This is a genomic window from Sinorhizobium meliloti, assembly GCF_017876815.1.
In the GTDB taxonomy this organism is placed as follows: domain Bacteria; phylum Pseudomonadota; class Alphaproteobacteria; order Rhizobiales; family Rhizobiaceae; genus Sinorhizobium; species Sinorhizobium meliloti.
In genome coordinates, this window is record NZ_JAGIOS010000001.1 from 1,885,070 (window position 1) to 1,941,234 (window position 56,165).

The window sequence follows — 56,165 nt, forward strand, 5'->3', positions numbered from 1 at the left end:
CCGTCCGAGAACTTCGCGTCGCGGATCTTGAACGTGTAGGTCAGGCCGTCATCGGAAAGGGTCCAGCTTTCGGCGAGCCCAGGCTCCAGCTTGGTGCCGGTCTTGTCCACGCGGACAAGCACGTCGAAGACGTTGGAGAACACCCAGTTGTCGACGTTCTGGGCCGACTTGATCGGATCGAAAGTCGTTGAATCTTCGCGGCGGCCGATGGAGAGGATACCGGCGGCCTCGGCGTAACCGGCACTGAGCATCAGGGCGGCTGCGAAAGCGGCCCGGCCGATTTTGTTCCACCTTTTGGTCATTGTTCGTTCCCTTCGTTATTATGGCAGGCGTTTGACGGACTGGATCGGTTCCACCGGCGGCGCATCGGTATGGCCGAGTAATGACCTGTCGGGATCGATGTCGGGGATCGCGGCGATCAATGCGGCGGTGTAGGGATGTTTCGGCCGGGAGAAGACGTCCTCGGAGCGGCCCTCCTCGATGATCTCTCCGCGATGCATCACCACGGTGCGTTCGCACAGGTTGCGCACGATCGCGAGGTCATGGGCGATGAAGATCAGCGTGAGGTTAAGGTCGCGGGCGAGCTTGCGGAAGAGGTCGACGATCTGCGCCTGGATCGTGACATCGAGTGCTGCGACGCATTCGTCGGCGATAATCAGTCTCGGGTCGACGGCAAGGGCACGGGCGATGCCCGCCCTCTGGCACTGGCCGCCGCTCATGCTGCGCGGTTTGCGATGGGCGAATTCGCGCTCGAGGCCGACAAGGTCCAGCAGCTCGCCGATGCGTGCCGGAATGTCGGCTCCGCCGATCTTTTTCTGCACTTTCAGAACTTCAGCAAGAGTCTGGCCGATGGTCAGGCGCGGGTTCAATGCATTGAACGGATCCTGAAAGACCATGGCGGACTCGTGTCGCAGCCTGGTGAGACCCGCACCCCTCTGCTGAGAAAGATCGATACCGTCGAAGCTGACGTGACCGGCGGAAATCGGCGTCAGGCCCAGCATGGCGCGGGCAAGCGTACTTTTGCCGCTGCCGGATTCGCCGACGATACCGACCGTTTCGCCGGGCATGATCCGCAGGCTGATCCCCGAAACGGCGCTGACGGCCCTGGCGTTCTTTCCCCTGAAAAGGCTGCCGCCCGACGGGAAGCGCACATGCAAGTCATCGATCTCCAGAAGCGACCTTGTCGCTCCATGTGAGGGCGCTGGGAGACTGGTGGCGGGGAGCACCGCCTCGGGCATGGATGGATGGCTGTGGATGAGCCGAACTGTATACGGGTCCTGCGGTGCGGACAGGATCGTCCGTTTAGGACCCTGTTCCAGCAGCTTTCCGCCGCGCATCACGGCAATGCGGTCGCAGGTCTGCGCCACGATGCCGAGATCATGGGTAATGAGGATGATCGACAGGCCGCGCCTGTCGCGGATGTCCATCAGGAGTTTCAGGATCTGCGCCTGGATCGTCACGTCGAGGGCGGTCGTCGGTTCGTCGGCTATGAGGATTTGCGGATTGCAGGACAGTGCCACGCCGATCATGGCCCGCTGACGCATGCCGCCGGAAAGCTCGTGCGGGTAGCTGTCGTACTGGCGGACAGGTTCAGGGAACCCGATCTGCCCCAGTATCTCGACCGCTGCCGCCCGCGCATCGCGGCCGCCGAGGCCCTGATGGTAGCGGATGCCCTCGGCGATCTGGTCGCCGATGCGCATGACCGGGTCGAGGTGGCTGGTCGGGTTCTGGAAGATCATGCCGATCTCGGCGCCGCGCACCTCCAGCATCTCGGCGTCGGTGACGGCCGTGAGGTCGCGCCCTCCGAGGAGAACCGCACCGCCTTCGATCTTCAGCAGGGATGATGGCAGGAGGCGAACCAGCGCGCGGCAGAACAGGCTCTTGCCCGATCCGCTTTCGCCGACGAGGCCGAGGATCTCGCCCTTGGCGAGGTCGAGCGAGATGCCATCCAGCAGCGTGCGCGTCTCTCCCTGGAGATGCGCCTTCACGGTCAGGTCGCGGACAGACAGGACGGAGGCGCTCATTCGTGCACTCCGAGCAATTCGCCGAGCGCATCGCCCAGCATGCTGAAGCCGAAGGCAAGGCTGACGATGGACAGGCCGGGAAACAGCGTGATCCACCAGGCGGTGGTGATGAAGCTCTGGCCCTCCGCGACCATGACGCCCCATTCGGCGACCGGCGGCTGGACGCCGAGACCGAGATAGCTGACGGCGGCCCCGCTCAGCAGCACCAGGACGGCATCCGACATGGCAAAGACGATCGAGCCGGCAATGGCATTGGGTAGCAAGTGCCGGAACATGATGCGGAAGCGGCCGAAACCGAGGCTGACGGCGGCGACGGCATAGTCGCTGTTCTTCAGAACGAGAATCTGTGCCCGGATCAACCGGGCATATGAAACCCATCCGACCAGCGCCATGGCGATATAGAAGCTGCCGAGGCCCGGACCGAGAATGGCGATGATCGACAGCATCAATACGAGGAATGGAAAGGCGAGGATGATGTCGACGAGGCGCATGAACAGCGCGTCTACAATGCCGCCGAAGAAGCCGGCGATGGTGCCGACGATCGTTCCTATGACGAAGGGGAAGGCGACCCCGATCAAGGCGATCTGCAGGTCGATGCGTGTGCCCCAGATGACCCGTGAAAGGAGGTCGCGGCCGAAGTTGTCGGTGCCGAACGGATGCAGAAGCGACGGCGGCTGCAAGCGGGCTGCGCCGTTCTGCAGGATCGGGTCATAGGGGGCGACGACGGGTGCGCCGATCGCCAGCAGCAGGAAAAACAGCAGGATGCCCGCGCCAATGACGAGGGCCAGCCGCCGGCCGAAGAGCAACCGCCAGCCGGCCGGCGACGAGGACACCGTACCGGCGCTCATAGTTTCACCCTCGGATCGACGGCGACGGTGACGATGTCGGCGATGAAGTTGACGAGCACAGTGGCGCAGGCAAACACCATGGCGACACCCTGCACGACCATGTAGTCGCGCGAGAAGATGGCGCGTACCAGCAACTGTCCCATGCCCGGCAGGGCAAAGACGCTTTCGACCACGACCGTGCCGCCGATCAGCCAACCGATGTTGACCGCCAGAAGGTTGATGGTCGGCACCAGCGAATTCGGAACGACATGCCGCCAGAAGACGATGCGCTCAGGCATGCCGCGCGCGCGGGCGGCCGTCGCCACGTCTGATTTCAGGGACTCGATCATTGCCGCGCGCAGGCTGCGAACCAGCACCGTCGACAGGGAAAGAGCGACCGTCAGGCTCGGCAGGATCAGATGGGCGAGCTTGTCGCCGAAGGTCGCCCCGTAGCCGGACACCGGCAGCACGTCCAGTTTGACGCTGAAAAGGATCATCAGCATCAGGCCGAGCCAGAACGGCGGAAACCCGATGCCGAATGTGGAAACAACCCGGACGATATGGTCCGGCGCCTTGCCGGAATTACGCGCTGCAAGCGCCGCCATGGGCACGGCGATGAGAACCGCCAGAACGACGCTCGACAGCACGAGCGCGATGGTCGGCTCGACACGTGTGGCGATAAGCTTCAGGACATCGATCTTGTAGAGGATCGACTTGCCCATCTCGCCATCGGCAAGATTCTTCAGAAAGTAGAAATATTGCTGCCACATCGGCTCGTCGAGGCCGTACTGGGCGCGGATCTTGGCGATGGCCGACGGGGTGGCGCGGGCTCCGAGCAGGTTGCGCGCCGGATCGCCGGGGATGAGCCGCACCAGAATGAAGGTTATGATGCTGATCCCGAAGATGACCGGCAGGAACTGCAAAGGTCGAGTGAGAACGAACCTATAGCGATGCATGGCGATGCCCGCGCCTCCGTCTTGTTCGGATGTCTCTCGCCATGTTTTGCATCAGTTCGGCCTGTGCCGCGACAGGAAATCGATCAGCGCAGGATAATAGTCCGCGGGGTTCTCGTAGAACGGCATGTGGCTTGCATTGGCAAAAACCCTGAGCTCGGCATCCGGGATGGCGAGCTTCATCTTCAGCGCGCAGGCCGGCGTGAGCTCGTCGTGTTCTCCCGTGGTGATCAGCGTCGGCACCTTAATGCCGGGGAGGTCGGGAATGCGGTTCCAGTCCTTGAGATTGCCGATATAGAGAAACTCGTTCGGGCCTTGCATCGTGCCGTAGGGACCCATATTCCAGTCGTCCAGGGACCGGCGTACCGGTGCGGGCCATTCCGGCAGGCGGCAGACATGGCGATAGTTCAGGATGGTAATGGCAGCCATATATTCGGGATGATCGTATGTGCCCTGCGCCTCGTGCTTCTGCATCATGGCGACGGTCTCCGGGCCGAGCGCGGCGCGCAGCCGCTCAAGCTCGGTGACGAGGTGCGGCATGTCGGCGACCGTATCCTCCAGGATCAGCGTCTGCAGGTTTTCCGGGTATGTCAGCGCGTAATCGATCGCCAGCCAGCCACCCCAGGAATGGCCGAGCATGTGCACCTTGCCGAGTCCCAGCGCCTTGCGAACCGTTTCGGTTTCCTCGACATACCGGCCGATCGTCCAGAGCGAAGGATCGGTCGGGCGGTCGGAGGCGCCGGTGCCGAGCTGATCGAAGGCGACGACGCGATAGCCCTTGTCGATGAGGCACGAATGGGCTTCGCGCAGATAGTCACAGGGTAGTCCCGGCCCGCCATTCAGGCAGAACAAGGTCTCCGGACCCGAACCGAAGCTGTAGGCCACCACCTTGTAGCCATCGACTTCGATTTCGTGTCGCGCCTCCGGCTCGATATCACGCCACATTGACCGCCCCGGCAAAGAAACTGCTTGCTCAATAATTGAGCACGGCTAAATTTTATCCGAAACGCCAGTCGGCGCCCAGCTATAAGAAGTGATAGGTTGGCCTGTGACCGGACCGGAGACAAGGATGTTTGACGAACTCGGGACGATCAGGAACCAGTTCACCGCGCACGACACGCTGGATGGCCGTATCGATCAGGTGTTCGAGGCGATGAAGTCGATCGGCTTCGAGGCTCTGATCTACGACTATACGCCGGTGCCCCGCGATCTCGACGGCACGATCATGGTCCCGTCGCTGCTGAAACTTCGCAACATCTCGGAAGACATGCACGACTACTGGTTCGATCGCGGCTATTTCCGCATCGATCCCGTGCAGCAGGTGGCGCTGCGCACGTCGACGCCGTTCTTTTGGAACTATGATCCCGATGCGGACACGCTGATCAGGCGCTTCATGAGCGATGATACGGCGCCTGTCGCCCGCTACCTGAGCGAACGCGACATGTCGACCGGCGTCACCGTTCCGGTCCACATGCCGCGCGGCGACTATGCGACCGTCACGGGCGTGCGTTTCGGCGGCAATCGCGCATTCGAGGGGCATGCGCTGCGGTACATCGCCGATTTCAACCTGCTCGCCCATGTGTTTCACGAGGCGGCCTATTCGCTGTTCGACGCGCAGGCCTTCAACGCCGGCACCGCGAGGCTGACGGAGCGGGAGCGCGAATGCCTTCGCTATTCCGCCGAGGGCCACTCGGCCAAGGAAATTTCCCGTATCATCCACCGCTCTGTGCCGACTGTCGTCATGCACCTCAACGCCGCGGCCAAGAAACTCGGTGCGAAGAACCGAACCCAGGCGGTTGTGCGCGCCACGCACTACCGCCTGCTCGAAGAGCGCCCATCCTATAACTTGTGATAGCTGCCACGGCTCGAAACCCCGCGTTATGTTGCCTCCGTTGTCCGTCAGACATGGAGATGCACGTGGCCGCCGTCGCGTCGAAGGAAGCCTTCCTGCCCTTTCGCGAATACCAGACCTGGTATCGCATCACCGGTTCGCTCGGCAGCGGCAAGCTGCCGCTCGTCGTTGCCCATGGCGGACCGGGCTGCACCCATGACTACGTGGATTCCTTCAAGGGGATCAGCGAGATCGACGGACGCGCCGTCATTCACTACGACCAGCTCGGCAACGGCAACTCCACGCGCCTTCCGGACAAGGGCCCGGATTTCTGGACGCCCGCCCTGTTCCTCGGGGAACTCGACGCGCTGCTGAAGCATCTGGGCATCCAGGATCGCTATGCCTTTCTCGGACAGTCCTGGGGCGGCATGCTGGGTGCGGAACATGCGGTTCTAAAGCCTGCGGGGCTGAAGGCGCTGGTCATCGCCAATTCGCCGGCCAACATGCATACCTGGGTGGCGGAAGCCAATCGCCTGCGCGAGGAACTGCCGCAGGCGGTTCAGGATACGCTGCTCAGGCATGAGCAGGCCGGCACGATTACCGATCCGGAATACATCGCCGCCTCTCGCGTCTTCTACGACCGCCATGTCTGCCGCGTCACGCCGTGGCCGGCGGAAGTCGCGCGCACCTTTGCGATCATGGACGAAGATAATACGGTCTATCGCAACATGAACGGCCCGACCGAGTTCCACGTAATAGGTACGATGAAGGACTGGACGATCGAGGACCGGCTGATGCGGATCGAAGCGCCGACCCTCTTGATTTCCGGAAAATACGACGAAGCCACGCCGCTCGTCGTCAAGCCGTATGTGGATCGCGTGAAGGGCTGCGAATGGGTGCTGTTCGAGCATTCCAGCCACATGCCGCATGTGGAGGAGAAGGCCTTGTGCCTGGAAACGGTCTCTCGATTCCTGTCATCCCACGATACCGAGGCTTGATAAGGAGACGCGCCGTTTCGTTTGTGCTCTTCAGGTGAGGGTAGCCGGGATAGCGGTTCCTTCGAGCTCTGCCGCCTTGGCGGCATAACGCTGGGCAATGACCGCACAGGCCATCAACTGAATCTGATGGAACAGCATGACCGGCAGAACGATCATGCCGATGTTCTGCCCGGCGAAGATCGCGCTTGCCATCGGAATGCCGCTCGCCAGGCTCTTCTTCGATCCGCAGAAGGTGATGGCGATTTCGTCCGCGCGGTCGAACCCGAGCAGCCGGCTACCGAATGTGGTGGCCGTCAGAATAAGCGCGAGGAGGACGATCTCGATAGCGATGAGGATCGTAAGGTCGCTCAGCGTGAAGGCGTGCCAGAGGCCGGCCGTGACGGCCTGGCTGAAAGCCAGGTAGACGACCATCAGGATCGAACCGCGGTCGACCGGCGCGAGCAGTTTCTTGCGGGCGCGAATCCAGTCGCCGATCCAGGGCTGCAGGATCTGGCCTGCGACGAAGGGGGCAAGCAGCTGCAGGAGGATCTGTTCGATCGCGTCGAGCGATACGCCGCCATGTCCGCCGGCCGAGAAGATGACGCCGACGAGAAGCGGCGTCAGGAACACGCCCAAGATGTTGGAGGCCGATGCGGCGCAGACGGCTGCCGGAACATTGCCGCCGGCCATCGACGTGAATGCGATCGACGACTGTACCGTCGAGGGCAGAACGCAGAGGAAAAGGATGCCGGTATAGAGCGACGGCGGCAGGATCCATGGCGGGACGAAACCGATGAGGAGTCCGATGAGCGGGAAAAGGGCGAAAGTCGAAAAGAGAATCGCAATGTGCAGCCGCCAATGCAGGAAGCCGGCAATGACGACCTCGCGCGAAAGCCGTGCGCCATGAAGAAAGAAGATCAGGCCGACACCCAGCTTTGTCGCGATTGCGAACCAGGCCGCGGCGGTACCGTCGATGGGCAAAACCGCTGCGAGAGCGACTGTCAGCATCAGGAGGATGGTAAAGGTGTCGGGGAGATAACGGCGCATGGTGCTTGCCGTGTAAGCCCATCCGGAAGCCGGATGCAAGCCCTAGATCATGTTCATGTTTTTAGGCCGGGTCGGCCTAAAAACATGAACATGATCTATTCCAGGAAGTTGAGACGCCGGATGCGGGCGGAAAACTGCACAGATTTTTCCTCATCCCGCTCTATCGGCCGCGATGCGCGGCGCATTCGAACGATTTCATGCGGCGCGCTTCGATATCTGCCGTGCGGCCCGCATCAGCAGGCGGCGACGAAACGGTCGACGTCCTCGGCGCGGGTGGCGAAGCTGGTAACCAGGCGATAGAGCCCTTCGTCTTCCGCGAGGCTGCCTTCGAGATCGTGCGGCACTTCCCAATCGTAGAAAAGCGCGCCCTGCCGCTGCAGCCGACCCGCGGCCTCCCGTTTCAGCACGACGAAGACCTCGTTGGCATCGGGCGCCCAGGCAAGCCGGCTCCCGGCCGAAGCGGTGATGCCGTCGGCGAGGCGCTGTGCCATCGCGTTGGCGTGGCGCGCAAGATCGAGCCAGAGATCGCCGGCAAGATAGGCGTCGAACTGGGCGGCGACGAAGCGCGACTTGGAGAAGAGTTGAGCCGAGCGCTTGCGCAGGAAGTGCATCTCCTGCGCCTTCGAAAGGTCGAAGAGCACCAGCGCCTCGGCGCACCAGCAGCCGTTCTTGGTTCCGCCGAACGAAAGCAGATCGACGCCACGCTTCCAGGTCATCTCGGCCGGTGTCGTACCAAGGCTGACCAGGGCATTGGCGAAACGGGCGCCATCCATGTGCAGCGGCAGTTTATGGGAGCGGGCGATCGAACCGATCGTTTCGATCTGGTCGAGCGAATAGACGGTGCCGCTCTCGGTCGCCTGCGTCAGCGTCACCGCCATCGGCTGACCGCCATGGACGTTCTCCCTCGGGAGCCGCCGAATTTCGGCCTCGAGCTTCGCCGGCTCCATCCTGCCGCGGGCGCCCTCGACCGGGCACAGCCTCGCGCCGTGCGAGAAGAACTCCGGCGCGCCGCACTCGTCGACGTTCACATGCGCTTCGCGATGGCAGAAAGCGATTCCGCCCGCCCGATTGGCGCTCGAAAGCGCAAGGGAATTTGCGGCGGTTCCGGTGCCCACGAAGAATACCGCGACGTCCCTCTCGAAAATCTCCGAAAATCTCTGTTCCACCCTCCGGTCGAGTTCGCTCGTGCCGTAGGCGGAAGCATAGCCCTGCGCATTCGCGACCAGACTTTCGGCAATCGCCGGATGGGCGCCGGCCCAGTTGTCGGAGGAGAAGATCATCTGAAGCTTACCCTGTTTACATCGAGCCACGCGGCGCGCAGAGGCGCGCCGGCGCGACCATAGCCGAGTCCCGTCGGCAAGCAAGCGGCTGCGCTTAACTGTGCCTACCTTGAGTGCCAACCGGAGACCAGTTTGAAACCAAAGTAAAGAAAGTGCCCGGTGCCGGTAATTAAATTTCAAAACCGCGCAATTTCCGGCAATGTTCGGCAAAATCTCTCGCATTATTTGCGGCCGAGGCCCTTGCGAAGGGGGGCGGTTTCTGGCATAGAGCGCATGAAATAGGACAGGTTTGCTGTCCTATTTCGGTCTAGGGGCCGGAACAATCGCCGGAAGCACCGTGAAAAGCGGCAGCCGGCGTGGAGCGCGAGGGGGTTTCGCCGGATTTCATCCGGTCGTTATTCCTTGGCGTCAGTATGGTCGCGGACATCAGTGCCTGACGCGGCCGCGCTTCATTTGCGACCTGATCAGGATCATGCGACGATAATGCCCCGGCTTGCCGCCGTGCGAAAAGCGCCATGCGGCAACTGCGTGCGGGCCGCGTTATGCCCGGAATCGCCGGGTTCAACAGGAGGGAAAAGATGACGGATCATTCGCCATCACGACAGATTGGGCTCAACCTCGCACAAGACGCTGCGACGGCTGTGAAAACGCCCGCATTCCCCTCCGGGCTGCCGCGAAAACAGGGGCTCTACGATCCACGGAACGAACATGATGCCTGCGGCGTCGGCTTCGTCGCCCATCTCAAGGGCGAGAAGTCGCATCAGATCGTGCGCGATGGCCTCTTCATGCTGGAAAACCTCACGCATCGCGGCGCGGTCGGTGCCGACCCGCTGATGGGCGACGGCGCGGGCATTCTCGTCCAGATCCCCGACCGCTTCTTCCGCGAGGAGATGGCGAAGCAGGGCGTGACCCTGCCGAAGGCGGGCGAATATGCCGTCGGCTATCTCTTCATGCCACGCGACGAGGCGCTTATCGCCCACTTCAAGGAGGTGATCAGCGAGGTCGTGGCCGAGGAGGGCCAGATCGTGCTCGGCTTCCGCGACGTGCCGGTCGACAATTCGTCTCTCTCCAAAGCGCCCGACATCGCCGCGACCGAGCCGCACCATGTCCAGGTGTTCATCGGCGCTGGCCGGGAGGCCGCGAGCAGCGACGAATTCGAACGGCGGCTGTTCACGCTTCGCAAGGTGATCTCAAACCGCATCTATGCGGAAGCCGATGGTGGCGATCTCGGCTTCTATATCGTGTCGCTGTCGACCACCACCATCGTCTACAAGGGCATGTTCCTCGCCTATCAGGTGGGTGCCTATTACAAGGACCTCGCCGACGAGCGCTTCCAGTCGGCCGTCGCACTCGTGCACCAGCGCTTCTCGACCAACACCTTCCCGTCCTGGAAGCTCGCGCATCCCTATCGCATGGTTGCGCATAACGGCGAGATCAATACGCTGCGCGGCAACGTCAACTGGATGGCCGCACGGCAGGCTTCCGTTTCCTCGCCGCTCTTCGGCGACGACATTTCCAAGCTCTGGCCGATCTCCTATGAAGGTCAGTCGGACACGGCCTGTTTCGACAATGCGCTCGAATTCCTCGTGCGCGGCGGTTATTCGCTCTCGCATGCCGTCATGATGCTGATCCCCGAGGCCTGGGCCGGCAACCAGCTCATGTCGCCGGAGCGCAAGGCCTTCTACGAATATCATGCGGCGCTGATGGAACCGTGGGACGGACCGGCGGCGGTCGCCTTCACCGATGGGCGCCAGATAGGCGCCACGCTCGACCGCAACGGTCTGCGCCCGGCGCGCTACATCGTCACCAGCGACGACCGCGTCATCATGGCGTCGGAGGCCGGCGTTCTGCCGGTCGCCGAGGACAAGATCGTCAAGAAATGGCGGCTGCAGCCCGGCAAGATGCTGCTGATCGACATGGAAGAGGGCCGCATCATCTCCGACGAGGAGGTGAAGTCGTCGCTCGCCGGCAAGCATCCCTATCGCCAATGGCTCGACAACACCCAGCTGATCCTCGAAGAGCTGAAGCCGGTCGAGCCGCGGGCGCTGCGCCGCGACGTGTCGCTGATCGACCGCCAGCAGGCCTTCGGTTATACCCATGAGGACACGAAGCTCCTGATGTCGCCGATGGCGACGACCGGTCAGGAGGCGATCGGCTCGATGGGCACCGACACGCCGATCTCGGCGATGTCCGACAAGCCGAAGCTGCTCTACACCTATTTCAAGCAGAACTTCGCGCAGGTCACCAACCCGCCGATCGATCCGATCCGCGAGGAACTGGTGATGAGCCTCGTCTCGTTCATCGGTCCCCGCCCGAACATCCTCGACCATGAGGGGATGGCGCATGCGAAGCGGCTGGAAGTCCGCCAGCCGATCCTGACCAATGGCGACCTCGAGAAGATCCGCTCGATCGGCCACACCGAGGACCGCTTCGACACGAAGACGCTCGATTTCACCTACGACATTTCCCGCGGTGCCGAAGGCATGCTGGAAATGCTCGATCGTCTTTGTGGAAGGGCGGAAGCGGCAGTCAAGGGCGGCTACAACATCATCGTGCTTTCCGACCGGCAGATCGGTCCGGATCGCGTGGCGATCCCGGCGCTGCTCGCGACCGCAGCCGTCCATCACCACCTGATCCGCAAGGGTCTGCGCACGTCGGTCGGCCTCGTCGTCGAGTCGGGCGAACCGCGCGAGATTCATCATTTCTGCCTGCTCGCCGGCTACGGCGCGGAAGCGATCAACCCCTATCTCGCCTTCGACACGCTCGTCGACATGCACAAGCGCGGCGAGTTTCCGAAGGAAGTCGACGAGAAGGAAGTCGTCTACCGCTACATCAAGGCGGTCGGCAAAGGCATCCTCAAGGTCATGTCCAAAATGGGCATTTCCACCTACCAGTCCTATTGCGGCGCGCAGATCTTCGACGCCGTCGGCCTTTCGTCCGCGCTGGTCGGCAAGTACTTCTTCGGTACTGCAACGACGATCGAAGGCATCGGCCTCGAGGAGATCGCTGCCGAAACCGTGGCGCGTCACAAGGCTGCCTTCGGAAGCGATCCGGTGCTTGCCAATACGCTCGACATCGGCGGCGAATATGCCTTCCGGATGCGCGGCGAAAGCCATGCCTGGACGCCGGACGCCATCGCGTCGCTGCAGCATGCCGTGCGCGGCAATGCCGAGGACCGCTATCGCGAATTTTCCGCGATGATGAACGAGTCTGCGAGCCGCATGAACACGATCCGCGGGCTATTCACGATCAAGGGAGCCGAGGAGGTCGGCCGCAAGCCGATCCCGATCGAAGAGGTCGAGCCGGCTGCGGAGATCGTCAAGCGCTTCTCGACCGGTGCCATGTCCTTCGGCTCGATCAGCCGCGAGGCGCATACGACGCTCGCCGTCGCGATGAACCGGATCGGCGGCAAGTCCAACACCGGCGAAGGCGGCGAGGAGAGCGATCGCTACCTGCCGCTGCCGGACGGCTCGACGAACCCCGAGCGGTCGGCGATCAAGCAGATCGCCTCCGGCCGCTTCGGCGTCACCACCGAGTACCTGGTCAATGCCGACGTTCTGCAGATCAAGGTGGCGCAGGGCGCGAAGCCCGGCGAAGGCGGCCAGCTACCGGGTCACAAGGTCGATGCGACCGTCGCCAAGACGCGGCATTCGACGCCGGGTGTCGGCCTCATCTCGCCGCCGCCGCATCATGACATCTATTCGATCGAGGATCTGGCGCAGCTGATCTACGATCTGAAGAACGTCAACCCGGAGGCCGATGTCTCGGTCAAGCTGGTATCGGAAGTGGGTGTCGGCACCGTTGCGGCCGGCGTCGCCAAGGCGCGCGCCGATCACATCACCATTGCCGGCTTCGACGGCGGCACCGGCGCTTCGCCGCTGACCTCGCTGAAGCATGCGGGTAGCCCGTGGGAGATCGGCCTTGCCGAAACGCAGCAGACGCTGGTGCTTAACGGTCTGCGCTCCCGCATCGCGCTGCAGGTCGATGGCGGCCTGAAGACCGGCCGTGACGTCGTCATCGGAGCGCTGCTCGGCGCCGACGAATTCGGCTTCGCGACCGCGCCGCTGATCGCGGCCGGTTGCATCATGATGCGCAAGTGCCATCTGAATACCTGTCCTGTCGGCGTCGCCACCCAGGATCCGGTGCTCCGGAAGCGTTTCAAGGGGACGCCGGAGCATGTCGTCAATTACTTCTTCTTCGTTGCAGAGGAAGTGCGCGAGATTCTCGCATCGCTTGGCGCCAGACGGCTCGACGACATCATCGGGTCCTCGGATCTGCTCGACCGCGACCGGATGATCGAGCACTGGAAGGCGAGGGGCCTCGACTTCTCGAGGATCTTCCACAAGGTGGAGGCTCCGAAGGAAGCGACGTATTGGACGGAGCGCCAGAACCATCCGATCGACGACATTCTCGACCGCAGGCTGATCGAGAAGGCGAAGCTCGCCCTCGAGACCAAGGTGCCGGTCGCCTTCGAGGCCGCGATCAAAAACGTCGACCGCTCGGCCGGCGCCATGCTTTCGGGCGCGCTTGCCAAGCGCTGGGGCCACAAGGGGCTGAAGGACGATACGATCCACGTGACCCTCAAGGGCACGGCGGGCCAGTCCTTCGGCGCGTTCCTCGCCCGCGGCATCACGTTCGATCTCGTCGGCGACGGAAACGACTATGTCGGCAAGGGGCTCTCGGGCGGGCGCATCATCGTCCGGCCGCCGGAGAACGCGCGGATCGTGCCGCACCAGTCGATCATCGTCGGCAATACCGTGCTTTACGGCGCGATTTCCGGAGAGTGCTACTTCAACGGCGTCGCCGGTGAACGCTTTGCCGTGCGCAACTCCGGTGCGATCGCGGTCGTGGAAGGCGTCGGCGATCACGGCTGCGAATACATGACCGGCGGTGTCGTCGTCGTTCTCGGCGGCACGGGCCGCAACTTCGCCGCCGGCATGTCGGGCGGTGTCGCTTACGTGCTCGATGAGGAGGGCGACTTCGCCCGGCGCTGCAACATGGCCATGGTCGAGCTGCAGCCGGTTCCGGAGGAGGACGACATGCTGGAGAAGCTGCATCACCACGGCGGCGACCTCATGCACAAGGGCATGGTGGACGTCTCGGGCGACATGACGCGCCACGACGAGGAACGCCTCTACCAGCTCATCTCGAACCACCTGCACTATACGGGTTCGGTCCGCGCCAAGGAGATCCTCGATCACTGGGCGGATTACCGGCCGAAGTTCCGCAAGGTGATGCCGGTAGAATACCGCCGCGCGCTCGAGGACATGGAGCGCATGAAGATGGCTGAAGCGGCCGAGTAACCGGCCCTCGTGAAAACGGCTCCCGGCCCGATCGGGTTCAGGGGGCCATCACGCGCGCTCGAGGCGCGCCTGTTGAGATTGAAGATGTCAGGATCATAAGATGGGCAAGGTTACTGGGTTTTTGGAGATCGACCGGCAGGTGGCGAAGTACCAGCCGGCATCCGACCGCATCCGCCATTTCCGCGAATTCACCATTCCGATGTCCGACCAGGAAGTGCAGAAGCAATCCGCTCGCTGCATGGACTGCGGCATCCCCTATTGCCATGGGCCGACCGGGTGCCCGGTGCACAACCAGATCCCCGACTGGAACGATCTCGTCTATAACGGCAATTGGGACGAGGCGATCCGCAACCTGCACTCCACCAACAACTTCCCGGAATTCACCGGCCGCGTCTGCCCGGCGCCCTGCGAGGAAGCCTGCACGCTGAACCTCGAAGACGTGCCGGTGGCGATCAAGACGATCGAGCAGGCGATCGCCGACAAGGCCTATGAGATGGGCTATATCGTGCCGCAGCCCGCCGTGACCAAGACCGGCAAGAAGGTCGCGGTCATCGGCTCCGGGCCGGCCGGCATGGCGGCTGCCCAGCAGCTGGCGCGCGCCGGCCACGAGGTGCATGTCTACGAACGCGAGTCCAAGCCCGGCGGGCTGCTGCGCTACGGAATCCCGGACTTCAAGATGGAGAAGAACTTCATCGACCGGCGTGTCGAGCAGATGCGGGGCGAGGGCGTGACCTTCCATTGCGGCGTCAATGTCGGTGTCGATGTCGCGGTGCAAAAGCTCGTCGATGAAAACGACGCCGTGCTCTATTGCGGCGGCTCCGAGACGCCGCGCGACGCCGACATTCCCGGCGTGGAGTTCTTCGGCGTGCACGACGCCATGCCTTATCTGGTACAGCAGAACCGTCGCGTCGGCCGCGAGAACATCGACAGCGTGGGCTGGCCGTCCGAGCCGATCCTCGCCGGCGGCAAGCACGTCGTCGTCGTCGGCGGCGGCGACACGGCATCGGACTGTGTCGGTACCGCCTTCCGCCAGGGCGCCGTCAAGGTGACCCAGCTCGACATTCGTCCGCAACCGCCCGAGAAGGAAGACAAGCTTGCGGTTTGGCCCTTCTGGGCAACGAAGATGCGCACCTCCTCCAGCCAGGCCGAGGGCGCTGTCCGCGAGTTCCAGGTCGCGACGCTCGAGTTTGTCGGCGACGAGGACGGCAATCTCACCGGCGTCAAATGCTGTCAGGTCGACGAGCGCCGCAAGCCGATCGCCGGTACCGAGTTCATCATCAAGGCCGATCTCGCCTTCATCGCGATCGGTTTCCGTGGTCCCTTCGCAGACAGCGTGCTCAAGGATCTCGGCGAGAAGCTGACGGTCAACACCGACCGCCGCGGTTCGACCAATGTCGTCGCCAACGAGCGCGACTACAGGACTTCGGTCGACAAATTGTGGGCGGCAGGCGACATTCGCCGCGGCCAGTCGCTCGTCGTATGGGCGATCCGCGAAGGCCGGCAGGCGGCACGCGCGATCGACGAGGCGCTGATGGGCTCGACGGTGCTGCCGCGGTAGGCTGCCTAGGGCACAGCCCCCGCCTCCCGCAAGCGGGAGGCAGCCTGTGGCACGGGCGCCCCTCATCCGCCTGCCGGCACCTTCTCCCCGTTTGACGGGGAGAAGGGACTCGCGGCACACTCTCAAGTCCCCCTCTCCTCTTGTGGACCGCAGCGGGTGAGAGGGAGCGAGCGTGCACCGCTTGCCCCTTCGCCCCGCCTGCGGGGAGAAGGTGCCGGCAGGCGGATGAGGGGCAGAGGCGGTGTTCCCGGCGAGCCCGATTTCCGCATTAGAGCGGGATGAGGAAAAGTGTGCGCGGTTTTCCGCCCGCATCCCGCGTCACATCGTGATCTAGCGTGTGGTGCCGGCTTGCCCCTGCTTCGTCAGCCGGAAATCGTCGATACGCCCGGGCGGCGCGACGACCACCTCGCCCTTTTCGATGAGCCGGTCGCGCGGGCTCTTGCCCGTGCTCTTGAGGGGCGTGTCGCCGCCGAGAAGGGCGGTCGCTCCGTCGAGTTCGGGATCGATGAGGCTGATCGGCTGCGTCTTGATGATATCTTTGTTGGCAAGCGGCTTGCTGACGACCAGGTCCTTCAGGCCTTCCGCACCCGGAACGTCCGTCGTCGCGGCCGCTTCGCCCAATAGCTTGCGGATATCCTTTTCGACGTAGAAGGCCAGTTTTCGCTTGCCGGCCTTCGTCAGGTTGATGCCGTCAGACCCCCTGAGGCGGACCTGCTGGCCGTTGATGTCGGAGCCGGTCAGAACGAACTTCCCCCCTTCATCGACGAAGCCGTCCCAGATGTCGATGAACTGGCCGCCGACCTTCTCCACCTCTTCGCGGTAGATGCCGTTGAACGTCACCATGTCGGCGGTCATGGACGTCGACTGGAAGGACGGCATTCCGACCCAGAGGACCGGAAGATTATCCTTGCGCGCGAACGTCGCCAGCGCGTTGACGCGCTTGCGGTATTCTTCCGTCCAGGCGTCGGTCCGGAACTTCTCCTGCACGTCGCCGATCCGCATCATCTGGCGATCATTGGCGCCGAGGCTCACGACGATGACGGCGGGCTTGAGTTCCGCGATGGCGTCCGGCAGCGCCTTGGGCCAGTCGAAATAGTCGTCGCGGACGATACCCGAGGAGCCGTTGGCGCGCGTCTCGATCACGATGCCGGGCGTCGTTTCGAACGCAACTTTCAAACCGTCACCAAGGCTGCCGGCAACGAAGTCTCCGACGACCAGGACCTTCTTGGCGTCCGGAGATTTCTCCACGACGACCGGCGCGGGCGGCGGTGCTGCGGCTGGCCGCGGCTTGGCCCGGCTCGGGCGAGACTGCCTTGGCTCCGAAGGTTGCGCCCGGCGCTTCTGTATGCGCTGCGGCCGCGGCTGGCGCCGAAGATCGTATTGATCCTCGTAATAGACGCGCCTTTGCGGCGTGAAGACGCCGAAGAGTCTTTGCAGCACGTTGCGCCGCGGCACCCGCTCCTGCGCCTCGGCCACAGTGGCAAAGAAGCCGGCGGCGACCATCGCCGCGGCGCCGAGCAAGACGGGAGCCAGCCGAAGCAAACGCGAAAACAGTCCCTTTCCCCGGGATAGGATCGTCAGCATGATCATTTCACCGTCGAATGGCAGACACTCCCGCAAGCATACGCCAGATCACGGCGATTGGCACCGTTTGATGGGAATCGCCGTGACCGGAGAAAGCGACGGGTGTGTTTACCTGCGCAGGGCGCGCAACAGATGCTGTGTAGGCTCCCCGTCCGGCGCCAGGCCGTTCTGGTTCTGGAACGCCTGGATTGCGGCTTTCGAGCCCGAGCCGAAATTGCCGTCGACTTCGCCGTCGTAATAGCCGAGTTCCTTCAACCGGTTCTGCAGCTCGAATTTTTCGCTGATGTCGAGCGAACCGTCCGGACGCGGCCAGCGTTGCTGCATGCCGGCATAGCCTGCGATCTGATCGGCAAGAAGCCCGACCCCGAGCGCGTAGGAATCGGAGGCGTTATAGCGCTTGATGACGAAGAAGTTCTTCGTCATCAGGAAGCCGGGACCGTTGCCGCCCCCGGGCAGCTTCAGTTCGGCCCGCATCTTCGGATTGCTGAAGCCCTTGCCGCCCGGGCGGGCGAAGCCGAGGGCCGCCCACTGACCGAGCGTCTTCGTCTGGCCCGAATATTTTGCCCCATTGGCCGGCGGGACGACCTCGTAACCCCATGTTTCGCCGGGTCGCCAGCCGTTCTTCCGCAAGAGATTGGCGGCCGTTGCAAGCGCGTCGGGCACCGAATTCCAGATATCCCGATGGCCGTTGCCGTCGGCATCGACCGCATAGAGCAGATAGCTCGTCGGAATGAACTGGGTGTGTCCCATTGCGCCCGCCCAGGAACCTGTCAGCTCCCGCGGGGTGATGTCGCCGCTCTGCAGGATCTTCAGTGCCGCGATGAGCTGGGTCTTGGCAAATTTGGACCGTCTCGAATCGGCATAGGCAAGGGTCGCCAGCGCGCGCGGCACGTAGTGCAGCCGGTCGTCTTTCTGGAGAATCGCGCCGTAGTTCGATTCCATCGACCAGATGGCGAGCAGGATGGATTTGTCGACGCCGTAGTGCCGTTCGAGGGCGTTGAGCGTGCGGGCATGCTTCGCCGCCATTTCCTGTCCTATCCGCTTGGTGTACGGATTGACACGCGCGTCGACATACTCCCAGATCTTGTGCTTGAATTCGGGCTGATAGGCCGCCTTCTCCAGCACGGCCGGGTCAGGCGTCTTCACGCCGGCGAAGGCCTTGCGATAGGTCGCCTGGCTGATGCCGTTCTTGGCAGCCGTTGCATAGAAGTTATTGATCCAGTTTTGAAAACCTTGATCCGCACGCGCGGGCGACGACCCAAAAGCGGCGGCAACAACGAGAGCGGCGGCGATATGTCGGAAGAACGTCCTGCGGTTTCTCATCATCTGCTGTCGGTTCCGTTTCTCGGTGGAGCGTTCAGCCGGCGTTCATGCCGGACCGACTACTCCGAGGTTCGCAATTTGCCCGCACCAGGCCACTGGAAAGGGCAGTATGCGGTTCTTCTAGTGACCGGACGGCAAAAAACCGTACCTGGTCGAGGGAGAAGCCTACAGAAACGAAGTCAACAAAGTCTTTACCATGAAAAAACCGAGTCGTCTTCCTTCGCAAAAAATTGGCAATCGGCGACTAAATCCAATTCAATTATCCTGTTTCAGGCTAGACTGAGATGCACTGCAAGGAGGTGCCAATGACCGACAAGCGCAAAGTCCGCAAAGCCGTTTTCCCCGTTGCAGGTCTCGGGACCCGTTTCCTTCCGGCGACCAAGGCGGTTCCGAAGGAGATGCTGACGGTGGTGGACAAGCCGGTCATCCAATATGTTGTCGATGAGGCGCTCGAAGCCGGCATCGAGCATCTGATTTTCGTGACCGGCCGCAGCAAGGCGGTCATCGAGGACTATTTCGACATCCAGGTCGAATTGGACCAGACGCTGCGCGAGCGCAACAAAAAGGCGGAGATCGAGCTCCTCGAAGCCATGCTGCCGAAGGCCGGCACCACGAGCTTCACCCGCCAGCAGGCACCCCTGGGCCTCGGCCATGCCGTCTGGTGCGCCCGCGATCTCGTCGGCAATGAGCCCTTCGCTCTGCTCCTGCCCGATATGATCATGAAGGGCGAGAAGGGTTGCCTCAAGGGCATGGTCGAGCTCTACGAAGAGTCCGGCGGCAACGTCGTCGCGGTGGAGGAATGCGCGCCCGACCAGGCGCATAAATACGGGATCGTCGGAGTGGGCGAGACGGTCGGCGACGGTTTCAGGATCACCAGGATGGTCGAGAAGCCGGCCAAGGGGACGGCTCCGTCGAACTTCTTCATCAATGGCCGCTACATCCTGCAGCCGGAGATTTTCCCGATCCTGGAAACGCAGGAACGCGGCGCCGGCAACGAGATCCAGCTGACCGACGGCATGGTGAAGCTTGCCGAGGCCCAGCCCTTCGCCGCCTATCACTTCCGCGGCGATACGTATGACTGCGGCGCCAAGGACGGCTTCATCCTGGCGAACGTCGCCTTCGCTCTCGAGCGCGGCGATATCCGCCCCATCGTGGAAGGACCGTTGAAGACGCTCCTGCAGGGTCTTAAGTAATCTCGCTTGTATAGCCGGGAAAGCCGCGCAACGCGGCCTTCCCGCTCAGCGTCGCAGCGTCAGGCCGAGGCCAACCCGCGTGGTATCGGTCGAGGTGCCTTCGTCCCTGTCCGTGCGCTCGTAGCTCACGTCTCCGGTGAGCGCGAGATAGCGGCTCATGTCCCAGGTGAGCCCGGCGCCGGTTCGCCAGGTGGTCTCGTCGGATGCGGTGGCGTCGGAAGGAAAATCGCGCAGGGTGAGACTGTTCGAAAGCCGGCCGACGAGGGTCGAACGCAACTGATGCGTGACCACGTTCGTCAGTTCGTAGTTGATCGATCCAGCCTCGCCCGGAGTGGTCGACGGATCGACATAGGTCAGCACGCCGAAAAGGACGTCGGTGCCGCGGTGCGGCGACCAGTTGACGCGGCCGTCGAGCGAGAGCCCGCTCAGGTCTGCGAGCCGTGCATCGTCGAAGCGGAAGGTCTCGTAACCGAGCGCCAGTTCTCCGTTGAGCTTCTCGCCGAGATCGACCTCCATGCCGGCGCGGCCCGCATAGCTCTCATAGGAGCGCTCGAAGCCGAACGTATCCCGACGCAGATCATAGATCGATTTGCCGACGGAGGCCTCGAGGAAGGGGATGAGGGCCGGCGAAAGCTCGTAGCCGATCCGCCCGGTGAGCGTGCCGAGATTGCGGTCGCGGTCCTCCTGCGAGAGCGTCGTCCCATTGTCGAGCTCGACATCGCCATAGGTGCGGCGCTCGAAATCCACGCCGAGCGAGCCGCGAATGAGACCGAGGTCGCGCTCGACCGCGGCGCCCAGCCGATAGCTGTCGACGCCGGATTGGCTGTCCGCATTGGCGATGGCATTCGGGTCGTTCGCATCTTCGCGTTCGAAACTGTAGCCTGCCCTCAGCCGCGCAATGGTCTGCGCGCCGAGGTCGAGGCGCAGTTCTGCGTCGATGTCGGCGCGCGGCTCCTCCTGGCCTTCGCCGGATATGTTGTCCTGGATCACGCCTTCGCCGGTCACGCTGAGCTGATGGCGGGACCAGTCGGAAGTGAGCGAACCCTTGAGCCCGGTCTCCATGAAGCTCCGGCTCTGGCTGCTGCCGCCGTTCTTCTGCCGTTCGTGGTTGAAGGTCTCGCTGAGCGCCGGCTTCAGAACGAAGGTGCCGATGCGAATGCCGGGTGCCTGGCCGTCATCGGGATCGATCCGCCTGCGCAGCCCGTCGATCGTCTCCTCGCGCCGGTTCAGGCGGTTGAAGTCCTCGTCCAGAGCCGGCGAAAGGTCGGTGCCGGCAACGGCGCCGGTCGACTGCGGGTCGATCGTGGTGGGAAGCGGTTGACCTGCAGGGATGGCGACGGTGGCGCTCGCGGGCGGTGGATTGCCGAGGCTTTGCGCGCTCGCCGGCGCACAGGCGAGAAAAGCGCAGCCCGCCAGCAGCCATGCCGGCGGCTTCACACGCAAGGCGCCCGCCATCATCGAGCGTGAGATATTGGGCACCATGCGCCGTCTGTCCGCAATTGATTGCAATCGTTTCGCAATCGTAAAGGCGCGTGGTTAATCAATCGTTTCTCTACCGCATTTCCGAACGCGGTTTTCCGATGTGCTCAGATCTGCTCGACCGTCAGGTGGCGGCCGCTGCTCGCGACGATGCGAACGCGTGCGCCGACCGGAAGGTCGGGGCCTTCGACGGACCAGGTCGTGTCGTCGAGCCGGACGCGTCCGCGGCCTTCCGCGATCGGCTGCTCGAGCACTGCCGTCCGTCCGACCAGGCTTTCGCCGCGCCTGTTGAGCAGCGGCTCGTCGCTCTCGGCGGAAGAGGAGACGAAGCGCCGCCCGATAAGGACGGAGGCGACCGAAAGCAAGGCGAAGGCGACGAACTGCACCTGCCAGCTCCAGAACGGCGCCTCCCAGAAGAAAAGCGAGAGGGCCCCGGTGACGAGCGCGGCGAGTGCGATCCACACGAGGAATACGCCGGGCAGGATCAGCTCCGCCGCCAGCAGCAGGAGGCCGAGGACCCACCAGCTCCAGGGGCCGAGTTCGAGGATGATGCGCGTGATCATGGGCGATCCTCAGGGCGTTTCCGAGGGAACGGACGGACCGGTTCGGGGCGTGGACTGGCGCTGGCGCGGGGAGGACGCGGTGCCTTCACCGAAGACCTCCTTCGCGATCGCGCCTATGCCGCCGAGTGATCCGATGAGCGACGAGGCTTCCATCGGCATCAGGACGATCTTCTGGTTATTCGCCGTCCCGATCGCGGCAAGGGCCTCGGTGTATTTCTGCGCGACGAAATAGTTGATCGCCTGCACGTCGCCGGCGGCGATCGCCTCGGAGACCATCCGGGTCGCCTTGGCCTCCGCCTCGGCCAGGCGCTCGCGCGCCTCCGCCTCGCGATAGGCGGCCTCGCGCTGGCCTTCGGCCTGGAGGATCGCCGATTGCTTCGCGCCTTCGGCACGCAGGATCTGCGCATTTCTCGAGCCCTCGGCTTCGAGCACCTGCGCGCGCTTCTCGCGCTCCGCCTTCATCTGCCGGGCCATGGCGTCGACCAGGTCTTTCGGCGGCGCGATGTCCTTGATCTCGATGCGGGTGATCTTGATGCCCCAGGGATTGGCGGCCTCGTCTACGACGTGGAGCAATCGATCGTTGATCGTGTCGCGGTTCGACAGGAGTTCGTCGAGGTCCATCGAACCCATGACGGAGCGGATATTGGTCATCGTCAGGTTGAGGAGCGCGTTTTCCAGGTTGGCGACCTGGTAGGCCGCCTGTGCGGCGTTCAATACCTGGTAAAAGGCGACCGCATCCGCGGAGACGCTCGCATTGTCCTTGGTGATGACCTCCTGCGTCGGAACGTCGAGCACCTGCTCCATCACGCTCAGCTTGGAACCGATGCGATCGATGAAGGGGACGATGAGATTCAGCCCCGGCTCCATCGTCCTCGTGTAACGGCCGAAACGTTCGACCGTATATCGGTAGCCCTGCGGCACCGTCTTGATCCCGGCAAAGAGCACGAGGATCACGACAACGACGAATGCGACGACTGCGATATCCATACCGCCCATGACAGCCCCTTCCTTTTGCAACTCCAGCGTTTGGAGTCGCGCCCGAGTGATCAGGTGGCGATTCGCCGGGATAATTCAAGCACCGAGCGGAACCGGATGAACTTTACAGCCAGCCCTCAAGCTCGCGGCGCACCACATGGTTGAGCACGGCCATGCCTTCGGGACTGTCGTTCAGGCAAGGTATATGGGCGAATTTCTCGCCGCCGTTATGGTGGAAGCTCTCGGCGGCCTGGCCGGCGATCTCTTCGAGCGTCTCCAGACAGTCGGAAACGAAGCCCGGATTGATGACGGCGATCCGCTTCACGCCTTCCTTGGCCAGTCTTTCCACGGTGGCGTCCGTATAGGGCTGCAGCCACTCTTCCGGGCCGAAGCGCGACTGGAAGGTGACTTGAAGTCTGTCCTGCGGCCAGCCGAGTTTTTCGCGGAGCAGCCGCGCAGTCTTCTGGCATTGGCAATAATAGGGGTCGCCTTTTTCGAAATAACTCTTCGGGATGCCGTGGAAGGAGGCGAGCACGAGTTCCGGCTCCCAATCGAGAGTCGCGAGATGTTTGTTTATCGAGGTGGCCAGGGCATCGATATAGACCGGGTCGTCGTGATAGGGCGGCACGGTTCTGAGCGCCGGCTGCCAGCGCATCTTGAGCAGGGCCTCGAAGGCCTTGTCGTTGACGGTGGCGGTGGTGGCTGCGGCATATTGCGGATAGAGCGGGAAAACGAGAATCCGCTCGCATCCGGCCTTCTGCAGCGCCTCGATGCGCGACGCGATCGAGGGCTGGCCATAGCGCATCGCCCAGTCGACGACGACCTGCGGCTGGCCGCCAAAGGCCTCGGCCATCAGTGCCGCCTGGTTGCGCGTGTAGGTCCTGAGCCAGCTTTCGTTCAGGTCCTTGTTCCAGATGAGCTCGTAGGCCTTGCCGACCTTGCGCGGCCGGGTGTTGAGCACGATGCCGTAGAGGATCGGATACCAGAAGAGACGCGACCATTCGATCACGCGCCTGTCGCTCAGGAACTCCCTGAGATAGCGGCGCATGGAGGTCACGTCGGTGCCGTCCGGCGTGCCGAGATTTACCAGGAGCACGCCCAGCTTCCCGTAGCCGACGGCGGGGTGTTCGGTGTTCGCATCCATGGCTGTCATCCCGGTTCTCGTGAGGCGGCCGCGCTTCTGCGTGGCTGCGCGGCAGTTTCAAATCCTTCTAAAAAGAAATACCGGCGCGGGAAAGCCCGCGCCGGTCGCAAATGTCGAGGCAAATTGTCTTACTCGGCCGGGATCTCCAGCTCGCGGCCGATTTCGAGCGCCCGCGGCGCCGGATCGCCATTGGCCGACGATATCCGCTTCCATTCGGTGCCGCTGCCGTAGAAGGACTGGGCGAGGTCCCACAGCGTGTCGCCCCGGACGATGACGTGCTTGCGCGGACCTTCGGCTGCGGCCGCTGCCTCGGCCGAAGGCTCCGGGGCTGGGGCGGCCGTTCCGCCTTCGGCCGGCTTTGCGGCGGCTTCCGGCTCCGGTGCAGCGCTCGGCGACGCTTCCGGCGCGGCAGCCACTTCTGCTATGCGGCCGTCGGTGTAGGGCTTGAACGGCTGATGCGCCGCAAGATAGTCCGCAAGCACGGTTTCGAGGCCCGGGCCGTAGTCATAGGCGTTCTCGCCCTTGTCCTTGAAGACCGCATACCCATCGCCGCCGCCGCGCATGAAATTGTTGCTGACCAGCGAATAGGTCTTTTCCGGATCGAGTGCTGCGAAGGCGTCGCCCTCCTTGACCTCGACGCTGACGAGGCGGCTGCCGGCGGGCTTCGAACGATCGAAGGAATATTTGAGGCCCGCGACCTGCGGGAAGCGCCCGCCGCCTTCTTCGACCTGGCTGAGCCCGTTTTCCAGGGCTGCGCGGATGTCGGAGCCCTTCAGCTGGAAGGTGGAAAGCGTGTTCTGGAAGGGCAGGACGGTGATGACTTCGCCCATCGTCACGTCGCCGCCGTCGATCGAAGCGCGCAAGCCGCCGCCGTTGGTGATGGCGACCGTCACGCCCTGGCCCTTGACGCGATCGAGCATCGCGTCGGCCACGAGGCTGCCCATCTCGCACTCCTTGGCGCGGCAGGTCTCGCGCGATCCGTCGATCGGCGCCTCGGTTTTGGCAATCACTTTCGACCGCAACTCTTCGATGGGCTTGGCGAGTTCCTTGACGCGCGCGACCACGGCCTCGTCCGGCTTTACGGAGGAATCGACGAGGATCGGGTCGCCCTTGGCGGCCTTGACCACGCCGCTGTCGTCGAACGTCACCACGAGATCGCCGAGATATTTGCTGTAGGAGCCGGCCTGTACCACCGGCACCTTGTAGCCCCCGGGATTGTCGACCATCGTCGGGTATGGGCCTTCGGCCTTTTCGTCGGTGTTGGAAAGCAGGCTGTGGGAGTGGCCGCCGACCACCACGTCGACGTCCGGGATCTTGGCGATCGCCGCGAGGTCTCGCGGGTAGCCGACATGGGTGAGCGCGATGATCTTGTTGACGCCCTGCTTTTTGACCTCTTCGATCGCGCTGGTGATGGTTGCCACGTCCTCGCCGATGAGGATGTCCGGCCCGACCGACGAGAGCTCCGGCGTGTCGTTGGCCACTGCGCCGACGATGCCGATCTTCTGCCCGCCGACATCGAGCACGATCGACGGCTTGATCCGGTCGCCGATCTTCGACTTGTGGCTCGGCAGCACATTGGCGGTGACGACCGGGAAAGCGACCTTGTCGAGGAAGCTGGCAAGGCCGTCTTCGGCTTCGTCGAACTCGTGGTTGCCGACGGTCATCGCGTCGAACTTCATCAGGTTGAGGAATTCCGCTTCGGTGGCGCCCTTGTAGGTGGTGAAGAAGAGCGAGCCCTGGAAGTTGTCGCCGGCGTTGAGCAGAAGCACGTTCTTGCCCGTCAGTTCCTGGCGCTTCTGGTCTATCAGCGTCTTGAGGCGGGCGACGCCTCCGAAGCACTCGTTCTTGCCCTCTTCCTCGGCCGAGCAGGTCGAATCGAACTTGTTGATCGATTCGATGCGCGAATGAAGGTCGTTGATGTGCAGGATGTTCAATTCATAATCGGCAAAAGCTGCGCCCGACGAGAGCGCGAGAAGGGAAGCGGCAAAGAGGCCCGTCCGCATGTGTCTGATCATGGTCTGCTCCTGTGTGCTGTCGGCCGAGTTCCAGGTAAGACGCGCCGCGCTGTAGCGGATGTTTTCACCAGTCGAGATCGACTTCAAGCCGCAAACGCATGCCTTCTTTGCCGGATTTCAGATAAGGTTAAGCCCACTCGAAGAGAAAAAAGGCCCCGCTGGAGAGCGGGATGAGGAAAAGTGTGCGCGGTTTTCCGCCCGCATCCCGCGTCTCAACTTCTAGGAATCGATCACGTTCATGTTTTTAGGCCGACCCGACCTGAAAACATCGTGATCTAGGGGCCTTGCTCGTGGGGCCGGAGGCCTCAGCCGCGGCGCGCCAGCGAGAACTGTGCGCCGGAGTCAGTCGTACAGTTCAGCTGCGCCGGCGTTGCCAGCGCACAGTTGACCTTGGACTGGGTGTTGCGCACCAGCGACGTCATGTTGATTTCCACCAGCGTCGGGCTGACGTTTACATAGTTGCCGGAGGCGAGAAGCTGGTTCGTGTCGGTCGTGCGCGTCGAGAAGGTGCCGCCTGCGAAAGTGGAGACGATGCCGTTCGGATCGACCCAGGAACCCTCGACACCCGTCGCCTGCGGCGCCGAAGACATTGGCCGGAGTTCCCGAGGCTGGGACTGACAGGATGCCAGCGCGGCGGCAGTTGCCAGGAGGGTGAGGATGGCGAATGGCTTCATCGGCGTTTCTCCCGCGTCACGAGTTGAGCGGGATGCGAACGCAAAACCGCTTCATGCTTTCCTGTCCCCGCTCTACCGCATAATTGCGCGGATCGGAACCGATCCGGGTGCAATTGTGCGGCGTTTCAAAGCACCGCAGCGACCGTTGTGCGTCTTTTGAGACACGCGGGTGCTGCAGTGCGCGAAACATGCCGCGATCATGAGTTGAAAGCAAGAGCGGGCATGCGCGCGGCGCGCTCGACATTCGCAAAAGAAAAGGCCCGGAGCAGGACTGCTCCGGGCCGACAGGTCGTGCTTCGTCGCGTGAACCTCAGCGGACGAGAATGTTCCTGAACTGCCAGGGGTCCTTCGTGTCGATGTCTTCCGGGAAAAGGCCCGGGCGCCCATCGAGCGGTGTCCAGTCGGTGTAGTGCCCCTCGACGGGGCCGAGATAAGGCATCTGCACTTCCAGGCAGCGCTTGTAGTCCATCTCGTCGGCTTCGACGATGCCGGCCTTCGGGTTTTCAAGAGCCCAGACCATGCCGGCAAGAACGGCGCTCGTGACCTGCAGGCCGGTGGCGTTCTGGTAGGGCGCGATGCGGCGGGTTTCTTCCAGCGAGAGACGCGAGCCGTACCAGTAGGCATTCTTGGCATGGCCGTAGAGCAGCACGCCGAGCTCGTCGACCCCGTCTACGAGCTCATGCTCGTCCAGGACGTGCAGTTCCGGCTGCGCCTTGCCGCCGTTGCCGAACATCTCGTGCAGCGAGAGAACGGCATCGTTGGCCGGATGATAGGCGTAGTGGCAGGTCGGGCGGTAGGAGACCTCGCCGTCCTTGTCGCGGACGGTGAAGAAGTCGGCGATCGAGATCGATTCGTTGTGAGTGACGAGGAAGCCGTATTGCGGGCCGGGCGTCGGGCACCAGCTGCGCACGCGGGTGTTGGCACCGGGCTGCTCCAGGTAGATCGCCGCCTTGCAGCCCTTCTTGTGCTTCTTGGCGTTCTTCGGCATCCAGTTCTCGTGGGTGCCCCAGCCGAGTTCGGCCGGCTGCAACCCTTCGGAAATGAAGCCTTCGACCGACCAGGTGTTCCAGAATACATTGAGCGGCTTCGGGTGCTTCGCGCGCTGGGTATCGCGCTCGGCGATGTGGACGCCCTTGACGCCCGCTTTCTTCATCAGCTTCGCCCAGCCTTCACGGTCGTCCTGGTGCGGTTCCTCGTATTTCAGTCCGAGATCGTCGGCGAGGTTGAGGAGGGCCTTCTTGACGAACCAGGAAACCATGCCGGGATTGGCGCCGCAGGTCGAAACGGCGGTCGTGCCGCCCGGGTTCTTTTCCTTTTCGCGGCGAACGGTTTCGCGCAGCGCGTAGTTCGTGCGCGCGGCATTGTCCATTTCCGCGTCGAAGTAGAAGCCGAGCCAGGGCTCGATGACCGTGTCGACGTAGAGCACGTCGAGCTTGCGGCAGAGTTTGATGATGTCGAGCGAAGAGGTGTCGACCGAGAGATTGACGCAGAAGCCCTGGCCGCCGCCTTCGGTCAAAAGCGGCTTCAGCAGTTCCTTGTAGTTGTCCCTGGTGACGGCCGCGCGCACGTGACGCACGCCGTGGCGCACGAAGATCTCCGTGTCCTTGGCATCCTCACGGGGCTCCACCACGATCAACCGGTTCTTGTCGTATTTGAAGTGGCGCTCGATCAGCGGCAGGGTGCCGTGACCGATCGAACCGAAGCCGATCATCACGATCGGGCCGGTGATCTCACCGTAAACCGGGTAGGTGGTGTCTGCCATTTTTGTCTTTCTCCTGAGAAAACGTCCCTGTGCGATGCTTGCATGCGCGCAAAGCGAGCCTCGAATTCCTGGCGGGGCCTGCATGGTCGGGCAGATTCACGCAGGCAACAAGAAGCGCTGCAGCGGCTTTGCACGTCTGGATAGATGCGCGGCGCTGTAGAGCACAGTTTCCTGTCACAATAAAGAGCCGGCCCGTCAACCCGGCACTTGAGACTTTGCTTAACCGGCTGTCTTCGACAGGGTCGCGATGACGGACCGATATGGTCATGATTTCAGGTCGATTCGATCAGAAAAGCACGATCCGGGCAGTTTGCCACAAGCACCTCGTGCTATAGTTTCGCGTGCTGATTGATATTTTCCTGGAGCAGCCCGACCGTGACTGGTGATCACCTCAAGGCCCTGATGGGCCTGCAAGCCGCAACACCGGTGTTGATCGCGCTCTATGATCCGCATGATCGACTGCGCTACGCCAATGAAGCCTTTCGGTCCGCCTATCACGTCGGGGAAGACGAGGCGCCGACCTGGGCGGAGATCATGCGTCGCAACCATGCCGCGGGCAGGGGCACCGTCCTCAAGACCGACGACCTCGAGGCCTGGATCGCCGCTACGGTCCACAGGCGCGGCAAGGTGCCGTTCCGCACCGTCGAGACCGATCTCCACGACGGCCGCTGGCTTTGGATGACGGAGACCGTGGACCAGAAAGGCTGGATGCTCTGCATCGCCGTTGACATTACGGACGTACGCGCAGGGGAGCGCAAGCTTCGCCAGGACCGCGATTTCGCCCTGCGTGCCTCGCAGGTGGACGAACTCACCAGCGTGCCCAACCGGCGTTATACGATGGAGAGACTCAATGAGTTCATCCGCAACTGCGCCGAGAACCCGCACATGTGGGGATGCGTGGCGATCATCGACATCGACTATTTCAAGGCGATCAACGATCGCTACGGCCATCACCGGGGCGACGAAGTGCTGCTCGACTTCGCCCGCCAGATGCAGGAGTTCGTCCGGCGCTCCGATTGCTTCGGTCGTATCGGGGGCGAGGAATTCATGCTGATCCTGCCGGACACCACCGTGGGCGAAGCGAATCTCATCCTCGACAGGCTGCTGGACAAGATCCGCAACGCCAGGCCGCTCTCGAACATACCGGAGTTCTTCTACACCTGTTCGGTGGGGCTTGCTGAGTATCGCGAGGGCGACAGCGTCGGCGACATCTATTCACGCGCGGACGAGGCGCTTTACATCGCCAAGCGTGAAGGGCGCGATCGCGTCAAGCGTCATACGCTGCCCGGATCAGACCGTGAGTTCAGCCCGGATCAGACCCCTTAGGGAATTGCCGATGTAAAGACGGCCGCTTGCGAGGTCGGCGGGAGCCAACCGCTCGACCCGTGCCCGCCGCTGGCAGATGAGCTCCGTGCGCAGAACACCGGCGAGAAGGCCGCAGGCGATCGGCGGCGTCTTCAAATAACCGCTGCCGTCATCGAGAAAGACCGAAGTTATCGTGCCCTCGCAGACTTCCCCCTTTTCGTTGAGCAGGATCACCTCGTCGGCCTCCGCCGCGGAAAATTCGCTGCGTGCCGCCTCGTAGCGGCTCCGACGCGTGGTCTTCATCCGGAGCAGCCGGTCGTGAGAGTCGAGCCGCGTCGAGGCGATCCGCACCCGCCACGCCGCGCCTTCGGCAAGCGGCACGAATGGTGCCGTCGTCACGTCGATGCTGCCGTCGCGGTCGAGCGTGAGGCGCACGCGCAGCGGCGCCCGCGCGCCCGAAACGGCTCGCCCCAGCGCCGACTCGGCTGCGGCCGCACCCGTAAAGCCGAGACGCCTGGCGGAGCGCGTCAGCCGCGCCAGATGCAGCCGCAGCCTCGTGAAGCCATGCTCCGGTTCGTAGCGCAGCGTCTCGATCAGGGAAAAACCAGTCATCGGGCGATCTCGGCATCGCCGACGGCAAAGCGGGCCTTCAACAGGCATTCCTCGTACTCTGCCTCGGCCTTGGAATCGAAGACGATGCCGCCGCCGACATTGAACACAGCCCGGCCCCCGGCAAAGAGGGATATGGTGCGGATCGCGACATTGAAGCGCATCGTGCGGTTCGGGGCGATGTAGCCGATCGCGCCGCAATAGGCGTCACGCTGCCCGGACTCCAGATCGTGCAGTATTTCCATCGCCCGCATCTTCGGCGCGCCGGTAACGGAGCCGCAGGGAAAGAGCGCAGCGAATATGTCGGCGATGCCGATATCGGGCAGAAGCTTCGCCCTGACGTGGCTGACCATCTGGTGGACCGTCGGATAGGTCTCGATGTCGAAGAGCTTCGGCACGTCGAGTGTGCCGACTTCGGTGACGCGGGAGATGTCGTTGCGCAGAAGGTCGACGATCATGCGGTTTTCGGCTTGCGTCTTCTCGTCGGCGCGCATCGCCGCGATGATCGCGTCATCCTCATCAGGGCTCGAGCCGCGCCGCGCCGTGCCCTTCATCGGATGCGTCTCTATCCAGCCGTCGGCGTCGACGCGGAAGAAAAGCTCGGGCGAGCGCGACAGCAGGACCGGACCGTCGAGGGCGACGAGTGCGCCGTATTTGACCGGCTGACGCTCGATCAGCGACCAGAAGGCGGCGAGCGGATCGCCGGACCAGCGCGCGTGGATCGGCATGGTCAGGTTCGCCTGGTAGCAATCGCCCTGGCGCAGGTGCCGGTGCAGCTTTTCGAAGCGCTGGCGATAAGCAGGAAAATCCCAGCCGGCGCGAGGCTCCAGGAGGAAGGGTTCGTTTTCGGTGCGCCGCTGCGGCACCGCAAGCGGATGGTCCTCCGCCGGCGCGTCGAAGACGCCGAAGGACATCAGCGGTGTTTCCCGGTTCTCCGGCGCGAAGGAGGCCAGTTTCTTCTCGAAAAGATGGCCCGCTTCGTAGGCCATGAAGCCCGCGATCCATTTGCCGGCACGATGGGCCGCGTCGATTTCGCCAAGACCGCGGTGGAACTCAGCCCTCGTCCGTGCCGTGATGACGCGTAAAGGCTCGGCGAAAACCGTCGTGCGGTTCTCGCTGTCGTCCCGGAAGAGGACATAGGGCGCGTGTTCGATCATCGAGGTCGGTCGCTGTCAATTCGGTCCGACGGGGCCACCAAGGCCCGAGCGGGTCACGCCTTATCAAGCGCCTCCAGTTCGTCGATGAGCCCTTCAATCATCGACAGGCCCTGTGCCCAGAACGACGGATCGGTGGCGTCGAGCCCGAAGGGCGCCAGAAGTTCGGAATGATGCTTCGTGCCGCCCGCCTTCAGCATCTCGAAATACTTCTCCTGGAAGCCGCGCTCGGCGTTCTGATAGACGGCATAGAGGGAGTTCACCAGGCAATCGCCGAAGGCATAGGCATAGACGTAGAAGGGCGAATGGATGAAGTGGGGGATATAGGCCCAGTAGGTCTCGTAGCTCTCAGAAAGCCGGATCGCCGGGCCGAGGCTTTCGCTCTGCACCGACAGCCATATCCGCCCCAGGTCCTCGGCCGTCAGTTCGCCTTCCTTGCGAGCCGTATGCACCTTGCGCTCGAAATCGTAGAAGGCGATCTGCCGGACGACCGTGTTGATCATGTCCTCGACCTTCTGCGCAAGCATCGCCTTGCGCTCGCGCTTGTCCTTCGTCCGGTCGAGGAGCGCGCGGAAGGTGAGCATCTCGCCGAACACGGATGCGGTTTCCGCAAGCGTCAGCGGCGTCGAGGCCATCAGCGCGCCCTGCGCGCCGGCGAGGACCTGATGGACGCCGTGCCCGAGCTCGTGGGCGAGCGTCATCACGTCGCGCGGCTTGCCCATGTAGTTGACCAGAACATAGGGGTGCACGGAAGGGACGGTCGGATGCGCGAAAGCGCCCGGCGCCTTGCCGGGTCGCACCGGCGCGTCGATCCAGCCATCGTCGAAGAAGCGCCGCGCGATCGCCGCCATTTCCGGGGCGAAGGCGTGATAGGCGGAAAGGACCGTGTCCCTGGCTTCGTTCCAGGGAATAAGCGCGTTCGGCGTTTCCGGCAGAGGCGCGTTCCGGTCCCAGAAATCCATCTGCTCCATGCCGAGCCACTTGGCCTTCATCGCATAGTAGCGGTGCGAGAGCCGGGGGTAGGCGGCCTTTACCGATGCGGCCAGAGCATCCACGACCTCACGCTCCACCCGGTTGGCGAGATGGCGGCTGTCGGCGATATCCTCGAAACCGCGCCAGCGGTCGGAGATTTCCTTGTCCTTTGCAAGCGTATTGGTGACGAGGGTAAAGGTGCGGATATTCGCCTTGAAGGTCTCCGCAAGCGCGAGCGCGGCCTTCTTGCGCACCTCGACCGAAGGGTCCTGCAGAAGGTTGAGCGTCACTTCCAGCGGCTGCTCCTTGCCGTCCACCGAAAAGGTCAGCGATGCGATCGTCTCGTCGAAGAGCCGGTTGAAGGCGTTTGCGCCGGTCATCGACTTTTCGAGGAAAAGCTGCTCCAGCCTGTCGTCGAGCTGATAGGGCTTGTCCTTGCGCAGGTCCAGAATCCAGGGCCGATAGTGGGCGGCAAGGCTGTCGGTCGTGAGGGCGTCGTCGATCACCTTGTCGTCGATGCGGTTGAGTTCCAGCGAGAAGAACAGGAGATGCGCCGATATGTCGGTAAGCTTCGACTGGACGTCGCCGTAGAGCTTTCCGTTCGCCGGATTGGACGTATCGGAAAAATAGGTAAGTCCGGCAAAGGAGGCGATGCGGCCCATGAGGTCGTCCAGCGCCTCGAATTCCTTCACGGCCGCGCCGATGCCCTGATCACCGGTTCGGCCGGCAGCCTCCTTCAGCTTGCCCTTCCACTTCGCTTCGAAGGCGATCGCGTCGGCTTCCGCCTTCGCGAGGTCCGAGCGGAATTCCTCGGAAGAGGGTGAGAGGTAGAGGTCCGTGAGCCGCCAGGACGGCAGCTCGCCGAGCTCGGTCGGCGCCGCGGTAGCCTGATCGGCCCCGGAGTTGACCAGCGTGGCGCGCAGGAGGGATTGCCCGGAGGCGGCGAGACGTGGCGAGGCAAAATTCATCGTCGGTTCTCTCGTTTTGAACAGGCCTTAACCCTGAAGCGAGGCAACGGCATGGCGCCCATTGCTACCGCCCGCGATGGATAAAATGCAAGCATTTCTCAAAACAGGATGTTCAGCCGTTTGTGGGACGAATGGCCGGTATGATTTGGCACATGATGCTGGCCAAAAGTACCCCGCGTGTCCCAAGCAGGAGGCTTTCGTGACATCCCATATTCTTGTCATCGACGACGATCCGGTGCAGCGGCGGCTGCTGACGAACATGATCGAGCGGCTGGGCCATGTCGCGCATCTCGCCGACAACGGGCGCAGCGGGCTCGAACTCCTGCAGCGCAAAGGCGGCATCATCAACGTCATCCTGCTCGATCTTCTGATGCCGGAAATGAACGGGCACGGCCTTCTCGAGGCGCTCGCCGAGCGTGGCATCGACATCCCGGTCATCGTCCAGACAGGGCAGGGCGGCATCGAGACGGTGGTCCAGGCGATGCAGGCCGGCGCCTTCGATTTCCTCGTCAAGCCGGTTTCGCCGGAGCGGCTGTCGATCGCCTTGGGCAACGCGCTGAAGATGGCGAGTCGTGACGGCAAGGTCAAAACCGCGCGGCGTCCGCGTGGCGGGGCCGTCGGTTTCGACGATATAGTCTCGGCGAGCCCGGCGATGATCCGCGTCATCGATCTCGCGCGCCGCGCTGCTCAGTCGAACATCCCGATCGTGCTCGAGGGCGAGTCGGGCGTCGGCAAGGAAATGGTGGCCCGCGCCATCCAGGCGGCGAGCGACCGGGCGGCGAAGCCTTTCGTCACCGTCAATTGCGGCGCGATCCCCCACAATCTCGTCGAGAGCATTCTCTTCGGCCATGAGAAGGGAGCGTTTACGGGCGCGAGCGAAAAGCACAGCGGCAAGTTCGTCGATGCCGACGGCGGGACCCTCTTTCTCGACGAAATCGGCGATCTTCCGCTCGACGTACAGGTCAAGCTGCTGCGCGCCGTCCAGCAGGGCGAGATCGAGACGATCGGGGCGCGTCAGCCGCAGAAGGTGAATGTGCGCCTCATCTCGGCCACCAATAAGGACCTTATCACCGAGGTTCGCGAGGGCCGGTTCCGCGAAGATCTCTACTATCGGCTGAACGTCTTCCCGATCACCATTCCGGCGCTGCGCCGGCGCAAGGAGGATATCCCCGTTCTGGTACGCGCCTTCGTCGAGCGCTTCTCCGCCGAGCAGAGACTCGATCAGCGGCTGACGGTATCGAGCGGTGCCATGGCGCTGCTGACGTCCTATGACTGGCCGGGCAATATCCGCCAGCTCGAAAACGCGATCTTCCGCGCCGTCGTGCTTGCTGACGGCCACGAACTCACGGTCAGGGATTTTCCGCAGGTCGCCACCCAGATACCGGGCTACATCGTTGCCGACCGCTCCGGTCTCTCCTGGGGGGAAGCCGGCCCGGAACGTCGTCCCGCCTCCGGTCAGCTCGCCGCCGCCCAGGCCGATGCCGGCGCGCGGGAACAACCGGCGCATTCCGAGCAGACCCCGGAAGGCCGTCTGGAGAACGCCATCGCCAGCCTCAGCGAAGGCGGCGAGGTCAGGAAGCTCGCCGAGGTCGAGGAGGAACTGATTCGGTTTGCCCTGAAATTCTACCGCGGCCAGATGAGCCAAGTGGCGCGCAAATTGGGAATCGGGCGCTCGACTCTCTATCGCAAACTCAAGGATTACGGCATCGATCCCGACAATCCCCTGCGTGAAGCGGCATAAAATCGACGCATTCACACCTCATTTGCCGTGCAAATCGTTCACCGCCGTTTAGACCTTGTTAGCAAACTGTTCACTATATTATAAGGGGCGGTGAACACTGTGGCATAATTGCCATGCTGTCACCTTATTTGACAGTCATCTGAGACAGCAAAGCACGGTTGTCCGTCGGACGGGGATTGAATGCCAAATTTGTTCGGTTTGGAGGAACCAGTCGGTTCCTTTGCGCGCAGACTCTGCTCGGCGGTCGCTCGAAAGGCGCCCCAGGTCCTGGCGTCCATCGCGCTGGTTTGCTCCCTTGTCACACCCGGCATGGCGCCTCCGGTCGAGGCCGCCGGCCAGACACGCACCCTCAAGCTCTATTTCATCCACACCAAGGAAAAGGCGCAGATCACCTACAAGCGCAACGGTCGCTACGATCAGAAGGGTCTGCAGCAGATCAATCGCTTCCTGCGCGACTGGCGGCGAAACGAGCCGACCAAAATGGACCCGCGCCTGCTCGATCTCGTCTGGGAAGTTTACCAGAAGAGCGGTTCTCGCGACTACATCCATGTCGTTTCCGCCTATCGCTCCCCCGCCACGAACGGCATGCTGAGGTCGCGGTCGAAGGGCGTCGCGAAGAAGAGCCAGCACATGCTCGGCAAGGCGATGGACTTCTATATACCGGACGTGAAGCTCAAGACGCTGCGCGAGGTCGGCATGAAGTTCCAGGTGGGCGGCGTCGGCTATTATCCGACTTCCGGTTCGCCCTTCGTCCATATGGACGTCGGTGGCGTGCGAGCCTGGCCGCGCATGACGCGCAACGAACTCGCGCGGCTCTTCCCGGACGGCAAGACCATGCATATTCCCTCCGACGGCAGGCCGCTGCCGGGCTATGAGCAGGCGGTGGCCGATTACAAGCGCCGCGTCGGCGCATCGGCGATCGAGGTCGCAGGCGGCGGCGCCAAGGGTCCGGGCGATACCGGCAAGCGCCGCAACCTGTTCGCTGCGCTCTTCGGCGGAGGCGGCGACGAGGATGAAGAACCCGCGGCAATCGCTGCCGGCGGCGCCGAAGAGGAAGCTCCGGCCAAGGTTCAGACCGCATCCGCGCCGGCGGCCCGGGATGCGCTTCCCGGCGTTGCCGGTTCCACCGCGGCGCCTGCCGAACAGGATATCAACGCACCGGTGCCGGCCGTGCGACCGGCATTCAAGGAAACCCCGGCTGATGGCGGCGTAGCGGTTGCACTCGTCGCGCCGGAGAAGAACAGTGCCCAGGAGGCGCTGGCAGCCGCCATGCAGCCGACGACGGCCGTGCCTTCGGAATTCGCGGATCTGAGCGCGCTCAAGGTTCCGGTTCCGCAAATGCTCGACCGTCGCGACATGAACGCTCTGATCGCCAACGAGACGCTCGTCGCCTCCGCCGACGGCCAGGCTCAGGAGTTCGGCTTCGTGCCGGTGCCTGGAATGCGTCCGGCCGGCGAAGAGGCACTCGCGGCCGTGGCTCACGCCGAGGTCACTATTCCCGCTTCCGCGGATCGGCCTGCGCTCGCTTCCGCGGCACAGCCGCCGGCAGCCGGCACACGCGTGGCCCTCGCCGCGCCGACCAGCGAGGATCGGACGCCTGCATTTTCTCCGGCGATCGAGGTCGCCGCCTATGCGCCGCAGCCGGGTTCCGCTTCACGTGAGGCGATCTTCGACAGCGTCTTCGACACGGAGGCCGACGCTCCCTCGAAGGGCGCACGTCCCAAGAGGCAGGATGCCGAGGCGAAGAGCCGGTCTTCTGTCCGCACGGAACCTAAACTGACGAAGAAGATCATTTCCGAGTGGGCACTTTCGGCGGGCCGTGTGGCGACCCTGTCGAAGCCGGTCAAGGCGCCGCGCTTCGTCAGCAAGTCGCTCCGCGTCGCTCCGACGACCGTTTATGCGGCCGGCTTTACCAGCAATAGCGGAGCGGTCGATACGGCGCGCTTCAGCGGCAGCGCCGTCAACTTCATGGAAGTGAAGAAGTTCAGCACAAACTGAACCTTCGCTTGCCGCCTAAACATAAAAAGCCCGCCAGGTCAGTCCGCCGGCGGGCTTTTTGCTGAGTCGTCAGGCTGCGTCCTCGGCTTCGACGGCAGGGATCATGCCCAGCGCCTGCAGATAGGTGTCGAGAATCGCTTCCTGTTCCATGCGCTCGTCGGCGTCCTGCTTGCGGATCGATATCACCTTGCGCAGGATCTTGGCATCGAAGCCCATCGATTTTGCCTCGCCATAGACATCCTTGATGTCGTCGGCGATGGTCTTCTTCTCTTCTTCCAGCCGTTCGATCCGTTCGATGAAAGCGCGAAGCTGGTCGCGGGCAATGCCGTGAGCATCCGACATGGTCGTCTCCTTGTGGGGATGAATTTTCCGGGTGGTGTGAACTGCCGTGAACGGCCGCCGAGGTCAAGGGCGATTGCGCAACAACACAGGCATTTCCCGCGCAGGTCCTACTCCTTCGGGCGATTGCGCTCGAACGCGGCTTTCTGCTCGGGCGAGGCCTCACCCTGATTCTGCGTCCGCCATTCCTCATAGGGCATGCCGTAGACGATCTCCCGGGACTCCTCCTTGCTCATCGGCACGCCGGAAGCCTCCGCAGCCTCGCGATACCAATTCGACAGGCAATTGCGGCAGAAGCCGGCGAGGTTCATCAGGTCGATGTTCTGGACGTCGCTGCGTTCGCGCAGATGCTCGAGCAGCCGGCGGAAGGCCGCGGCCTCGAAAGCGGTGCGCTGTTCCGGGCTGATTTCGCTCATCGGTGTGGCCTCCTCTTCTTCAGTCGCTGTAAGCACCCGTACGGGACGGGTGGCGATGGTAGGCATGAAGCTCCGGCAGACCGTTGAGCGCCGCAAGGATGGGCGTCAGACGTTCCGCCCAGGCGGCGGCGCCCGCGGCATCGGCGATCAGGTCCTGGCGGACCTCTATCAGCGCATGCGCAATCCCGGGAGCCATGCAGTGCCGGTACATGGTATCGCCACGCAGCGCACCGTCATAGGGCTCGTTGTTGCCGACGACGATGTCGCCGGCCGCCTCCAGCCGTTCGATCAGCGGAAACACGGCGCGAGGGTCGTTGTCCCAGAGAACCGAGGCATGCCAGGGGCGTGCCACGCCCTTCCAGAAGGGCGTGAAGGAATGCAGGGAGATGACGAGAGGCGCTCTTCCGCCGGCGGCGGCGGACCGGGCGATGGTCTCGGATACGGCCTCGTGATAGGGGCGGTGAAAGCGCCTTATGCGGTTCTGCCACTCCTCGTCCGAGATCGGGTGGTTGCCCGGAACGATCGCGCCATCGGAAATCTTCATGATCAGGGTGGGGTCGTCTTCGCCGCGATTCGGATCGATCAGGAGGCGCGAGAAACAGCCGAGCACGGCCGGCGCGTCAAGTGCGGCCGACAATTGCCGCGTCAGCGGTTCGATGCCGATATCGTAGGCGATGTGACGCTCGAAGGCGCTTTCGGGCAGGCCAAGCCGGCCATATTCCGGCGGCAGCCGGTTCATTGCATGGTCGGCAACCAGCACGAGACCCTTTGCCGGATCGCCCCCGGTGATCTCGTAAGGAGAGTAGTGCTGCATTCCGCTCCTGCCAGGCTGAAGGTACCCACCTGATTGCACGCAAAGCCGCCATTCGCAAGAAAAACGCGAAGCTCTTATGCCGTTCCGTCACAGGAATGACGATTATAATCGATTAGAGTTGCGTTGACTTTCGGGGCTGGGCGTCGCAAGAAAGTGCCACGCAAATCAAAACGGAGTTCCGTAGGAAGCCGTGTCTAGATATCCTTTTTCCAGAGTGAAGCCGGGGTCGATGACGTTTGGATCCATCCTCCTGTTTTCCTTGGCAATTTCCGCTTCATTTCTCTCTGCCGGCGATGCCCGCGCCGATTTTCGAGTCTGCAACGGGACGCAGACTCTGGTCGGCGTGGCAATCGGTTATCGGGCCAAGGAAGGCTGGGTGACGGAAGGCTGGTGGCAGGTTCCGGCGACGACCTGCGCCACGCTGATCGAGGGCGAACTTCAGTCCCGATATTATTATCTCTACGCGGAAGATGCGGCCAAGGGCGGCCGTTGGACCGGCGATGTCAACATGTGCGTGGCCGAGAACGAGTTCAAGATCGTCGGCGTGCAGGACTGCTTCGCCCGCGGCTTCCAGCGCATGGGATTCAAGGAATACGACACGGGGCGGCAGGGAAGCTGGATGGTTCAGCTTTCCGACACGCCCGGCACGCAGGAAAGCCAGAATTGATGAGACGGAACAGGAAAGTCAAAATCCTCGCGACGCTCGGGCCGGCATCGGCCGACGAGCAAATGATTCAGAAGCTGCACGAGGCGGGGGCCGATCTGTTCCGTATCAACATGAGCCATGCAAGCCATGAGGTCATGCGCACGCTGATCGAGCGGATCCGTGTGGTCGAGGCGCGCTGCGGCCGTCCGATCGGCATCCTCGCCGATCTGCAGGGGCCGAAGCTGCGCGTCGGAAAGTTCGCCGAAGGCAAGGTCGAGCTCAAGATCGGCCAGACATTCACGCTCGACAACCGCGACGTGCCCGGCGACAGCCGCCGCGTCTATCTTCCGCATCCGGAGATCCTCGAAGCGGTGAAGCCCGGCCATCGCCTGCTCATCGACGATGGCAAGCTGCATCTGCGCGCCGAAAAGACCGATGGCAAGAGCATCGTCACCACGGTCGTTTCCGGCACGCGGATTTCGGATCGCAAGGGCGTCAGCCTGCCCGATACCCTGCTTGGCGTCGGCGCGCTGACGGACAAGGACCGCGTCGACCTCGACGCCGTGCTGGCGACAGGAGAGGTCGATTGGGTGGCGCTTTCCTTCATCCAGCGCCCTGAGGACCTTGCCGAGGTTCGCAAGATCGCCCGCGGCCGCGTTGGACTGATGTCGAAGATCGAGAAGCCGCAGGCGATCGAGCGGATAGACGAGATCATCGAGCTTTCGGATGCGCTGATGGTGGCACGCGGCGACCTGGGCGTCGAAATGCCGCTCGAATCCGTACCGGGACTTCAGAAGCAACTGACGCGTGCCTGCCGGCGAGCCGGCAAGCCGGTCGTCGTCGCCACGCAGATGCTCGAATCGATGATCTCCTCGCCTGTGCCGACGCGCGCAGAAGTGTCGGACGTGGCTACCGCCGTGTTCGAGGGTGCCGATGCGGTGATGCTTTCGGCCGAATCCGCCTCCGGCGAGTACCCCGTCGAGGCGGTTTCTACCATGGCGTCGATCGCCAGCAACGTCGAGCGCGATCCGCATTATCCGGGGATCATCTACGCTCAGCGCACGCCGCCGGAGGCAACGGGCGCGGACGCCATTTCGCTTGCCGCTCACCAGATCGCCGAGACGCTCAAGCTTGCCGCAATCGTGACCTACACCTCCTCTGGCACCACCGGCCTGCGCGCGGCGCGCGAGCGCCCCCAGGTGCCTGTCATCGCGCTTTCGCCGATCGTCCAGACGGCCCGTCGCCTTTCCGTGGTCTGGGGGCTGCACTGTGTCGTCACAGAGGACGCGACCGACCTCGACGATATGGTCAACCGCGCCTGTCGAATCGTCTCGACGGAAGGCTTCGGCAAGCCGGGAGACCGCATCATCGTTACCGCCGGCGTGCCGCTCGGTACCCCCGGCGCCACCAACATGCTGCGCATCGCCTATATCGGCTCGGACGGCCAATCGGGCATCTGAGCCGCCGCGGTTCGATCGAGCGCATTTCGAAACTGCCCCTCATCCGCCTGCCGGCACCTTCTCCCCGCAAGCGGGGCGAAGGGACTCGCGGCGCCAACTTCGTCCCCTCCCTACGTTCCTTGCGCCATTGTCAACGGCCGAGGAGGGATGGGAGCCTGCCGCTCGTTCCCTTCGCCCCGCTTGCGGGGAGAAGGTGGCCGGCAGGCCGGATGAGGGGCATTTTTTAACGAGTGCCGGTCACGTGCGGCTGCCGGCAAGCTTTTCCGCGAGCTCGCCGAGTTGCTCCTGCGCCTTCCGGTCGGAGGGGTAGATGTCGAGGAATTGCTGCCATGCGCGCATGGCAAGTTCATCCTTCCCGGCGGCCTCGAGCATGGTGGCCATGCCGGCGAGCGCACCGAAATGGCGGGGCTCCAGGGCAAGGACATGATTTATGTCGGACATCGACTTGCGGAAGTTGCCCATCTGGTAGTGCAGCGTGGCGCGGCGGTTCCAGCCTTCGACATAGTCGGGGGCGAGAGCGATCGCCTGGTCGAGAAGGTCGAGCGCCGCCGTCTGCTTCTCATCGGCAATCGCCTTGCTGGCCCATTGCATCAGGAGATTCACGGTCGCGCTGCCGGAATCCTGCCATTCGAGACGGATGCGATCGGCCACCTGCCGGGCCTTGTCCTCATCGCCTTCCTTCTTGAGATCGGCGAAGAGGGCGTCGACACGCTCTTTGGGAGTGGTGAGGGCAGCGACCTCGGCCTGAGGCGCGGGCTCTGCCGCGCTGAGCGGCGCGGCGGCCACCATCGCGGCGGCGGTCATGGCAAGAGATGCCAGAATCAAGTTCACAAAAACACGCATGGCGGACATCGTAGCCCGCCATGAAACAAGATCAAATCAATTTTGGGAAATCGGCGAGCAAGCCGCCGTGTTCCAGTTTTCCTCGGGTCGCTCCCGCTTCGGGAAACGTGCAGTCACCCAAGTGGTACGATCTTTGCGCATCCGCCAAGACGCGCGGCGCTGCAGGCACGGCCTGCAGCAAGCATCAGCCCTGGCGTGCCTTGAAGCGCGGGTTCAGCTTGTTGATGATGTAGACGCGGCCCTTGCGACGAACCAGGCGGTTTTCGCGGTGACGGGTCTTCAGGGACTTGAGCGAATTCTTGATCTTCATTTTTCCTGATCCGCAGGTTTCGGGGAACGAAAATTCGCCCGGTAATTCCAACAATCAAAAGCGCGCCGTTCAGCGCGCTGTTCAAGTAGGCAGGCACATACCGTGTCGACCCAATCGTGTCAACCGCGTGCCGGGGATTTTGCCGCCTGTCCCCGCCTTCCGTGGCGTCCCCGTCAGAGCAGGCGGGTGAAGTGCCCCATTTTGCGGCCGGGCCGCGCCTCGGCCTTGCCGTAGAGATGAAGGAACACATTGCGCTCGGCAAGCAAGTCCGGAACGCGGGCGATGTCGTCGCCGACCAGGTTCTGCATCACGCAATCCGAATGGCGCGACGGGTCGCCGAGGGGCAGGCCTGCAATCGCGCGGATATGCTGCTCGAACTGCGAAACGACGCAGGCGGCCTCCGTCCAATGGCCGGAATTGTGTACGCGCGGCGCGATCTCGTTTGCGACGACGCCGCCGTCGGCCAGAACGAAGAACTCGACACCGATGACGCCGACATAGCCGAGCGCGTCGAGGATGGCGGTTGCCGCCTTGCGGGCGGCCTCCGTGGCTGACGGACCGACGGATGCGGGCACGGTCGAGGTGTGGAGAATGCCGTTGCGATGCACATTCTCGGCAGGATCGAAACAGGCGGTCGTGCCGTCGGCCGCGCGTGCGGCGATGACCGAGATCTCCCGGTCGAACGGCACGAAGCTTTCGAGGATCAGCGGTACCTGTCCGAGCGCGACATAGGCGCCGGCCGGATCGTCGGTAGCGGAACGAAAGACGCGCTGGCCCTTGCCGTCGTAGCCGAGCCGGCGGGTCTTGAGCACGCCGGCGCCGCCGAATTCCGCAAGGGCGGCCTCGAGGTCGGCCTGGCTGTCGACGGGTTGGAATCCGGCGGTGGCGATGCCACAGCCGTTGATGAAGCGCTTCTCGGCGAGACGGTCCTGTGCCACTTCCAGCGCCTTCGGCGGCGGAAAGACCGGCCGCGAACGGGCGAGTTGCTCGGCGGCCGAGACCGGGACGTTCTCGAATTCGTAAGTGATGAGATCCGCCACCCGCGCAAGCTCGTCCAGCGCGCGCGGATCGTCATAGGCGGCGACGATCTGGTCGTTCGCCACCTGCGCCGCCGGACAGTCCGGCTGCGGCTCGAGCACCACGGTGCGGAAGTTCAGGCGGGCAGCGGCCATGGCCAGCATGCGGCCAAGCTGGCCGCCACCGATGATGCCGATGGTCTTCATGCCTCGTCTACCGGATATTCCGCGACCGATACGGTCTGCTGTTCGCGCCAGTCGTCGAGACGGTCGGCAAGATCCTCGTCACCGAGCGCGAGCACGGCGGCGGCCAGAAGTGCCGCATTGATGGCCCCCGCCTTGCCGATCGCAAGCGTGCCGACCGGAATGCCGGCCGGCATCTGCACGATCGACAGCAGGCTGTCCTGGCCGGAAAGCGCTTTCGACTGGACCGGAACGCCGAAGACCGGAAGCGGCGTCATGGCCGCGCACATGCCGGGAAGATGCGCAGCACCGCCTGCGCCGGCGATGATCACCTGGAACCCCTCGTCGCGCGCGCCCTTGGCGAAGCGGACCAGGCGGTCGGGCGTGCGATGGGCGGAAACGATCCGGGCTTCGTAGGCGATGTCGAGCGCCTCGAGCGTGTCTGCCGCGTTCTTCATCGTCTCCCAGTCCGACTGGCTTCCCATGATGATGGCAACGGGCGGGGGCGTAGTATCGGTCACGTCTCGGTCCATTTCAGGCGATGATGTCGGGAATGATCTGGTCTTCGATCTTGGTGATCTTGTCCTTGATGGCCAGCTTCTTCTTTTTCATGCGCTGGACGCGCAAGGCGTCGCAGCCCGTCTGGATCATCGCGTTGATTGCCGCGTCGTAGTCTTCGTGTTCCTGCCTCAGGCGCGCGATAGTCAGTCTGAGTTCGGCCTGGTCCTGGTCCGGCATTGCAAAGCGATCCCCATAAGCCCGGCTTCGCCGATCCGCGATCCGGAAATTCCTGCGTCGCTCTACCACATCTTGGTTAGCGACGGGAAGTTACCCGGCGTCATCATTTCGCCTTCGACAAATGAAAAATGGCATGGCACAGTAAAAAGGTTTCAACCATGGAACATCCGGCATTTGCGTGCCGGATGCAAGCTAAAGGGAAGGGACTGCCAATGACCATTGAGGCTCATCTTGCAACGCTTGAGAAAAAACATGGCGTCCTTGAAGAGGAGCTACACGAGGCTCTGAACTCTCCGTCCTGCGAGGACGAACTGATCAGCGAACTCAAGCGACGGAAGCTGCGCATCAAGGACGAAATCGAAAGACTCCGTTCCTCGACGCACTGAGCGTGAACGGTATTCCCGATTGCATCGGGACGCATCGCCGCGCGGAGCTGCAGAGGCGATGCGACGATAGGGTCAAAACAATCCCGAAAAGATAGATTGCATTGCTTGACCGGGCCAAGGTCCGGTCGGCTTTGCACGGCCGAGCGGAGTGCATCAGGACCAGAATTGGTCCAGCCACAGGTTGAGCCGGTCGAAGCCCGGCCTGTTGATCGCGTAGATCCGCCGTGTGCCGCTGGTCGATACCGATACCAGGTTGCAGTCGAGCAGGGCCTTGAGATGCTGGGAGACGGCGGGCCGGCTGATCGGCAGACCTTCGGCGAGCTCGTTGACGGTCCTTGGCGCGCGCCTGAGTTCCTCCAGCAGATGGCGCCGGTTCGGATCCGCAATGGCATCGAATGGGTCCGCGATCGTCATGAGCGGACGTTAGGCGAATTCCCCCGGAGCGGCAAGGAAAATTGTGCGGTGCGGAATTGCCCTTCGCGCCGCAGCATCGGCTACACTCCTCCCGATATGATGCTCCGGAGCCCATCCCATACGAGCTTCGAGCCGGCAAGGAAGGCCATCGTGTACATGAAGGGATAAAAGACCTGCGGCTTCATCCGCCGGACGATCCAGGCGCCGCAGGCGGTCGCAACCATGGCCAGCGGGAAGAGCGTTGCCGAGGTTTTGAGATTGCTGAAATCGAGTTGGCCGAGGGCGAAATAGGGGATGAGCTTCACCGCATTGAGGATTGCGAAGAAGCGCACGATGGTGCCGGTATATTCGCGCGGCGCGAGCTTCAGCGGCAGTGCGTATATCTGGAAGGGCGGACCGCCGGCATGGGCGACGAAGCTGCCGTACCCGGCGAAGGAGCCCCAGAGTGCTGCCGGACCGGCGCGCTGCGGCTTCGGCTGGATGGGCGCGCCATTGCGGCTGCGCCACAGGGTGTAGACATAGCGCAGTACGAAGACCACGGTGATGAGCCCGATGATCAGCCTCAGCGCGTCGCGGGGCACATAGGCGGACGTGGCCCAGCCGATGGCGATGCCGGCAAGCGCGCCCGGGAGGAGCATCACAAGGGTTTGCCGATCCCCGTGCTTGCGCCAGATCCAAAGGGAAACGATGTCCATGGCGATGAGGATCGGCAGCAGCAGCGCCGCGGCCTGTACGGGCGAAACGACCATGGACAGGATCGGGACGCCCATCAGAGACAGGGCCTCGCCCATGCCCCCCTTGGACAGGCCAACGAGCAGGACGGCCGGAACGGCAACGAGATAGAAGTCGATGTCGGGAAGCATTGGCGGCGGTTGATCCTTTTGTCATCTCCGTCTATCGGTTTTCCCGAATGAAATCGAGTGCCGGCTTCCGGCCCGAAGCGAGATCGCCAGGATTGACCCATGAGCAACATTGAAGACCGCTGCCGCCTCGTGCTGGTCGTTCCGGATATCGCAGATAGCGCGGAACGCGCGAGGCTCGTCGGCGAGGCGCTGAAGGGCGGCGACGTAGCGTCGGTGATCGTGCCGCAATACGCGCTCAGCGATGCGGATTTCCAGAAGCATGCGGAAGCGCTCGTGCCGGTGATCCAGCAGGCCGGCGCCGCGGCCTTGATAGAGGGCGACACACGGGTCGCCGGACGGGCGAAGGCGGACGGTCTCCACATCGCCGGCGGTCCGGATGCGCTGGCCGATGCGATCGAGCGGCACGCGCCGAAGCTGATCGTCGGCGGCGGCAACGCCACCGACCGTCACCATGCGCTCGAGATCGGCGAGCTGCGGCCCGATTACGTTTTCTTCGGCCGCACGGATGGCGACATAAAGCCGGAGGCGCATCCGAAGAACCTGGCACTCGCCGAATGGTGGGCGTCGATGATCGAAATTCCCTGCATCGTCATGGGCGGCACGGATCCGCAATCCGCGCTTGCGGTCGCTGAAACCGGTGCCGAGTTCGTGGCGCTCCGCCTTGCCGTCTTTGGTGAGGCCGGTCAGGCACCGTCGGTGGTTGCGGCCGTCAACGCATTGCTTGACGAAAAAGCGCCACGGTTTGAAGGTTAAGACCTGCCGATGGTAATCCGCTCTCTCCTGAAATCCAGCCGGCCCGCAGCCCTTGCCGCCGCGATGCTTCTTGCAGTCGCGCCGGCAGCGGCTCAGCAACCGGTCGCGCCTGCGCCGGCCGACGAGGGCAGCGCGCCGAAGCGCGGGCGGATCACGCCTTTCAACGGCGCGGTACTGCCGGAGGATACGGAGCGCAAACCGGCAGCGGCCGGTCCGGAAAAGCCGAAGGCCAGCGACGGCAGCGCGCCTTCGAAGGGCGTCACCGTGTTCGATCGCATGGGAGCCGAATTGCCGGCTCTGCCCGAGGAAAAGCCCTTCACCGGCAAGATCGACGAAGCCTATGGCGCCTTCCAGCGGGGTTACTACCTGACGGCGATGGACCTTGCCTTGCCGCGGGCCCAGCTCGGCGATCCCGCCGCCCAGACGCTCGTCGCCGCGATCCTGGAACAGGGCCTTGGCGTTGCACGCGACGCCAAGGCCGCCGCCTTCTGGTACGGCCAGGCGGCGAACAATGGCGACCCGGCCGCCATGTTCAAATATGCGCTGATCCTGATGGAGGGCCGCTACGTCAAGCGCGACCGGGAGAGGGCCGACGAACTGATGAAGAAGGCTGCCGATCTCGGCAACGCCTCGGCCCAGTTCAACTACGGGCAAACGCTCGTGGCCGACATGCCGGGCGAGCGGGGGCTGAAGGCGGCGATGCCCTATTACGAGAAATCCGCCGAACAGGGCATTGCGGATGCGCAGTATGCGCTCTCGCAGATCTATCTCAATGTCGACGGCATCGAGGAGAGCAAGCGGGCCCGTGCGCGCGAGTGGCTGCTCAGGGCGGCGCGGGCCGGCTATGACACCGCGCAGCTCGACATTGCCATCTGGCTGATCGAGGGGATCGCCGGCGACCGCAATCTCGAAGAGGGGTTTGCCTGGATGAAACGCGCCGCCGAAAGCGGCAACGTCGTCGCCCAGAACCGGCTCTCCCATCTCTATGTCAATGCCATCGGAACCCGTCCGAACCCGGTGGAGGCGGCAAAGTGGTACGTGCTCTCGCGCCGGGCCGGCCTCAAGGACGATGCGCTCGAGGATTTCTATCTCGGCCTCAACGAAACGCAGCAGAAATCGGCGCTGACGGCGGCAAACAAGTATCGCTCGACCTGACATGCGTCGGCGGACCCGATCTATTTCGCTTGAACTTCCGGGGTTTTTGTGGTCTTGAAGCCCCGGTTTTGTCCGTGGCCTTCCATCCCTGTGCCGCCGCGGACGGAGTGACGTCTCACTCGGTTTTTTGACGACGGTTCCCTTGCCCGCGCTTCGAGCTGCGGCCCGCATGCGGACTGTCAGACAGGTTCAATGTCCGGTCGAGCGGTCTCGGCCGGCCTTCGCTAGAGGAATTGCCGTATGGCCCGCTCCGCCCTTCTCAATGTCATGGTCCAGGCCGTCTTCAAGGCCGGCAAGTCGCTGGCACGCGATTTCGGCGAAGTACAGAACCTGCAGGTTTCCTTGAAAGGCCCGGCCGACTACGTTTCGCAGGCGGACCGCAAGGCCGAGCGGATCATCCGTGAGGAGCTCATGAAGGCCCGCCCGACCTACGGCTTCCTCGGCGAGGAGGGCGAGGAGATCAAGGGGACGGACGGCGCCCACCGCTGGATCGTCGATCCGCTCGACGGCACCACCAATTTCCTTCACGGCATCCCGCATTTCGCCATCTCTGTCGCGCTCGAGCGCCAGGGCGAGATCGTCGGCGCGGTCGTCTTCAACCCGGCGACGGACGAGCTCTACACCGCCGAGCGAGGCGGCGGCGCCTTCCTGAACGACCGCCGCCTGCGCGTCGGTGCGCGCAAGGCCCTCTCCGATGCCGTGATCGGGACCGGCACGCCGCATCTCGGCCGCGGCAATCACGGCAAGTATCTGGTCGAGCTGCGCCACGTCATGGGTGAAGTCGCCGGCATTCGCCGCATGGGCTCCGCCTCGCTCGACCTCGCTTATGTTGCGGCTGGTCGCTTCGACGGCTTCTGGGAACGGGACCTTGCCGCCTGGGACATGGCTGCCGGCCTCTTGCTCATCCGCGAAGCGGGTGGGTGGTCCACCGATGCCGAAGGCGGCGGCAAACCGCTGGAAGCGGGTTCGATCGTCTGCGGCAACGAGCATATCGCGAAGGCGCTTCGCGAGGTGATCCAGCGCCCGATTCCGTCCAAGTAACGGCAATATAATTCACCCGGAACCGTGCAACGTTTCCGGGACGGCGACATGCATAAAACAGCAACCTGAAGCGCGCCCAATGAATTCGATTTGAATGCGACGCGCTTTAGGGCCGTGCCCTTTGTTTTCCCTTCAATTCGGCGCAAACTTCCACTAGTCTCCGGGCCAATACGGATGGCCTGCGGCCATCGGCAGCACCGCTCTTCGATCGTCCTCGATTCGGGAATGGTGCAGCAATTCAGAGTGATGCGGCCGCCCTCTTGTTCGTCGGACAGGCGCGGAAGCTGCCGCAAAACCGGGAGACTGGCGAACTTATGGCGAAACTGAATCTGTCCGGGTGGCGCGATCGCGAAGACGTGGAGGAGGACTACGGTCCGCACAAGCTTTCGAGCCCGATGCCCTATTTCTGGACGATGGTCCTTTTCCTGATCATCGTCGGTTTCGTCGCTGCGATCCTCTTCCGCCAGGCAAGCGAGGCCTTCGCCGGCAATCCCGGCCTCAACGGGCTGATCCTGGGCGTGCTCGTGATCGGTATCCTGCTGGCGTTCAACCATGTCCTCAGTCTGAGACCCGAGGTTCGCTGGTTCAACTCCTTCCGTGCCGCCGGCAGCGCCGACAAGGTCGGGCGCGATCCGGTGCTGCTTGCGCCGATGCGGGCTCTCATCGGGGGCCGCCAAACGACGGTAATCTCGACGGCCGCGCTCCGGTCCATCCTGGATTCCATCGCTGCGCGCCTCGACGAGTCGCGTGACATCACCCGCTATCTCGCCGGCCTTCTCGTTTTCCTCGGCCTTCTCGGTACGTTCTGGGGCCTGCTCGGCACCATCGGTTCCATCAACACCGTCATCCAGTCGCTGGATGCGGGAAGCGGCAGCACGGACGATCTCCTGAGCTCCCTCAAGGGCGGCCTTTCGGCGCCTCTCACCGGCATGGGAACGGCGTTCTCCGCCTCGCTCTTCGGTCTTTCCGGTTCGCTCATCGTGGGCTTTCTCGATCTGCAGGCGGGACGCGCGCAGAATCGCTTCTATACGGAGCTCGAGAACTGGCTCTCGTCGGTAACCGACGTCAGCTCCGGTTTTTCCTCGCCGGGCGACATGACCGACGGCGCTCCGGTGGAAGAACTGCGGCGGCTCACCGACCAGCTCACGCGCCTGACGCATGACGGCGGCGTGAACCAGCGTACCACCGCCGCGATGGCAAGCCTCGCCGAAGGCATCCAGGGCCTCGTCAAGAATATGCGCGGCGAGCAACAGATGCTGCGCGACTGGATCGAGGCGCAGCAGGAGGAGGCCAAGGCGATGCGCAAGACGCTCGACAGGCTGACGGCGCGCATCGGCCAGGCCGACCGGATCACCGTGCAAAGCGAGAAGGCCGTAGGACAGGCGAAGCTCAGCCGCATGGAAGACAGCGGAGGGGATTGATCATGGCGCTTTCCCGACGCCGCGAACCGCGGGCGATCAACTACTGGCCGGGCTTCGTCGACGCACTCTCGACGCTGCTCATGGCGATCATGTTCCTGCTCAGCGTTTTCGTCACCGCGCAATTCCTGCTCGGCAGGGAGATCAGCGGTAAGGACGAGGTGCTGAACCGGCTGAACAGCCAGATCAACGAACTCACCCAGCTTCTGGCGCTGGAGAAGAGCGGCAAGCAGGATCTCGAGGATTCGCTCGCCAATCTGCAGGCGTCGCTTTCACAGTCGGAAGGCGAGCGGTCCCGCCTGCAGGCTTTGCTCGACCGGGGCGCCGGCAGTGCCGAAGTCGCAGACGAAAAGATCGGCCGGCTTGGCTCGGAACTCGAAAACGAACGGCAGGTCAGCGCCCGGGCGATGAGTCAGATCGAACTCTTGAACCAGCAGATCGCAGCGCTTCGCAGCCAGATCGCCGCCATCGAAGGTGCACTCCAGGCATCCGAGGCGAAGGACGACGCCTCGCAGGCCAAGATAGCCGATCTCGGCCGCAGGCTGAACGTCGCCTTGGCGCAGCGTGTCCAGGAGCTCAACCGCTACCGTTCGGACTTCTTCGGTCGGTTGAGGGAGATCCTCTCGGATCGGGAAAACATCCGCATCGTCGGCGACCGTTTCGTCTTCCAGTCGGAAGTGCTCTTTCCGTCCGGCGGCAGCGACCTGAACCCGGAAGGGCAGACCGAGATGGCGAAACTCGCGACGGCCCTTCTCGACCTTGCCAAGGAAATTCCGGCGGAGATCAACTGGGTGCTGCGCGTGGACGGCCACACGGACGATGTTCAGCTGTCGGGGATAGGGCGCTTCCGGGACAACTGGGAACTGTCGTCCGCCCGTGCTACGTCCGTCGTCAAATTCCTGATCTCGAAGGGCGTTCCGGCCGACCGCCTGGTGGCGGCCGGCTTCGGGGAGTATCAGCCCATCGCACCGGGCGAAAGCCAGGAAGCACGCGCGCAGAACCGCCGCATCGAGCTCAAGCTCACGGAGAAATAGGCGCGGGCGAAGCGACGAACAGTGCTTCGGCGCCGTGGTCGAACTGGAGCCGCGCAAGCTTCGCGTAGAGCCCGCCCTGGCGGATCAGCGACTCGTGGGTGCCTTCCTCGACGATACGGCCATGCTCCATCACCAGGATGCGGTCGGCCTTGAGCACGGTGGCGAGCCGATGGGCGATGACCAGCGTCGTGCGCTCCTGCATCAGGACGTCGAGCGCCTTTTGCACCAGCGTTTCGCTCTCCGCATCGAGCGCTGAGGTCGCCTCGTCGAGAAGAAGGATCGGAGCGTTTTTGAGGATGGCGCGGGCAATCGCGATGCGCTGGCGCTGGCCGCCCGAAAGGGTCACTCCGCGCTCGCCGACCAGCGTGTCGTAGCCGCGGTCCAGCCTGCCGATGAACTCGTCGGCCTGTGCCGCAACGGCGGCGGCGCGCACCGCTTCGCGGCTTGCGTCCGGCACGCCGAAGGCGATGTTGTCGTGCACCGAGGTGGCGAAGATGGTCACGTCCTGAGGCACGATCGCAAGCCTCTCCCGCAGCTCCTCGGGATCGACGGCGCGCACATCCGTACCGTCGACGCGGATGGTGCCCTTCGCCGGGTCGTAATAGCGCAGGAGCATCGAGAAGACGGTGCTCTTGCCGGCGCCGGACGGGCCGACGATGGCCACCGTCTCGCCCGGTCTTACCGCAAAGCTCAAGCCCCTAAGACTCTTATAGTCCGGCCGGGCGGGATAGGCGAAGTGGACGTTCTCGAACTCGACCGCGCCTGTGGCAGGGACGGGCATTGCGACCGGATGCTCGGGCGCCTCGATCTCCGGCACTTCGTTCAGCAGCTCGTTCAGGCGCTCGGCGGCGCCCGCCGCCTGCGAGAGCTCGCCCCACACCTCCGAGAGTGCGCCGAGGCTGCCTGCCGCAAAAACGGAATAGAGCAGGAACTGACCGAGCGTACCCGCGGAAAGCGAGCCCGCCAGGACGTCCCGTGCACCGAACCAGAGCACGGCGACGACGCTTCCGAAGACCATGGTGATGGCAAAGGCGGTCAGCACCGAGCGCGCCCTGGTCGCAGCGCGCGCGGCGCGATAGGCCGCCTCCACCGCGCTGCCGTAGCGCGAGCGCGCGCTCTCCTCGCCATTGAAGGCCTGCACGGTGCGGGTGGCGGCGATCGCTTCGCCGGCATAGGCGGAGGCAGCTGCGAGCATGTCCTGCGCTTCGCGGGAGCGCCGGCGTACCGAGCGTCCGAAGCCGACGAGCGGGAAGACGATGAGGGGGATGGCCGCAAGCACGAGGCTCGAAAGCTTCGGGCTCGTATAGACCATCATGCCCATCGCGCCGAGACAGAGGATCAGGTTGCGCAGCGCCACGGATGCCGTCGCACCCACCGCCGACTTGATCTGCGTCGCGTCGGCCGTCAGCCGCGAGACGATCTCGCCGGACTGATTGACGTCGAAGAACGAGGCCGAGAGCTGCATGACGCGTGCGAAGACGTCGCGCCTGAGATCGGCGACGATGCGCTCGCCGAGCGAGATCACGAAGTAATAGCGGGCGGCACTGGCAAGGGCGAGGACCACTGCAAGCACCATCAGCATGGAGAAATAGGTGTTGATGAAGCCGGAATCGGAATTGGAGAAGCCGTGATCGATCATCCGGCGAACGGCCAGCGGCAAGGTCAGCGTGGTGGCCGCTGCAATGGTCAGAGAGACGGCAGCGCCGATCGCGAGGCCGCGGTAACGCGAGAGATAAGGCAGCACGGTTGCGAGCGGGCGTATGGACCTGCGCGCCGGCGTTTGTTTTTCTTGTCTTGGCACAGAGCCCCCCGTTCGCCTGTCACGGGGCCACAGCCTTGTGCGCCGCCGAGGCGCCAGAGCTGTGCGACTGCGATCTGCTGCCGTCCAGGACCGGTGCCGATCCGACGAACCATGCAGAGATCACAAGTCTTCCGCGCGGCACTTGTTATCCCGCAGACCTTCATGTATAGGCACGGCATCGAATTGGGAAGCCGCGGCCCAAGAGCGGTCTGCGGCTTCATTTACGTGTTCGGTCCCAAAGTCGCAATGCCTTGCGACAATTGGACCCTGGAACTCTAGGAAGATTGTTATGAAGGCAGACATCCATCCCGACTACCACACGATCAAGGTTGTCATGACCGACGGCACCGAATACGAAACCCGCTCGACCTGGGGTACGGAAGGTGCGACCATGAACCTGGAAATCGATCCCAAGTCGCATCCGGCCTGGACCGGCGGCAACCAGCAGCTCGTCGACCGCGGCGGCCGCGTTTCCAAGTTCAAAAAGCGCTTCGAAGGCCTCGGCCTCTGATATCAGGCGCTCGACAGCGTGTTTCGAAGCCCGGCAGTGCCGGGCTTTTTTGTTGGCTGCCACATTATCTTGCCGGCTTTTGGGCAGGTGGTCCTCGTTCGGGTCGCCGGTGCATGATCCTCGGTCAAGCCGGAGGATGACACCTGCGCGGGGACATTCCAGCCCTATACATCGCGCGACGGCGCCCCGATTTTTCCTCCGTCATCTTCGGGCTTGACCGGGGCTTGACCCGAGGATCCAACCGCAGGCATTCATTTCACGCCCGCGCCAGAAAAAAACCCGGCACATATGGCCGGGCTTTGGATTTCAGGGGCAGGGGCCTGCCTCGCTCAACTCGCCCCGAAGGCCGTCTGCAGCAGCTTGATCTGCGCCTTGACGCCGTTCTGGTTGTCCGGAACGAAGCTCGTTGCTTCCTGGGGCCGATAAATCTCGCGGTCGAGCAGTGCGACCCGGTTCTGCAGCCGGAGCGACCGCTCGATGAGGTCGCGGAAGCTCTCCGGCAGATCGTTCCAGCCCGGCGCGCTGCGGTCGACTTTGAAGCTGTCCAGGCGCACCTTGCTCTTTTCCGACAGGACCTGCTCGCGGCTCATCTCGCCATTGTTGACGGCCCGCTGCAGCAGGAGCCACGAGGCCATCTGCATCAGCCGGGTGGTGAGACGCATGGACTCGGCAGCATAGAGAACGGATGCCATGCGGGGCAGCACCTTGGCGGCGGTGCGGCCAGGGCCATCGAGATAGCTTGCCGTTTCCTCGACCAGGCCCATCCCTTCAGCGTAGAGCGCCTTGAACTGCGCCGATGACGCAGCGTGACCGGCGAAACTGACGGTATTCAATCCTCTTTCGGACATGCCTGTATTCCCTGGTTCCAACGCATCACGACTGTCAGGTAACGGGCGGCTCTGGGAAAAGTTTCCTGAGGCCCCTCCATGCTCGAAGAATGATCCCATACCGCATTCCGCGCAAGGGCATTCTTAAGAAAGGGTTAATCTCCACACTTCTTTGAAGGCCGCCTGTCGCAAAGCAAAAAAAAGAGCCGCGCGAAGCGGCTCTCAAGGTAAAACAGGGAGAAAAATCAGACCCATTCGCCAGTCGGTGAAATTGTCTGAGTCCGGAAGGACCGGATGCTCAGACAATCGCAGAAAATGCTTAATTTGCGGTTAAAGGCCAAGCATTCTTCTGGATTAAACGTGCTGGAACCATTCCATCCGCGCTCAACGGAAAAGGCTTTCGGCGGCCGAACGGCTCGCCGATTTGCGGTTCCTCTCCGCTTGGAGCCTTGCAATTTCCTCCGTCAGAAGCGCGATGCGCGCGTTCAGCTCGTCCACGGAGAGCAGCGAAAGGTCGCTGCCGATCTCGTGCTCGGTCTTCTTTTTCGGCTGGTCCTCGTCATACAGGCTCATTCGATCTCTCCTCTTCCTGGGGATCGTCGGCGCCTTCGTCCGGCAGTTCCTCCAGCGGAGCCGCACGCGGCGAGAGCTGCAGGCTCTCCGGCGTCGTCGCCGTGCCGGCATTGACCGGCGAGAAGTTTTCGCGCTCGGCCGCGGGCACCGGTGCGCGCCGGCGGCTGCGGACGATTGCATAGGCAGTGATCAGCATATGCGCACAGGCCGTGATCATGAAGAGGCCATAAGGCCCGCTGGCGGTCATTATCGGCCCGCCGATCGTCGGGCCGATGATCGTGCCGATGCCGTAGAGCAGCAGGAGCCCGCCGGAAACCTTCACGAAATCCTCGGGCGTGGCGAAGTCGTTGGCGTGGGAAACCGCGATCGGGTAGAGCGCATTGGCGGCCGCGCCGTAGATCGCGATCAACGTCAGAACGATCCAGACCTGGCCGGGCTCGACGAGGAAGATCAGGAGGCCGGCGAGAGCGCCGACCCCGGCGAGCGCGGCAAGCACATAGCGGCGGTCGATACGGTCGGAGATGCGGCCGGCCGGCAGTTGCATGACGGCGCCCGAGAAGATCGCGACGCTCATCATCGCCGCAACTGTGCTGTCCGACAGCCCCGCCTGGCGGCCGAAGACCGCGCCGAGCGTGCCGAATGCGCCGTTGGCAATGCCGATGAGCAGGATGCCGAGGAAGGAAACCGGCGAATTGCGGTAGAGGCCGCGCAGATCGAGGCGGACCTGTTTCAGCGGCTGCGGCGAGGCGGCCCTGGACAACAGCGTCGGCAGCATGGCCACGCAGTAGAGAATGCCGCAGATCATGAAGAAGAAGGTCGTCGACGTTTCGCCGAAGGGAATCATCATCTGGCCGCCGACGACGCCGAAAAGGGTGATGGCGATATAGAGCGAGAAGATCACGCCGCGGCTCTCATTGGTGGCGCGCTCGTTCAGCCAGCTTTCGATGATCATCGACGTTCCGGCAGTGGAGAAACCCGTGACTGCGCGGAGCGCCAGCCACCAGATCGGGTCGATCAGAATGCCCGTCAGCAGGGAAACGATGGCGATCAAGGCCGTGAACACGCTGAAGGCGCGCACATGCCCTATGCGCTTGACGACGTTCGGCGCGAAGAAGCAGCCAAGCACGAAACCGGTGGCCCAGAGCGTACCGAACAGGCCGAGGATGGTTGTCGGATAGCCCTCCGCGGTGCCGCGCACCGGCAGGAGCAGGCCCTGCAGGCCGTTTCCGAGGAAGAGAAACAGGGTACCGAGCAGCAGCGCGGCAACGGGAAGCAGGTTATTTCTCATCGTCCACCCGGAATTCGTTCGCCCTTCGGCGTGTCGTGACGAGGACCGCCGCTCTGCCGATGGAAATCAATACCACC

At 63.4% G+C, this 56,165-nt stretch carries 50 protein-coding genes (1 of these 50 cut by a window edge); 17 read left to right on the forward strand and 33 right to left on the reverse strand.

Translation table 11 applies throughout. The annotated features are described in order from the left end of the window. The 5 genes in view from JOH52_RS08795 to JOH52_RS08815 are tightly spaced (at most 51 nt apart) and all read right to left on the reverse strand, a layout consistent with a single transcriptional unit that may run on beyond the window. A protein-coding gene (locus JOH52_RS08795) for an ABC transporter substrate-binding protein (RefSeq protein WP_010970216.1) crosses the window boundary here: on the reverse strand, positions 1–302 show its beginning. The gene continues 1,213 nt to the left of window position 1, outside the view; 302 of the gene's 1,515 nt are visible here — the first part of the coding sequence; it begins with the start codon at positions 300–302; the stop codon falls past the left edge of the window. 18 nt (positions 303–320) lie between these two features. Next, complete coding sequence (locus JOH52_RS08800) at positions 321–2,024, reverse strand: dipeptide ABC transporter ATP-binding protein (RefSeq protein WP_010970215.1); 1,704 nt, start codon at positions 2,022–2,024, stop codon at positions 321–323. Continuing rightward, entirely contained in the window at positions 2,021–2,872 is an 852-nt protein-coding gene (locus JOH52_RS08805) for an ABC transporter permease (RefSeq protein WP_010970214.1), read from the reverse strand. The genes JOH52_RS08800 and JOH52_RS08805 overlap by 4 nt, the downstream gene beginning before the upstream one ends. Continuing rightward, complete coding sequence (locus tag JOH52_RS08810) at positions 2,869–3,807, reverse strand: ABC transporter permease (RefSeq protein WP_010970213.1); 939 nt, start codon at positions 3,805–3,807, stop codon at positions 2,869–2,871. Before JOH52_RS08810 ends, JOH52_RS08805 begins: the two co-directional genes overlap by 4 nt. Positions 3,808–3,858: 51 nt before the next feature. Next, positions 3,859–4,749 (reverse strand): proline iminopeptidase-family hydrolase, encoded by an 891-nt coding sequence (locus JOH52_RS08815; protein WP_010970212.1) that lies wholly within the window; start codon positions 4,747–4,749, stop codon positions 3,859–3,861. 124 nt (positions 4,750–4,873) lie between these two features. On the opposite strand from JOH52_RS08815, the gene JOH52_RS08820 reads away from it, so the two are divergent. Both JOH52_RS08820 and JOH52_RS08825 read left to right on the forward strand, forming a co-directional pair. Continuing rightward, on the forward strand, positions 4,874–5,656 hold the full coding sequence (locus JOH52_RS08820) for a LuxR family transcriptional regulator (RefSeq protein ID WP_010970211.1): 783 nt from the start codon (positions 4,874–4,876) through the stop codon (positions 5,654–5,656). 53 nt (positions 5,657–5,709) lie between these two features. Next, a complete protein-coding gene (locus tag JOH52_RS08825; RefSeq protein WP_017263128.1) occupies positions 5,710–6,633 on the forward strand; it encodes a proline iminopeptidase-family hydrolase in 924 nt (307 codons plus the stop codon). A 30-nt stretch (positions 6,634–6,663) separates the two neighbouring features. Here the strand turns inward: JOH52_RS08825 and JOH52_RS08830 are convergent, their stop codons facing one another. Next, positions 6,664–7,659 (reverse strand): bile acid:sodium symporter family protein, encoded by a 996-nt coding sequence (locus JOH52_RS08830; RefSeq protein ID WP_010970209.1) that lies wholly within the window; start codon positions 7,657–7,659, stop codon positions 6,664–6,666. Between the two features lie 233 nt (positions 7,660–7,892). Further along, positions 7,893–8,939: a threonine aldolase family protein gene (locus JOH52_RS08835; RefSeq protein ID WP_010970208.1), complete on the reverse strand. Its 1,047-nt coding sequence runs from the start codon at positions 8,937–8,939 to the stop codon at positions 7,893–7,895. 578 nt (positions 8,940–9,517) lie between these two features. Between JOH52_RS08835 and gltB the strand changes: the two genes are divergently transcribed. After that, positions 9,518–14,242 (forward strand): glutamate synthase large subunit, encoded by a 4,725-nt coding sequence (gene gltB, locus JOH52_RS08840; protein ID WP_107010536.1) that lies wholly within the window; start codon positions 9,518–9,520, stop codon positions 14,240–14,242. A 100-nt stretch (positions 14,243–14,342) separates the two neighbouring features. After that, positions 14,343–15,800, forward strand: coding sequence for a glutamate synthase subunit beta (locus JOH52_RS08845; protein WP_014529900.1), 1,458 nt, complete (start codon positions 14,343–14,345; stop codon positions 15,798–15,800). A 330-nt stretch (positions 15,801–16,130) separates the two neighbouring features. Here JOH52_RS08845 and JOH52_RS08850 read toward each other — a convergent pair whose 3' ends face one another. Both JOH52_RS08850 and JOH52_RS08855 read right to left on the reverse strand, forming a co-directional pair. Further along, positions 16,131–17,390, reverse strand: a complete 1,260-nt coding sequence (locus JOH52_RS08850; RefSeq protein WP_017265709.1) for an SGNH/GDSL hydrolase family protein — start codon at positions 17,388–17,390, stop codon at positions 16,131–16,133. Positions 17,391–17,492: 102 nt separating this feature from the next. Then, positions 17,493–18,710: a lytic murein transglycosylase gene (locus JOH52_RS08855; protein WP_003531122.1), complete on the reverse strand. Its 1,218-nt coding sequence runs from the start codon at positions 18,708–18,710 to the stop codon at positions 17,493–17,495. Between the two features lie 302 nt (positions 18,711–19,012). On the opposite strand from JOH52_RS08855, the gene galU reads away from it, so the two are divergent. Then, entirely contained in the window at positions 19,013–19,900 is an 888-nt protein-coding gene (gene galU, locus JOH52_RS08860) for a UTP--glucose-1-phosphate uridylyltransferase GalU (RefSeq protein ID WP_010970204.1), read from the forward strand. A gap of 45 nt (positions 19,901–19,945) precedes the next feature. Here galU and JOH52_RS08865 read toward each other — a convergent pair whose 3' ends face one another. The 7 genes from JOH52_RS08865 to JOH52_RS08895 all read right to left on the reverse strand — a co-directional run bounded on the left by JOH52_RS08865 (position 19,946) and on the right by JOH52_RS08895 (position 28,512). Continuing rightward, complete coding sequence (locus JOH52_RS08865; RefSeq protein WP_013844845.1) at positions 19,946–21,382, reverse strand: outer membrane beta-barrel protein; 1,437 nt, start codon at positions 21,380–21,382, stop codon at positions 19,946–19,948. A 104-nt stretch (positions 21,383–21,486) separates the two neighbouring features. Further along, on the reverse strand, positions 21,487–21,942 hold the full coding sequence (locus JOH52_RS08870; protein ID WP_003531117.1) for an NfeD family protein: 456 nt from the start codon (positions 21,940–21,942) through the stop codon (positions 21,487–21,489). Positions 21,943–21,951: 9 nt separating this feature from the next. After that, entirely contained in the window at positions 21,952–22,938 is a 987-nt protein-coding gene (locus tag JOH52_RS08875) for an SPFH domain-containing protein (protein WP_003531115.1), read from the reverse strand. Positions 22,939–23,041: 103 nt separating this feature from the next. Next, positions 23,042–24,061 carry a ferrochelatase gene (hemH, locus tag JOH52_RS08880; protein ID WP_003531079.1) on the reverse strand — a complete coding sequence of 340 codons (1,020 nt, stop codon included), beginning with the start codon at positions 24,059–24,061 and terminating at the stop codon, positions 23,042–23,044. A 128-nt stretch (positions 24,062–24,189) separates the two neighbouring features. Beyond that, entirely contained in the window at positions 24,190–26,076 is a 1,887-nt protein-coding gene (locus JOH52_RS08885; protein ID WP_010970201.1) for a 5'-nucleotidase C-terminal domain-containing protein, read from the reverse strand. Between the two features lie 305 nt (positions 26,077–26,381). After that, positions 26,382–26,750 carry an outer membrane lipoprotein Omp10 gene (gene omp10, locus JOH52_RS08890; protein ID WP_003531074.1) on the reverse strand — a complete coding sequence of 123 codons (369 nt, stop codon included), beginning with the start codon at positions 26,748–26,750 and terminating at the stop codon, positions 26,382–26,384. A gap of 310 nt (positions 26,751–27,060) precedes the next feature. Continuing rightward, the gene (locus JOH52_RS08895) at positions 27,061–28,512 is read right to left on the reverse strand and encodes a homospermidine synthase (protein ID WP_010970200.1); all 1,452 of its coding nucleotides are present in this window, start codon (positions 28,510–28,512) and stop codon (positions 27,061–27,063) included. Between the two features lie 375 nt (positions 28,513–28,887). Between JOH52_RS08895 and JOH52_RS08900 the strand changes: the two genes are divergently transcribed. Further along, positions 28,888–29,838 carry a sensor domain-containing diguanylate cyclase gene (locus tag JOH52_RS08900; RefSeq protein WP_003531064.1) on the forward strand — a complete coding sequence of 317 codons (951 nt, stop codon included), beginning with the start codon at positions 28,888–28,890 and terminating at the stop codon, positions 29,836–29,838. On the opposite strand, the gene JOH52_RS08905 is transcribed toward JOH52_RS08900, so the two are convergent. The 3 genes from JOH52_RS08905 to JOH52_RS08915 are packed head-to-tail and all read right to left on the reverse strand — an operon-like array spanning position 29,803 to position 33,520. After that, entirely contained in the window at positions 29,803–30,429 is a 627-nt protein-coding gene (locus JOH52_RS08905; RefSeq protein WP_003531062.1) for an aminotransferase class IV family protein, read from the reverse strand. The genes JOH52_RS08900 and JOH52_RS08905 overlap by 36 nt on opposite strands. Next, a complete protein-coding gene (locus JOH52_RS08910) occupies positions 30,426–31,583 on the reverse strand; it encodes an aminodeoxychorismate synthase component I (protein WP_003531057.1) in 1,158 nt (385 codons plus the stop codon). The genes JOH52_RS08905 and JOH52_RS08910 overlap by 4 nt, the downstream gene beginning before the upstream one ends. 53 nt (positions 31,584–31,636) lie before the next feature. Further along, complete coding sequence (locus tag JOH52_RS08915; RefSeq protein WP_010970197.1) at positions 31,637–33,520, reverse strand: M3 family oligoendopeptidase; 1,884 nt, start codon at positions 33,518–33,520, stop codon at positions 31,637–31,639. A 199-nt stretch (positions 33,521–33,719) separates the two neighbouring features. Between JOH52_RS08915 and JOH52_RS08920 the strand changes: the two genes are divergently transcribed. Both JOH52_RS08920 and JOH52_RS08925 read left to right on the forward strand, forming a co-directional pair. Continuing rightward, positions 33,720–35,261 carry a sigma-54-dependent transcriptional regulator gene (locus JOH52_RS08920; protein WP_003531053.1) on the forward strand — a complete coding sequence of 514 codons (1,542 nt, stop codon included), beginning with the start codon at positions 33,720–33,722 and terminating at the stop codon, positions 35,259–35,261. 180 nt (positions 35,262–35,441) lie between these two features. Continuing rightward, complete coding sequence (locus tag JOH52_RS08925; protein WP_003531050.1) at positions 35,442–37,259, forward strand: peptidoglycan L,D-endopeptidase MepK; 1,818 nt, start codon at positions 35,442–35,444, stop codon at positions 37,257–37,259. Positions 37,260–37,328: 69 nt separating this feature from the next. On the opposite strand, the gene JOH52_RS08930 is transcribed toward JOH52_RS08925, so the two are convergent. From JOH52_RS08930 to JOH52_RS08940, 3 genes are all read right to left on the reverse strand, one after another. Next, on the reverse strand, positions 37,329–37,601 hold the full coding sequence (locus JOH52_RS08930; protein WP_010970195.1) for a DUF2312 domain-containing protein: 273 nt from the start codon (positions 37,599–37,601) through the stop codon (positions 37,329–37,331). 107 nt (positions 37,602–37,708) lie between these two features. Beyond that, the gene (locus JOH52_RS08935) at positions 37,709–38,014 is read right to left on the reverse strand and encodes a DUF1244 domain-containing protein (RefSeq protein ID WP_010970194.1); all 306 of its coding nucleotides are present in this window, start codon (positions 38,012–38,014) and stop codon (positions 37,709–37,711) included. Positions 38,015–38,033: 19 nt separating this feature from the next. After that, on the reverse strand, positions 38,034–38,828 hold the full coding sequence (locus JOH52_RS08940; protein ID WP_010970193.1) for an N-formylglutamate amidohydrolase: 795 nt from the start codon (positions 38,826–38,828) through the stop codon (positions 38,034–38,036). A gap of 229 nt (positions 38,829–39,057) precedes the next feature. On the opposite strand from JOH52_RS08940, the gene JOH52_RS08945 reads away from it, so the two are divergent. Further along, entirely contained in the window at positions 39,058–39,495 is a 438-nt protein-coding gene (locus JOH52_RS08945; RefSeq protein WP_003531042.1) for a DUF1036 domain-containing protein, read from the forward strand. Beyond that, the gene (gene pyk, locus JOH52_RS08950; RefSeq protein WP_003531041.1) at positions 39,495–40,934 is read left to right on the forward strand and encodes a pyruvate kinase; all 1,440 of its coding nucleotides are present in this window, start codon (positions 39,495–39,497) and stop codon (positions 40,932–40,934) included. Before JOH52_RS08945 ends, pyk begins: the two co-directional genes overlap by 1 nt. A 237-nt stretch (positions 40,935–41,171) precedes the next feature. Here pyk and JOH52_RS08955 read toward each other — a convergent pair whose 3' ends face one another. The 5 genes from JOH52_RS08955 to JOH52_RS08975 form a co-directional block, all read right to left on the reverse strand. Continuing rightward, positions 41,172–41,786 (reverse strand): tetratricopeptide repeat protein, encoded by a 615-nt coding sequence (locus JOH52_RS08955; RefSeq protein WP_010970192.1) that lies wholly within the window; start codon positions 41,784–41,786, stop codon positions 41,172–41,174. A gap of 175 nt (positions 41,787–41,961) precedes the next feature. After that, positions 41,962–42,087, reverse strand: a complete 126-nt coding sequence (ykgO, locus tag JOH52_RS08960) for a type B 50S ribosomal protein L36 (RefSeq protein WP_010970191.1) — start codon at positions 42,085–42,087, stop codon at positions 41,962–41,964. 173 nt (positions 42,088–42,260) lie between these two features. Then, entirely contained in the window at positions 42,261–43,310 is a 1,050-nt protein-coding gene (locus tag JOH52_RS08965; RefSeq protein WP_010970190.1) for a 5-(carboxyamino)imidazole ribonucleotide synthase, read from the reverse strand. Further along, the gene (gene purE, locus JOH52_RS08970) at positions 43,307–43,819 is read right to left on the reverse strand and encodes a 5-(carboxyamino)imidazole ribonucleotide mutase (RefSeq protein ID WP_003536030.1); all 513 of its coding nucleotides are present in this window, start codon (positions 43,817–43,819) and stop codon (positions 43,307–43,309) included. The genes JOH52_RS08965 and purE overlap by 4 nt, the downstream gene beginning before the upstream one ends. 1 nt (position 43,820) lies before the next feature. Further along, entirely contained in the window at positions 43,821–44,024 is a 204-nt protein-coding gene (locus JOH52_RS08975; protein WP_003536028.1) for a YdcH family protein, read from the reverse strand. A gap of 212 nt (positions 44,025–44,236) precedes the next feature. Here JOH52_RS08975 and JOH52_RS08980 point away from each other — a divergent pair, with 212 nt between their 5' ends. Further along, a complete protein-coding gene (locus tag JOH52_RS08980) occupies positions 44,237–44,410 on the forward strand; it encodes a YdcH family protein (protein ID WP_003536026.1) in 174 nt (57 codons plus the stop codon). 153 nt (positions 44,411–44,563) lie between these two features. On the opposite strand, the gene JOH52_RS08985 is transcribed toward JOH52_RS08980, so the two are convergent. Beyond that, entirely contained in the window at positions 44,564–44,824 is a 261-nt protein-coding gene (locus JOH52_RS08985; RefSeq protein WP_003536024.1) for an ArsR/SmtB family transcription factor, read from the reverse strand. 80 nt (positions 44,825–44,904) lie between these two features. Beyond that, the gene (locus tag JOH52_RS08990) at positions 44,905–45,687 is read right to left on the reverse strand and encodes a sulfite exporter TauE/SafE family protein (RefSeq protein ID WP_010970188.1); all 783 of its coding nucleotides are present in this window, start codon (positions 45,685–45,687) and stop codon (positions 44,905–44,907) included. A 99-nt stretch (positions 45,688–45,786) separates the two neighbouring features. Here JOH52_RS08990 and JOH52_RS08995 point away from each other — a divergent pair, with 99 nt between their 5' ends. The 5 genes from JOH52_RS08995 to JOH52_RS09015 all read left to right on the forward strand — a co-directional run bounded on the left by JOH52_RS08995 (position 45,787) and on the right by JOH52_RS09015 (position 51,088). Then, on the forward strand, positions 45,787–46,440 hold the full coding sequence (locus tag JOH52_RS08995) for a thiamine phosphate synthase (protein ID WP_010970187.1): 654 nt from the start codon (positions 45,787–45,789) through the stop codon (positions 46,438–46,440). 9 nt (positions 46,441–46,449) lie between these two features. Then, positions 46,450–47,595, forward strand: a complete 1,146-nt coding sequence (locus tag JOH52_RS09000) for a tetratricopeptide repeat protein (RefSeq protein WP_010970186.1) — start codon at positions 46,450–46,452, stop codon at positions 47,593–47,595. Between the two features lie 240 nt (positions 47,596–47,835). Then, complete coding sequence (locus JOH52_RS09005) at positions 47,836–48,636, forward strand: inositol monophosphatase family protein (protein ID WP_003536018.1); 801 nt, start codon at positions 47,836–47,838, stop codon at positions 48,634–48,636. A 314-nt stretch (positions 48,637–48,950) separates the two neighbouring features. After that, on the forward strand, positions 48,951–50,057 hold the full coding sequence (locus JOH52_RS09010; RefSeq protein ID WP_017267150.1) for a MotA/TolQ/ExbB proton channel family protein: 1,107 nt from the start codon (positions 48,951–48,953) through the stop codon (positions 50,055–50,057). 2 nt (positions 50,058–50,059) lie between these two features. Continuing rightward, positions 50,060–51,088, forward strand: a complete 1,029-nt coding sequence (locus tag JOH52_RS09015; RefSeq protein ID WP_003536016.1) for a peptidoglycan -binding protein — start codon at positions 50,060–50,062, stop codon at positions 51,086–51,088. On the opposite strand, the gene JOH52_RS09020 is transcribed toward JOH52_RS09015, so the two are convergent. Then, positions 51,075–52,889: an ABC transporter ATP-binding protein/permease gene (locus tag JOH52_RS09020; protein WP_013844844.1), complete on the reverse strand. Its 1,815-nt coding sequence runs from the start codon at positions 52,887–52,889 to the stop codon at positions 51,075–51,077. The two genes, JOH52_RS09015 and JOH52_RS09020, sit on opposite strands and share 14 nt — an antisense overlap. Positions 52,890–53,178: 289 nt before the next feature. Here JOH52_RS09020 and rpmE point away from each other — a divergent pair, with 289 nt between their 5' ends. After that, a complete protein-coding gene (rpmE, locus tag JOH52_RS09025; RefSeq protein ID WP_010970183.1) occupies positions 53,179–53,400 on the forward strand; it encodes a 50S ribosomal protein L31 in 222 nt (73 codons plus the stop codon). Between the two features lie 329 nt (positions 53,401–53,729). Here rpmE and rcdA read toward each other — a convergent pair whose 3' ends face one another. The 3 genes from rcdA to JOH52_RS09040 form a co-directional block, all read right to left on the reverse strand. Next, positions 53,730–54,248 (reverse strand): protease adaptor protein RcdA, encoded by a 519-nt coding sequence (gene rcdA / locus JOH52_RS09030; RefSeq protein ID WP_107010533.1) that lies wholly within the window; start codon positions 54,246–54,248, stop codon positions 53,730–53,732. Between the two features lie 363 nt (positions 54,249–54,611). Further along, entirely contained in the window at positions 54,612–54,800 is a 189-nt protein-coding gene (locus JOH52_RS09035) for a DUF1192 domain-containing protein (protein WP_014529895.1), read from the reverse strand. Beyond that, positions 54,787–56,088, reverse strand: a complete 1,302-nt coding sequence (locus JOH52_RS09040) for an MFS transporter (protein WP_003536011.1) — start codon at positions 56,086–56,088, stop codon at positions 54,787–54,789. Before JOH52_RS09040 ends, JOH52_RS09035 begins: the two co-directional genes overlap by 14 nt. Between the last annotated feature and the right edge of the window lie 77 nt (positions 56,089–56,165).

What these genes read in the sequence shown, in the direction of transcription:
- galU (WP_010970204.1), top strand. Translation starts at nt 19,013, where the DNA reads ATGACCGACAAGCGCAAAGTCCGCAAAGCCGTTTTCCCCGTTGCAGGT.
- JOH52_RS08885 (WP_010970201.1), bottom strand. Translation starts at nt 26,076, where the DNA reads ATGATCAGACACATGCGGACGGGCCTCTTTGCCGCTTCCCTTCTCGCG.
- JOH52_RS09040 (WP_003536011.1), bottom strand. Translation starts at nt 56,088, where the DNA reads ATGAGAAATAACCTGCTTCCCGTTGCCGCGCTGCTGCTCGGTACCCTG.
- JOH52_RS08870 (WP_003531117.1), bottom strand. Translation starts at nt 21,942, where the DNA reads ATGATCACGCGCATCATCCTCGAACTCGGCCCCTGGAGCTGGTGGGTC.
- rpmE (WP_010970183.1), top strand. Translation starts at nt 53,179, where the DNA reads ATGAAGGCAGACATCCATCCCGACTACCACACGATCAAGGTTGTCATG.
- JOH52_RS09010 (WP_017267150.1), top strand. Translation starts at nt 48,951, where the DNA reads ATGGCGAAACTGAATCTGTCCGGGTGGCGCGATCGCGAAGACGTGGAG.
- JOH52_RS08815 (WP_010970212.1), bottom strand. Translation starts at nt 4,749, where the DNA reads ATGTGGCGTGATATCGAGCCGGAGGCGCGACACGAAATCGAAGTCGAT.
- JOH52_RS08955 (WP_010970192.1), bottom strand. Translation starts at nt 41,786, where the DNA reads ATGTCCGCCATGCGTGTTTTTGTGAACTTGATTCTGGCATCTCTTGCC.
- omp10 (WP_003531074.1), bottom strand. Translation starts at nt 26,750, where the DNA reads ATGAAGCCATTCGCCATCCTCACCCTCCTGGCAACTGCCGCCGCGCTG.
- JOH52_RS09035 (WP_014529895.1), bottom strand. Translation starts at nt 54,800, where the DNA reads ATGAGCCTGTATGACGAGGACCAGCCGAAAAAGAAGACCGAGCACGAG.
- JOH52_RS08830 (WP_010970209.1), bottom strand. Translation starts at nt 7,659, where the DNA reads ATGCGCCGTTATCTCCCCGACACCTTTACCATCCTCCTGATGCTGACA.
- JOH52_RS08850 (WP_017265709.1), bottom strand. Translation starts at nt 17,390, where the DNA reads ATGATCATGCTGACGATCCTATCCCGGGGAAAGGGACTGTTTTCGCGT.
- JOH52_RS09015 (WP_003536016.1), top strand. Translation starts at nt 50,060, where the DNA reads ATGGCGCTTTCCCGACGCCGCGAACCGCGGGCGATCAACTACTGGCCG.
- JOH52_RS08895 (WP_010970200.1), bottom strand. Translation starts at nt 28,512, where the DNA reads ATGGCAGACACCACCTACCCGGTTTACGGTGAGATCACCGGCCCGATC.
- JOH52_RS09000 (WP_010970186.1), top strand. Translation starts at nt 46,450, where the DNA reads ATGGTAATCCGCTCTCTCCTGAAATCCAGCCGGCCCGCAGCCCTTGCC.
- JOH52_RS08800 (WP_010970215.1), bottom strand. Translation starts at nt 2,024, where the DNA reads ATGAGCGCCTCCGTCCTGTCTGTCCGCGACCTGACCGTGAAGGCGCAT.
- JOH52_RS08925 (WP_003531050.1), top strand. Translation starts at nt 35,442, where the DNA reads ATGCCAAATTTGTTCGGTTTGGAGGAACCAGTCGGTTCCTTTGCGCGC.
- JOH52_RS08875 (WP_003531115.1), bottom strand. Translation starts at nt 22,938, where the DNA reads ATGGGCGGTATGGATATCGCAGTCGTCGCATTCGTCGTTGTCGTGATC.
- JOH52_RS08995 (WP_010970187.1), top strand. Translation starts at nt 45,787, where the DNA reads ATGAGCAACATTGAAGACCGCTGCCGCCTCGTGCTGGTCGTTCCGGAT.
- JOH52_RS08810 (WP_010970213.1), bottom strand. Translation starts at nt 3,807, where the DNA reads ATGCATCGCTATAGGTTCGTTCTCACTCGACCTTTGCAGTTCCTGCCG.
- JOH52_RS08945 (WP_003531042.1), top strand. Translation starts at nt 39,058, where the DNA reads ATGACGTTTGGATCCATCCTCCTGTTTTCCTTGGCAATTTCCGCTTCA.
- JOH52_RS08825 (WP_017263128.1), top strand. Translation starts at nt 5,710, where the DNA reads ATGGAGATGCACGTGGCCGCCGTCGCGTCGAAGGAAGCCTTCCTGCCC.
- rcdA (WP_107010533.1), bottom strand. Translation starts at nt 54,248, where the DNA reads ATGTCCGAAAGAGGATTGAATACCGTCAGTTTCGCCGGTCACGCTGCG.
- pyk (WP_003531041.1), top strand. Translation starts at nt 39,495, where the DNA reads ATGAGACGGAACAGGAAAGTCAAAATCCTCGCGACGCTCGGGCCGGCA.
- JOH52_RS09005 (WP_003536018.1), top strand. Translation starts at nt 47,836, where the DNA reads ATGGCCCGCTCCGCCCTTCTCAATGTCATGGTCCAGGCCGTCTTCAAG.
- JOH52_RS08980 (WP_003536026.1), top strand. Translation starts at nt 44,237, where the DNA reads ATGACCATTGAGGCTCATCTTGCAACGCTTGAGAAAAAACATGGCGTC.
- JOH52_RS08855 (WP_003531122.1), bottom strand. Translation starts at nt 18,710, where the DNA reads ATGATGAGAAACCGCAGGACGTTCTTCCGACATATCGCCGCCGCTCTC.
- hemH (WP_003531079.1), bottom strand. Translation starts at nt 24,061, where the DNA reads ATGGATGCGAACACCGAACACCCCGCCGTCGGCTACGGGAAGCTGGGC.
- JOH52_RS08935 (WP_010970194.1), bottom strand. Translation starts at nt 38,014, where the DNA reads ATGAGCGAAATCAGCCCGGAACAGCGCACCGCTTTCGAGGCCGCGGCC.
- JOH52_RS08915 (WP_010970197.1), bottom strand. Translation starts at nt 33,520, where the DNA reads ATGAATTTTGCCTCGCCACGTCTCGCCGCCTCCGGGCAATCCCTCCTG.
- JOH52_RS08975 (WP_003536028.1), bottom strand. Translation starts at nt 44,024, where the DNA reads ATGCCGGACCAGGACCAGGCCGAACTCAGACTGACTATCGCGCGCCTG.
- gltB (WP_107010536.1), top strand. Translation starts at nt 9,518, where the DNA reads ATGACGGATCATTCGCCATCACGACAGATTGGGCTCAACCTCGCACAA.
- JOH52_RS08820 (WP_010970211.1), top strand. Translation starts at nt 4,874, where the DNA reads ATGTTTGACGAACTCGGGACGATCAGGAACCAGTTCACCGCGCACGAC.
- JOH52_RS08965 (WP_010970190.1), bottom strand. Translation starts at nt 43,310, where the DNA reads ATGAAGACCATCGGCATCATCGGTGGCGGCCAGCTTGGCCGCATGCTG.
- JOH52_RS08930 (WP_010970195.1), bottom strand. Translation starts at nt 37,601, where the DNA reads ATGTCGGATGCTCACGGCATTGCCCGCGACCAGCTTCGCGCTTTCATC.
- JOH52_RS08905 (WP_003531062.1), bottom strand. Translation starts at nt 30,429, where the DNA reads ATGACTGGTTTTTCCCTGATCGAGACGCTGCGCTACGAACCGGAGCAT.
- JOH52_RS08990 (WP_010970188.1), bottom strand. Translation starts at nt 45,687, where the DNA reads ATGCTTCCCGACATCGACTTCTATCTCGTTGCCGTTCCGGCCGTCCTG.
- JOH52_RS08845 (WP_014529900.1), top strand. Translation starts at nt 14,343, where the DNA reads ATGGGCAAGGTTACTGGGTTTTTGGAGATCGACCGGCAGGTGGCGAAG.
- JOH52_RS08940 (WP_010970193.1), bottom strand. Translation starts at nt 38,828, where the DNA reads ATGCAGCACTACTCTCCTTACGAGATCACCGGGGGCGATCCGGCAAAG.
- purE (WP_003536030.1), bottom strand. Translation starts at nt 43,819, where the DNA reads ATGGACCGAGACGTGACCGATACTACGCCCCCGCCCGTTGCCATCATC.
- ykgO (WP_010970191.1), bottom strand. Translation starts at nt 42,087, where the DNA reads ATGAAGATCAAGAATTCGCTCAAGTCCCTGAAGACCCGTCACCGCGAA.
- JOH52_RS08805 (WP_010970214.1), bottom strand. Translation starts at nt 2,872, where the DNA reads ATGAGCGCCGGTACGGTGTCCTCGTCGCCGGCCGGCTGGCGGTTGCTC.
- JOH52_RS08835 (WP_010970208.1), bottom strand. Translation starts at nt 8,939, where the DNA reads ATGATCTTCTCCTCCGACAACTGGGCCGGCGCCCATCCGGCGATTGCC.
- JOH52_RS08910 (WP_003531057.1), bottom strand. Translation starts at nt 31,583, where the DNA reads ATGATCGAACACGCGCCCTATGTCCTCTTCCGGGACGACAGCGAGAAC.
- JOH52_RS08865 (WP_013844845.1), bottom strand. Translation starts at nt 21,382, where the DNA reads ATGGTGCCCAATATCTCACGCTCGATGATGGCGGGCGCCTTGCGTGTG.
- JOH52_RS08985 (WP_003536024.1), bottom strand. Translation starts at nt 44,824, where the DNA reads ATGACGATCGCGGACCCATTCGATGCCATTGCGGATCCGAACCGGCGC.